This is a genomic window from Micromonospora sp. URMC 103 (assembly GCF_051386435.1).
GTDB lineage: Bacteria > Actinomycetota > Actinomycetes > Mycobacteriales > Micromonosporaceae > Micromonospora.
In genome coordinates, this window is the sequence record NZ_JBPQTR010000004.1 from 849,901 (window position 1) to 903,922 (window position 54,022).

60 protein-coding genes and 3 pseudogenes (2 of these 63 running past the window's edge) are annotated in these 54,022 nt (G+C 71.3%); 32 read left to right on the top strand and 31 right to left on the bottom strand.

Annotated elements, in window-relative coordinates:
* Positions 1-559, top strand: partial view of a YdcF family protein gene (locus ACSNOA_RS07590; protein WP_436657217.1) — the 3' portion only. 122 nt of this gene lie to the left of the window's left edge; the window shows 559 of its 681 coding nt (coding positions 123-681); its start codon lies beyond the left edge, outside the window; its stop codon occupies positions 557-559.
* A gap of 6 nt (positions 560-565) precedes the next feature.
* Here ACSNOA_RS07590 and ACSNOA_RS07595 read toward each other — a convergent pair whose 3' ends face one another.
* Positions 566-1,792: a helix-turn-helix domain-containing protein gene (locus ACSNOA_RS07595; RefSeq protein ID WP_436657218.1), complete on the bottom strand. Its 1,227-nt coding sequence runs from the start codon at positions 1,790-1,792 to the stop codon at positions 566-568.
* A gap of 369 nt (positions 1,793-2,161) precedes the next feature.
* On the opposite strand from ACSNOA_RS07595, the gene amcA (ACSNOA_RS07600) reads away from it, so the two are divergent.
* The 6 genes and pseudogenes from amcA (ACSNOA_RS07600) to ACSNOA_RS07625 all read left to right on the top strand — a co-directional run bounded on the left by amcA (ACSNOA_RS07600) (position 2,162) and on the right by ACSNOA_RS07625 (position 5,293).
* On the top strand, positions 2,162-2,326 hold the full coding sequence (gene amcA, locus ACSNOA_RS07600; protein WP_436657219.1) for a multiple cyclophane-containing RiPP AmcA: 165 nt from the start codon (positions 2,162-2,164) through the stop codon (positions 2,324-2,326).
* Positions 2,323-2,670, top strand: coding sequence for a hypothetical protein (locus tag ACSNOA_RS07605; RefSeq protein ID WP_436657220.1), 348 nt, complete (start codon positions 2,323-2,325; stop codon positions 2,668-2,670). The genes amcA (ACSNOA_RS07600) and ACSNOA_RS07605 overlap by 4 nt, the downstream gene beginning before the upstream one ends.
* On the top strand, positions 2,667-3,803 hold the full coding sequence (amcB, locus tag ACSNOA_RS07610) for a cyclophane-forming radical SAM peptide maturase AmcB (RefSeq protein ID WP_436657221.1): 1,137 nt from the start codon (positions 2,667-2,669) through the stop codon (positions 3,801-3,803). Before ACSNOA_RS07605 ends, amcB begins: the two co-directional genes overlap by 4 nt.
* A pseudogene (gene amcA, locus ACSNOA_RS07615) lies at positions 3,800-3,981 on the top strand (multiple cyclophane-containing RiPP AmcA). The gene amcB and the pseudogene amcA (ACSNOA_RS07615) overlap by 4 nt, the downstream one beginning before the upstream one ends.
* Before the next feature lie 64 nt (positions 3,982-4,045).
* Positions 4,046-4,708: a pentapeptide repeat-containing protein gene (locus tag ACSNOA_RS07620; protein WP_436657222.1), complete on the top strand. Its 663-nt coding sequence runs from the start codon at positions 4,046-4,048 to the stop codon at positions 4,706-4,708.
* Positions 4,709-4,723: 15 nt separating this feature from the next.
* The gene (locus ACSNOA_RS07625) at positions 4,724-5,293 is read left to right on the top strand and encodes a kinase (protein WP_436657223.1); all 570 of its coding nucleotides are present in this window, start codon (positions 4,724-4,726) and stop codon (positions 5,291-5,293) included.
* Positions 5,294-5,406: 113 nt separating this feature from the next.
* Here ACSNOA_RS07625 and ACSNOA_RS07630 read toward each other — a convergent pair whose 3' ends face one another.
* Positions 5,407-5,895 carry an HAD domain-containing protein gene (locus tag ACSNOA_RS07630; protein WP_436658341.1) on the bottom strand — a complete coding sequence of 163 codons (489 nt, stop codon included), beginning with the start codon at positions 5,893-5,895 and terminating at the stop codon, positions 5,407-5,409.
* Between the two features lie 483 nt (positions 5,896-6,378).
* Between ACSNOA_RS07630 and ACSNOA_RS07635 the strand changes: the two genes are divergently transcribed.
* The 4 genes and pseudogenes from ACSNOA_RS07635 to ACSNOA_RS07650 form a co-directional block, all read left to right on the top strand.
* On the top strand, positions 6,379-7,260 hold the full coding sequence (locus ACSNOA_RS07635; RefSeq protein ID WP_436657224.1) for a replication-relaxation family protein: 882 nt from the start codon (positions 6,379-6,381) through the stop codon (positions 7,258-7,260).
* Between the two features lie 384 nt (positions 7,261-7,644).
* The gene (locus tag ACSNOA_RS07640; RefSeq protein ID WP_436657225.1) at positions 7,645-8,556 is read left to right on the top strand and encodes a DUF2637 domain-containing protein; all 912 of its coding nucleotides are present in this window, start codon (positions 7,645-7,647) and stop codon (positions 8,554-8,556) included.
* On the top strand, positions 8,553-8,969 hold the full coding sequence (locus ACSNOA_RS07645; protein ID WP_436657226.1) for a helix-turn-helix transcriptional regulator: 417 nt from the start codon (positions 8,553-8,555) through the stop codon (positions 8,967-8,969). Before ACSNOA_RS07640 ends, ACSNOA_RS07645 begins: the two co-directional genes overlap by 4 nt.
* A pseudogene (locus tag ACSNOA_RS07650) lies at positions 8,966-9,274 on the top strand (site-specific integrase); the annotation flags it as partial. The gene ACSNOA_RS07645 and the pseudogene ACSNOA_RS07650, both read left to right, overlap by 4 nt.
* Position 9,275: 1 nt before the next feature.
* On the opposite strand, the gene ACSNOA_RS07655 reads toward ACSNOA_RS07650, so the two are convergent.
* Positions 9,276-9,527, bottom strand: a complete 252-nt coding sequence (locus ACSNOA_RS07655) for a tyrosine-type recombinase/integrase (RefSeq protein WP_436657227.1) — start codon at positions 9,525-9,527, stop codon at positions 9,276-9,278.
* A gap of 208 nt (positions 9,528-9,735) precedes the next feature.
* Here ACSNOA_RS07655 and ACSNOA_RS07660 point away from each other — a divergent pair, with 208 nt between their 5' ends.
* A complete protein-coding gene (locus tag ACSNOA_RS07660) occupies positions 9,736-9,924 on the top strand; it encodes a hypothetical protein (protein WP_436657228.1) in 189 nt (62 codons plus the stop codon).
* A complete protein-coding gene (locus ACSNOA_RS07665) occupies positions 9,921-10,376 on the top strand; it encodes a hypothetical protein (RefSeq protein ID WP_436657229.1) in 456 nt (151 codons plus the stop codon). Before ACSNOA_RS07660 ends, ACSNOA_RS07665 begins: the two co-directional genes overlap by 4 nt.
* A gap of 228 nt (positions 10,377-10,604) precedes the next feature.
* Here the strand turns inward: ACSNOA_RS07665 and ACSNOA_RS07670 are convergent, their stop codons facing one another.
* The 5 genes from ACSNOA_RS07670 to ACSNOA_RS07690 form a co-directional block, all read right to left on the bottom strand.
* Entirely contained in the window at positions 10,605-11,135 is a 531-nt protein-coding gene (locus ACSNOA_RS07670) for a hypothetical protein (protein WP_436657230.1), read from the bottom strand.
* A 211-nt stretch (positions 11,136-11,346) separates the two neighbouring features.
* Complete coding sequence (locus tag ACSNOA_RS07675; protein ID WP_436657231.1) at positions 11,347-11,658, bottom strand: hypothetical protein; 312 nt, start codon at positions 11,656-11,658, stop codon at positions 11,347-11,349.
* A 4-nt stretch (positions 11,659-11,662) separates the two neighbouring features.
* A complete protein-coding gene (locus ACSNOA_RS07680; RefSeq protein ID WP_436657232.1) occupies positions 11,663-11,884 on the bottom strand; it encodes a hypothetical protein in 222 nt (73 codons plus the stop codon).
* Between the two features lie 525 nt (positions 11,885-12,409).
* Positions 12,410-12,973, bottom strand: coding sequence for a DinB family protein (locus ACSNOA_RS07685; protein WP_436657233.1), 564 nt, complete (start codon positions 12,971-12,973; stop codon positions 12,410-12,412).
* 867 nt (positions 12,974-13,840) lie between these two features.
* Positions 13,841-14,668 carry a M55 family metallopeptidase gene (locus tag ACSNOA_RS07690; RefSeq protein ID WP_436657234.1) on the bottom strand — a complete coding sequence of 276 codons (828 nt, stop codon included), beginning with the start codon at positions 14,666-14,668 and terminating at the stop codon, positions 13,841-13,843.
* A gap of 378 nt (positions 14,669-15,046) precedes the next feature.
* Here ACSNOA_RS07690 and ACSNOA_RS07695 point away from each other — a divergent pair, with 378 nt between their 5' ends.
* The 6 genes from ACSNOA_RS07695 (at position 15,047) to ACSNOA_RS07720 (ending at position 23,030) form a co-directional block, all read left to right on the top strand.
* Complete coding sequence (locus ACSNOA_RS07695) at positions 15,047-15,301, top strand: hypothetical protein (RefSeq protein WP_436657235.1); 255 nt, start codon at positions 15,047-15,049, stop codon at positions 15,299-15,301.
* On the top strand, positions 15,298-16,626 hold the full coding sequence (gene eccD / locus ACSNOA_RS07700; RefSeq protein WP_436657236.1) for a type VII secretion integral membrane protein EccD: 1,329 nt from the start codon (positions 15,298-15,300) through the stop codon (positions 16,624-16,626). The genes ACSNOA_RS07695 and eccD overlap by 4 nt, the downstream gene beginning before the upstream one ends.
* 238 nt (positions 16,627-16,864) lie before the next feature.
* Positions 16,865-17,728: a hypothetical protein gene (locus ACSNOA_RS07705; RefSeq protein WP_436657237.1), complete on the top strand. Its 864-nt coding sequence runs from the start codon at positions 16,865-16,867 to the stop codon at positions 17,726-17,728.
* A 15-nt stretch (positions 17,729-17,743) separates the two neighbouring features.
* Positions 17,744-21,706, top strand: coding sequence for a type VII secretion protein EccCa (gene eccCa, locus ACSNOA_RS07710; protein ID WP_436657238.1), 3,963 nt, complete (start codon positions 17,744-17,746; stop codon positions 21,704-21,706).
* The gene (locus tag ACSNOA_RS07715) at positions 21,706-22,065 is read left to right on the top strand and encodes a hypothetical protein (protein WP_436657239.1); all 360 of its coding nucleotides are present in this window, start codon (positions 21,706-21,708) and stop codon (positions 22,063-22,065) included. The genes eccCa and ACSNOA_RS07715 overlap by 1 nt, the downstream gene beginning before the upstream one ends.
* The gene (locus ACSNOA_RS07720; RefSeq protein WP_436657240.1) at positions 22,062-23,030 is read left to right on the top strand and encodes a DUF6177 family protein; all 969 of its coding nucleotides are present in this window, start codon (positions 22,062-22,064) and stop codon (positions 23,028-23,030) included. The genes ACSNOA_RS07715 and ACSNOA_RS07720 overlap by 4 nt, the downstream gene beginning before the upstream one ends.
* Before the next feature lie 139 nt (positions 23,031-23,169).
* Here the strand turns inward: ACSNOA_RS07720 and ACSNOA_RS07725 are convergent, their stop codons facing one another.
* The 6 genes from ACSNOA_RS07725 to ACSNOA_RS07750 all read right to left on the bottom strand — a co-directional run bounded on the left by ACSNOA_RS07725 (position 23,170) and on the right by ACSNOA_RS07750 (position 27,527).
* Positions 23,170-23,520, bottom strand: coding sequence for a toxin-antitoxin system YwqK family antitoxin (locus ACSNOA_RS07725; RefSeq protein WP_436657241.1), 351 nt, complete (start codon positions 23,518-23,520; stop codon positions 23,170-23,172).
* 4 nt (positions 23,521-23,524) lie between these two features.
* Positions 23,525-25,738, bottom strand: a complete 2,214-nt coding sequence (locus ACSNOA_RS07730) for a hypothetical protein (RefSeq protein WP_436657242.1) — start codon at positions 25,736-25,738, stop codon at positions 23,525-23,527.
* The gene (locus ACSNOA_RS07735; protein WP_436657243.1) at positions 25,735-26,094 is read right to left on the bottom strand and encodes a DUF6507 family protein; all 360 of its coding nucleotides are present in this window, start codon (positions 26,092-26,094) and stop codon (positions 25,735-25,737) included. The genes ACSNOA_RS07730 and ACSNOA_RS07735 overlap by 4 nt, the downstream gene beginning before the upstream one ends.
* A 42-nt stretch (positions 26,095-26,136) precedes the next feature.
* Positions 26,137-26,442: a pore-forming ESAT-6 family protein gene (locus tag ACSNOA_RS07740; RefSeq protein ID WP_436657245.1), complete on the bottom strand. Its 306-nt coding sequence runs from the start codon at positions 26,440-26,442 to the stop codon at positions 26,137-26,139.
* 19 nt (positions 26,443-26,461) lie between these two features.
* Positions 26,462-26,797 carry a hypothetical protein gene (locus ACSNOA_RS07745; RefSeq protein ID WP_436657246.1) on the bottom strand — a complete coding sequence of 112 codons (336 nt, stop codon included), beginning with the start codon at positions 26,795-26,797 and terminating at the stop codon, positions 26,462-26,464.
* Between the two features lie 190 nt (positions 26,798-26,987).
* Positions 26,988-27,527, bottom strand: a complete 540-nt coding sequence (locus tag ACSNOA_RS07750; RefSeq protein ID WP_436657247.1) for a GNAT family N-acetyltransferase — start codon at positions 27,525-27,527, stop codon at positions 26,988-26,990.
* Positions 27,528-27,637: 110 nt separating this feature from the next.
* Between ACSNOA_RS07750 and ACSNOA_RS07755 the strand changes: the two genes are divergently transcribed.
* Positions 27,638-28,354 (top strand): helix-turn-helix domain-containing protein, encoded by a 717-nt coding sequence (locus tag ACSNOA_RS07755; protein WP_436657248.1) that lies wholly within the window; start codon positions 27,638-27,640, stop codon positions 28,352-28,354.
* Positions 28,351-29,610, top strand: a complete 1,260-nt coding sequence (locus ACSNOA_RS07760; protein WP_436657249.1) for an MFS transporter — start codon at positions 28,351-28,353, stop codon at positions 29,608-29,610. The genes ACSNOA_RS07755 and ACSNOA_RS07760 overlap by 4 nt, the downstream gene beginning before the upstream one ends.
* A 158-nt stretch (positions 29,611-29,768) precedes the next feature.
* On the opposite strand, the gene ACSNOA_RS07765 is transcribed toward ACSNOA_RS07760, so the two are convergent.
* From ACSNOA_RS07765 to ACSNOA_RS07785, 5 genes are all read right to left on the bottom strand, one after another.
* Positions 29,769-30,731: a DMT family transporter gene (locus tag ACSNOA_RS07765; protein ID WP_436657250.1), complete on the bottom strand. Its 963-nt coding sequence runs from the start codon at positions 30,729-30,731 to the stop codon at positions 29,769-29,771.
* A gap of 10 nt (positions 30,732-30,741) precedes the next feature.
* Positions 30,742-31,719 carry an N-acetylglucosamine kinase gene (locus tag ACSNOA_RS07770; RefSeq protein WP_436657251.1) on the bottom strand — a complete coding sequence of 326 codons (978 nt, stop codon included), beginning with the start codon at positions 31,717-31,719 and terminating at the stop codon, positions 30,742-30,744.
* Between the two features lie 5 nt (positions 31,720-31,724).
* On the bottom strand, positions 31,725-32,957 hold the full coding sequence (locus ACSNOA_RS07775) for an SIS domain-containing protein (RefSeq protein ID WP_436657252.1): 1,233 nt from the start codon (positions 32,955-32,957) through the stop codon (positions 31,725-31,727).
* Positions 32,954-34,255, bottom strand: coding sequence for a D-tagatose-bisphosphate aldolase, class II, non-catalytic subunit (locus tag ACSNOA_RS07780; protein ID WP_436657253.1), 1,302 nt, complete (start codon positions 34,253-34,255; stop codon positions 32,954-32,956). Before ACSNOA_RS07780 ends, ACSNOA_RS07775 begins: the two co-directional genes overlap by 4 nt.
* 244 nt (positions 34,256-34,499) lie before the next feature.
* Positions 34,500-35,288, bottom strand: coding sequence for a GntR family transcriptional regulator (locus tag ACSNOA_RS07785; RefSeq protein WP_436657254.1), 789 nt, complete (start codon positions 35,286-35,288; stop codon positions 34,500-34,502).
* Between the two features lie 417 nt (positions 35,289-35,705).
* On the opposite strand from ACSNOA_RS07785, the gene ACSNOA_RS07790 reads away from it, so the two are divergent.
* On the top strand, positions 35,706-37,781 hold the full coding sequence (locus tag ACSNOA_RS07790) for a glycoside hydrolase family 36 protein (protein WP_436657255.1): 2,076 nt from the start codon (positions 35,706-35,708) through the stop codon (positions 37,779-37,781).
* Between the two features lie 84 nt (positions 37,782-37,865).
* On the opposite strand, the gene ACSNOA_RS07795 is transcribed toward ACSNOA_RS07790, so the two are convergent.
* Both ACSNOA_RS07795 and ACSNOA_RS07800 read right to left on the bottom strand, forming a co-directional pair.
* Positions 37,866-37,988, bottom strand: coding sequence for a hypothetical protein (locus tag ACSNOA_RS07795; RefSeq protein ID WP_436657256.1), 123 nt, complete (start codon positions 37,986-37,988; stop codon positions 37,866-37,868).
* A gap of 8 nt (positions 37,989-37,996) precedes the next feature.
* Positions 37,997-38,356 carry a sigma factor gene (locus tag ACSNOA_RS07800; RefSeq protein WP_436657257.1) on the bottom strand — a complete coding sequence of 120 codons (360 nt, stop codon included), beginning with the start codon at positions 38,354-38,356 and terminating at the stop codon, positions 37,997-37,999.
* 221 nt (positions 38,357-38,577) lie between these two features.
* Here ACSNOA_RS07800 and ACSNOA_RS07805 point away from each other — a divergent pair, with 221 nt between their 5' ends.
* Both ACSNOA_RS07805 and ACSNOA_RS07810 read left to right on the top strand, forming a co-directional pair.
* Positions 38,578-38,982: a RidA family protein gene (locus ACSNOA_RS07805; protein ID WP_436657258.1), complete on the top strand. Its 405-nt coding sequence runs from the start codon at positions 38,578-38,580 to the stop codon at positions 38,980-38,982.
* Between the two features lie 64 nt (positions 38,983-39,046).
* Positions 39,047-39,442, top strand: coding sequence for a hypothetical protein (locus tag ACSNOA_RS07810; protein WP_436657259.1), 396 nt, complete (start codon positions 39,047-39,049; stop codon positions 39,440-39,442).
* A gap of 10 nt (positions 39,443-39,452) precedes the next feature.
* Here ACSNOA_RS07810 and ACSNOA_RS07815 read toward each other — a convergent pair whose 3' ends face one another.
* Entirely contained in the window at positions 39,453-40,280 is an 828-nt protein-coding gene (locus tag ACSNOA_RS07815) for a DUF72 domain-containing protein (RefSeq protein WP_436658342.1), read from the bottom strand.
* 342 nt (positions 40,281-40,622) lie between these two features.
* Between ACSNOA_RS07815 and ACSNOA_RS07820 the strand changes: the two genes are divergently transcribed.
* Entirely contained in the window at positions 40,623-41,012 is a 390-nt protein-coding gene (locus ACSNOA_RS07820; RefSeq protein ID WP_436657260.1) for a DUF2267 domain-containing protein, read from the top strand.
* A gap of 67 nt (positions 41,013-41,079) precedes the next feature.
* Positions 41,080-41,811, top strand: coding sequence for a Clp protease N-terminal domain-containing protein (locus ACSNOA_RS07825; protein ID WP_436657261.1), 732 nt, complete (start codon positions 41,080-41,082; stop codon positions 41,809-41,811).
* A 9-nt stretch (positions 41,812-41,820) separates the two neighbouring features.
* On the opposite strand, the gene ACSNOA_RS07830 is transcribed toward ACSNOA_RS07825, so the two are convergent.
* Positions 41,821-42,339 carry a hypothetical protein gene (locus ACSNOA_RS07830; RefSeq protein WP_436657262.1) on the bottom strand — a complete coding sequence of 173 codons (519 nt, stop codon included), beginning with the start codon at positions 42,337-42,339 and terminating at the stop codon, positions 41,821-41,823.
* A gap of 115 nt (positions 42,340-42,454) precedes the next feature.
* Entirely contained in the window at positions 42,455-42,652 is a 198-nt protein-coding gene (locus tag ACSNOA_RS07835) for a DNA repair protein (protein ID WP_436657263.1), read from the bottom strand.
* Between the two features lie 263 nt (positions 42,653-42,915).
* Here ACSNOA_RS07835 and ACSNOA_RS07840 point away from each other — a divergent pair, with 263 nt between their 5' ends.
* Positions 42,916-43,578, top strand: coding sequence for a GNAT family N-acetyltransferase (locus ACSNOA_RS07840; RefSeq protein WP_436658343.1), 663 nt, complete (start codon positions 42,916-42,918; stop codon positions 43,576-43,578).
* Positions 43,579-44,012: 434 nt separating this feature from the next.
* Positions 44,013-44,366: an STAS domain-containing protein gene (locus ACSNOA_RS07845; protein WP_436657264.1), complete on the top strand. Its 354-nt coding sequence runs from the start codon at positions 44,013-44,015 to the stop codon at positions 44,364-44,366.
* A 57-nt stretch (positions 44,367-44,423) separates the two neighbouring features.
* Here ACSNOA_RS07845 and ACSNOA_RS07850 read toward each other — a convergent pair whose 3' ends face one another.
* Positions 44,424-45,626 carry a PP2C family protein-serine/threonine phosphatase gene (locus ACSNOA_RS07850; RefSeq protein WP_436657265.1) on the bottom strand — a complete coding sequence of 401 codons (1,203 nt, stop codon included), beginning with the start codon at positions 45,624-45,626 and terminating at the stop codon, positions 44,424-44,426.
* 144 nt (positions 45,627-45,770) lie between these two features.
* Positions 45,771-47,225, bottom strand: a complete 1,455-nt coding sequence (locus ACSNOA_RS07855; RefSeq protein WP_436657266.1) for a glycoside hydrolase family 3 N-terminal domain-containing protein — start codon at positions 47,223-47,225, stop codon at positions 45,771-45,773.
* A gap of 179 nt (positions 47,226-47,404) precedes the next feature.
* On the opposite strand from ACSNOA_RS07855, the gene ACSNOA_RS07860 reads away from it, so the two are divergent.
* Positions 47,405-48,580, top strand: a complete 1,176-nt coding sequence (locus ACSNOA_RS07860; RefSeq protein ID WP_436657267.1) for an ROK family transcriptional regulator — start codon at positions 47,405-47,407, stop codon at positions 48,578-48,580.
* A gap of 126 nt (positions 48,581-48,706) precedes the next feature.
* On the opposite strand, the gene ACSNOA_RS07865 is transcribed toward ACSNOA_RS07860, so the two are convergent.
* Together ACSNOA_RS07865 and ACSNOA_RS07870 are read right to left on the bottom strand one after the other, a co-directional pair.
* The gene (locus ACSNOA_RS07865; protein WP_436657268.1) at positions 48,707-49,723 is read right to left on the bottom strand and encodes an ABC transporter permease subunit; all 1,017 of its coding nucleotides are present in this window, start codon (positions 49,721-49,723) and stop codon (positions 48,707-48,709) included.
* On the bottom strand, positions 49,720-50,751 hold the full coding sequence (locus ACSNOA_RS07870) for an ABC transporter ATP-binding protein (RefSeq protein WP_436657269.1): 1,032 nt from the start codon (positions 50,749-50,751) through the stop codon (positions 49,720-49,722). The genes ACSNOA_RS07865 and ACSNOA_RS07870 overlap by 4 nt, the downstream gene beginning before the upstream one ends.
* Positions 50,752-50,882: 131 nt before the next feature.
* Here ACSNOA_RS07870 and ACSNOA_RS07875 point away from each other — a divergent pair, with 131 nt between their 5' ends.
* Complete coding sequence (locus ACSNOA_RS07875) at positions 50,883-51,725, top strand: ABC transporter ATP-binding protein (protein ID WP_436657270.1); 843 nt, start codon at positions 50,883-50,885, stop codon at positions 51,723-51,725.
* 40 nt (positions 51,726-51,765) lie between these two features.
* Positions 51,766-52,662 (top strand): ribokinase, encoded by an 897-nt coding sequence (locus ACSNOA_RS07880; protein WP_436657271.1) that lies wholly within the window; start codon positions 51,766-51,768, stop codon positions 52,660-52,662.
* Here ACSNOA_RS07880 and ACSNOA_RS07885 read toward each other — a convergent pair.
* A pseudogene (locus ACSNOA_RS07885) lies at positions 52,647-52,847 on the bottom strand (helix-turn-helix domain-containing protein); the annotation flags it as partial. The gene ACSNOA_RS07880 and the pseudogene ACSNOA_RS07885 overlap by 16 nt on opposite strands.
* A 7-nt stretch (positions 52,848-52,854) precedes the next feature.
* Here ACSNOA_RS07885 and ACSNOA_RS07890 point away from each other — a divergent pair.
* Complete coding sequence (locus ACSNOA_RS07890) at positions 52,855-53,106, top strand: hypothetical protein (protein ID WP_436657272.1); 252 nt, start codon at positions 52,855-52,857, stop codon at positions 53,104-53,106.
* Here the strand turns inward: ACSNOA_RS07890 and ACSNOA_RS07895 are convergent.
* Together ACSNOA_RS07895 and ACSNOA_RS07900 are read right to left on the bottom strand one after the other, a co-directional pair.
* The gene (locus ACSNOA_RS07895; RefSeq protein ID WP_436657273.1) at positions 53,103-53,732 is read right to left on the bottom strand and encodes a hypothetical protein; all 630 of its coding nucleotides are present in this window, start codon (positions 53,730-53,732) and stop codon (positions 53,103-53,105) included. The genes ACSNOA_RS07890 and ACSNOA_RS07895 overlap by 4 nt on opposite strands.
* Positions 53,733-53,795: 63 nt before the next feature.
* A protein-coding gene (locus ACSNOA_RS07900) for a DUF6232 family protein (RefSeq protein WP_436657274.1) crosses the window boundary here: on the bottom strand, positions 53,796-54,022 show its 3' portion. Its footprint extends 256 nt past the window's final position; the window shows 227 of its 483 coding nt (coding positions 257-483); its start codon lies off the right edge, out of view — the gene reads right to left on this strand; its stop codon occupies positions 53,796-53,798.

Consider the following 54,022-nt stretch of genomic DNA (forward strand, 5'->3'; position numbering starts at 1 on the left):
GATCGGATTGGGCAGTCATGACCTCGGGGTGGCTGTCGTCGCGACGCGCTTGTTTCACGAGGGCCTGTTCCCCAGGATCGTGTTCACCGGCGCGAACGCCCCGACGACCGTCGAGCGTTTTCCGCGTGGAGAAGCAGTGCACTACCGCGAGTACGCCATCGAGCAGGGCGTACCCGGGGAAGCGATTCTCGTGGAGCCGCGTGCCACGAACACCGCTCAGAACCTGGAGTACTCGCGTCAGCTCCTGACCGAACACCAGATTCCGGTGAAGTCGGTGCTGATCATGTCGCGGCCCTACCAACAGCGTCGGGCCTACGCCACCTGCAGGCTGATCTGGCCGGAGGCCGATGTGGTGTGCGCCTCGAATCCACTAGAACTGGACGACTACGTGCGCAGCATCGGCGACCCGCGGCGGGTGGTGGACATGCTGGTCGGCGACACGCAGCGGATCGAGGTGTACGCCGAGCGCGGGTTCGCGATCCCGCAGGAGATGCCGGACGAGGTGCGGGCGGCCTTCGAGCGCCTGGTGGCGGCCGGCTACACGAGCCGGTTGATCTGAGCCCAGCTACCAGCGCGGTCCTCCCGTCCGGACGCCCATTCGGTCGCTGAGTTCGACGGCCAGTCGTGGTGGCCGGGGGCGGGTGAGGATGTCCCGGACGAGGTCGCGGGAGAGCTGGTGGTAGCGCACCTGGTCGGGCCCGAGGGTCTCGGCGTCTATGAGCGCAGCGAGCGCGTCGTCGATGCGGTTCCACCGGGCGAGGGCTCGGGCGGTTTCGATGGCGTGGCGAACCTGCCGCTCGACGGGCACGGTGCTGGTGTCGAGTGGGGCGCCGATGGCGATGGCGCGTTGCACATCGCCGAGTTCCATCGCCACGGTCGTCTTGTGGATCGACACGTTGGTCGGCCCGAACGCGGTCCACACGTGGTTGCCGTCGGCGCCGAGCCGCCGCGCGGCGGTATCGGCTTCGGTGATGTGGGTGTCGGCGGAGGCGCGGTCGTCGTTTCGAGCGGCGGCGAGCGCGCAGACGAGGTGCAGGCTGCCGTAGACCGACAGCAGCTGCGGAGTCGGCCTGACGAGCCGGGGTTCCAGGAACCGCGCCGCCGTGGCGGCGAGGCCCAGGGCTTGGGCGTACTCGCCGATGGAGGCGAGCGAGTGCGCGGCGGAGCGGCTAAGTGAGCCGATGACGACGTGGTCGTGGCTGGCGTTGGCGGCGGCCAAGCCTCGGCTGGCGGCGGTCCACGCGAGGTCACCTTCGCCGAGCTTGGTGAGGAACAACGCGGCGAGCTGGTGGGCGTATGCGGTCATCGCGTGCGCGCGCTGGCCGTCGTCTCCGTCGTACGCCTCGGTGGCGGTGAGGCAGTCGTGGATGAGGTAGGGCAGTCGGCGGGCGAGGGTGCCGTACCGCGAGTGCTGGTAGGCGGTCCAGATCTCGGCGACGTCGTTCTCGATCTCGCGCAGGGCGGGTGCCTCGACGTCTCCCGTGCTGGCCAGCGCCGGCGCGAGGTGACGATAGTCGTGAAGCGCGGCCCGCAAGGCGGGGATGGTCTCGCGTCCGGAGTCGTCCGACCACTCGAACAGGCTCGGGGCGCCGATCAGGTCGCCGAGGGACACGTCGAGGGCCTTGGCGATTGCGCGTATGACCGACAGCCGGTCCAGGTCGGCCCGGTTCGTCTCGACCTTGCGTAACCACTCCTGCGTCTTGCCGACCAGACCGGCCAGCACCTCCTGGGAGAGCCCTCGCCTCCGCCGGTAGAAGGCGACGCGCTGGCCGATCGTCATGTCGTCCGTCATCCCTCGCACACCTCACCCTTCCCGCTGAAGGCCGCCGGACCCGGTACGGATTTTCCCGGTCCTCCGTACGGACCGCCCCTACGTTCAGTTCACCCCGGATCACCGGCGTGTGTCGATGCCGGTGTCGGGGATGACTGGCAGGGAGCTGCAGATGGAGGGATCGATGAGCGGCGCACCACACCACGGCTTGGGCCGCTGGCTCGGCCCGTCCGGGAGCGACCTGTCTCGGCGCTTTCCCCGCCTGCGTACCGCCATGAGGGCTGTGTGGGTGGGTGATCGGCGGTCTGCTCCCAGCCGCCGTGGTGCGGCGGCGGGCTCGCCATTCCCCCGGCGAGCCCGCCGCCCATCGCCCCTGGTGGGGGTGGCGGCATGACCGTATACGTCTCGCGTAATGCCATGGCTGGCCAGTCCCGGTGCCCCGAGCCCGGGTGGACGTCCAAGCAGGGGCAGGTTTGGCCCGCTGATCCGCCGCTGCTCACCTTCGTGTGGCGTCGGCTGTTCGAGCAGCAGGCCCGCGAGGGCGGTCGCCGGTGACCGGGCCGCAGCGCCGTCTCGCGGCGAACCGGCTCGCGCCAACCGAGGTGGAACATCTGCCGATGCGTCCGCTGTGGCGGTGCCGACGGTGCGGGCAGCCGTGGCCCTGCGGCGCAGCGAAGCTCGCGCTCCTAGCCGAGTACCGGGAAGTGCCGGTGAGCCTGTTCCTCTACCTGGCCGGCTGCCTGCACGACGCGATCGACGACCTGCACCGGCTCAACCCGAGCGTCACGGGCACCGCTGCCGACATGTTCGACCGGTTCCTCGGCTGGCCGGCCCGCCACACCCACGCCTACCGCGTCAGCACCACCACGACCGCCAGCATCGAGGAGGCCTCCTCGTGAACGGCATCGGCCTCATCAACGCGACCGGCCAGCCGGCGGTCGCCGGCAGCTTCCACACCCTGGTCGTGCAGCCGACGAGCTTCTGCAACCTCGACTGCACCTACTGCTACCTGCCCGACCGACGATCCCTCCGCCTGATGAGCGGCGCGGTCGCGCATGCCTGCGCCGAGTCGATCGCCCAGCAGAACAGCAGTCATCCCGTGAGTGTCGTGTGGCACGGGGGCGAACCCACCGCCACACCCATCGGGCTGTTCCGGGATCTCTTGGCCCCGTTCGAGGAGCTGCGGCGCGCGGGAATGGTGCGTCACGAGATCCAGACCAACGGCACACTGATCAACCGCCAGTGGTGCGAGCTGTTCACTACCTACGGTTTCGAGGTCGGGGTCAGCATCGACGGACCGGGCGCGTTGAACCGGAACCGCCTCGACCGGGCCGGCAACCCGACGGACGCCCGAACCCTGGGCGGCATGCAGACCCTGGCCGAAGCGGGGCTGAGTTACTCGGTGATCTGTGTGGTCACACCGGAAACCATCGACCACGCGGAAGCCCTCGTCGACTTCTTCACCGGCCTGCCCGGCTGCGAGTCGGTCGGCTTCAACATCGAAGAGCAGGAGGGCGCCGACCGGGCACCGGTGTCCGAGGATGCCGCGTATCGATTCTGGCAGCACCTCATCAATCGTCGCGTCGGCGGCAACCCGCTGCGGATCCGCGACGTGGACCGGCTGACCGACTATCTCGCCGCCACCCGTGCCGGGCGCGTAAACCACGCGCCGTACGAGCCGATCCCGACCGTCTCGTGGGATGGGCAGGTGGTGTTGCTGTCACCGGAACTGCTCGACATCACCGAGCCGCGATACGGCGACTTCATCGCCGGCAACGTCCTCCACCAGCCCATCACCGCCATGCTCGCCCGCTCCGGCGACCTGGACTACGTCGCCGAGTTCGTAACAGCCCTCAACGACTGCGCCGACCACTGCGCCTTCTACGACTTCTGCCGTGGCGCTCAGGCCGGCAACCGCTACTTCGAGCACGCGACGTTCACCGCCCGCGAGACCACCTACTGCCGAACCACCCGACAGGCCCTCGTCCGCGCCGCCGCGGACCACCTCACCCCTCAGGGAGGAGCACCATGACCAACGCCCTCGCGACCCTCATCACGCCGCACCCGAGCAACTCGCCCGCCTCGGCGTCGACCCCCAGCGGTCGGTAGCGTCGATCGACGCGGCGAAGTTCGACAACCGTCCCACCTGGGACAACAAGGGTAAGTTCGACAGTCGACCCGGCTGGGACAACTGGAACAAGAAGAAGTAGCCACCACCACCACGGGACGCGTGGGGTGGCGTGCCCACCCCGCGCCTACACAGGTTGAGGACACATGCGCACCACCACGATCGGCGACGTGAAGGTCCTGCTGCCGGACCTCGAACCGGACGACCTCGACAACACGACGCACCTGGCCGACGGCCTCACCGAAGCCCTCGTCGAGGGCGCAGCGTGGCACGGTGCGCACCTTGAGGACGCCAGCATCCGCAGCAGCCTGATCACAGGCGTGGACCTCAGCGAGAGCACCTGGGAAGCCGGAAGCCTCTACGGCTGCGAGATCACCCGCACCGACTTTTCCGGCGCGACCCTGACCGGCATCACAATCGAACGCTGCGCCATCACCGGCTCACGGTTCACCGGCACCAGACTCACCGACGTACGCCTCAAGGACGTCCTGTTCGACGGCTGCCGCTTCGACTACGCCACCCTCCAGCGCGTCGCCGCCAGCGGCTCGGTCGCGTTCACCGACTGCATTCTCACGAACGGTGCGTGGTCTTCCTGCCGGTTACCTGGTTTGGTGCTGCGGTCATGTGACCTCGCTGGCCTGGAACTGGATTCCTGCCACCTCGTCGGCGCAGACCTGAGGGGCAGCCGCCTCCACGGGCTGAAGACGTCCCTCGACAACCTGCGCAGCGTCACCGTCGGCCGGGGGCAGCTTCCTGACCTCACCCAGCTGACCATCGACGTCCTCGACCTCACGGTCCGCAACGAGTGAACCCGAGGGTGCATCGTGCTCGCTGAACCCACTGGCAGCCCGGACACGATCCTCGTCTGCATTCGGGGCAACTCCGGCTCGGGCAAGAGCAGCATCGCTCGGGAGCTGCGGCGCCGGCACGGCCGGGGCTGCGCCTTGGTCGAGCAGGACTACCTGCGCCGCATCGTGCTGCGCGAGCGGGACCTGCCCGGCGGCATCGCGCCGGCGCTGATCGCGCAGACCGTCCGGTTCGCCCTCGACCACGGCTACCACGTGGTACTGGACGGCATCCTGCACAGCAGCCGCTACCGAAGCATGCTGACGGCCCTGCGTGATGGTCACCGGGGGCGGTCTCTGTTCTGCTACCTCGACGTGTCCCTGGCCGAGACCCTGCGCCGGCACCTCACCCGCCCGCAGGCCAGTGAGTTCACCGCCGAGCACATGAGCGGCTGGTACATCACTCACGACGTCCTGGCCTGGCCCGACGAACTCGTCCTACCCGAGACCACCACCCTGGACGAGGCCGTCGAGGCCATCGCGGCTGCCGTCGGGCTACCCCAGACCCGACGCGACGACGACCTGCTTCCGAACGTTCCGTCCCCGTAGAGGAGCCCGGCCTGGTTGGCAGCGCGGCCGTTCCGGCGCACCGTTTGCCAACGTCGGTCCCGAGTGGCTCGACAGCCGTCAAGCATGGCGACCGCGACGGCATGGAGCTCGCCCTACCGCGCCCGCATGAGCCAGCTCTCAATGACAATGAAGTCGTCCTCGGTCAGCCCGCGACGTGGATCGACCCGATGCAGCAGGGCCGGACCGTGGTGATGAGTCGACACCCACTCCTGATCGGCGTGGGAGATCTCGTCGTCGACCCAGACGAAGGGGCGCCCCTGCGCCCACTCGACCAGCCCACGGGTCTTCCAGTGCAGAACGCCAACCTCGTCAGAGTCGGGCCAGTCCACGACTGGCAGGGTCGGCAACCCGAGCAGTGGCGCGAGCACGTCGTTCGCGTCACTCATCCAGGTCGACGCCCATGCAAGATCACACGGCAGGGCCTCCAGCCAGCGGCCGTGTTCCGGATTGACCTTGTGCAGCAGGGGATGGGCGTCGGCCGGCAGGACGGGTGCCTCGCCGTGGTCACGCGACATGCCCGGCGAAGCCGCCGTGGGTGTACCGAACGGGATAAAGGTGCCGTCCACATCAAGGAACAGCAACGGACGCGGCGCAGGGGCGGACACGACCCAGAGGCTAGCTCTCACCCCGCTCACCAACTACCTCCGCGTGCTTCCACCAAGTTCATTCGTCTAGCTGGCGCTCCTGGCAGTCGGCAGGGTCGGCCGCGCATCTCACCGGATTCTTTCCGCCCCGGCAAGCGGGCATGTTGTGCCCCGGCCGCGCCGCCAGCACCACATCTCAAAACTTCGACCAAGGAGTTCTCTTGCTTTCGTCCACACCTTCAACTACCGCCGTAGTCGTTGGCAGTGACGACTTCCGGCTTGATCCCCGTTGGGGGGTCGGGCTTGGCGTCAGCGTTGACGTCAGTCTTCAGCCGGACCCCCGAACGGACCCCCTGTTCCTTCTCACACCGCAGGTCAGCCCGCCTGTCAACACTGGCTGGCTGTGCTGCGACAGACCCTGCCTGGTCACGGGTCTCTCCCCCTGGGGAGCGGCATCCGCGTCGAGGGAGGTGGTGGCTGGTGGATGATCCGGTTCTGCGGGTCCAGTCGCAGCTGACCGACCGTGACCGGGTGTTGTTGGGCTGGTTGTACGACCACGGGGTGCTGACGTCGTTCCAGATCGCCCAGGCGCTGTTCCCATCGCTGGACTTCTGCCAGCGCCGGCTGCGCACGCTGTACCGGTTGCGGCTGGTGGCCCGGTTCCGGCCGCAGCGCGCCGACGGGGGCTCGTACCCGTACCGCTACGTCATCGACCAGCTCGGGGCCGAGATCGTCGCCGCCAGCCGGGACGAGCGGCCACCCCGGCGCGACCACGCCCGCGTAGAGCGGCGACGCTGGACATCGAGCCGGAGCCTGGCGCACCGGCTCGGAGTGAACGGCTTCTTCACTGACCTGGCCGGCTACGCCCGCACTCACCCTGGTGTCAAGCTGGCGGAGTGGCTACCGGAGGCGGTCTGCCAGCGGGTTGGCACGTTCGCCCGTCGAGAGGACCCGATCCTGGTGCGGGCCTACCAGCCGCGGGTACGCCCGGACGGCTACGGCCTCTGGGTCGAGAACAACGTCACGGTCCCGTTCTTCGTCGAGTACGACACCGGAACCGAGCCGCTGTCGGTTCTGATCGGCAAGCTCGCCGGCTACCGGGAGCTGTTCGCCACAATCGACCGGGCGTGGCCGCTGTTGTTCTGGTTGCACTCCGCCGCCCGAGAGGCCAATCTGCGCCGCCTACTCGCCGACACGCCACTACGGGCGCTCGCCGCTACCGGGGCTCGCGACCACGCCGCTACGGCAGGTCTGTGTCCCGCTGAGGCGGTCTGGGCCGTGCCCGGCGGGGGTGGGCAGCGGCGGCTGGTCGACCTGGCGTCGTATGTCGTTGACCTTGGACGGGCGGGTGAGGCGGCGTGATGCCCGGCAGCGGCAAGATGGCCGCGGACGGTACCTCTGGCCTGCGGGCGACAGCAAGACCTGGCCACTCTCACCGATCTGTCAGCGCCCGGTCCGCTGGACTCGACAGATCGGTGACAGTGCCGATCCCTTCCGGCAGCGACAGGGCGGAGGTATCGTCGCGCGCCGAGCGCGGACGGTCCGGGACCGGCGGTTGGTCCCCGTCCGCCACCACGGTCCCGGACGACGACCCTGGGACCGTCCGCGCGCCTGTCCAGCCCTATAGAGGGGACGGACGAAACTTCGCCACCATCCGCTCGGAGGAGGTGGCCCGCTACGACGGCACCGGCACCTGACCCGGACGCTGGTCCCCGCGGCAGCCGCGTCGAGGGCACCGTTCAGGTCGTGATCATGCTGGCCATCGGCGGGGCGGCCGGAGCGGCCAGCTTCACCCACGTCCATAACGTGGCCGCCGCGCACGGCCAACCGGGATGGCTGGCCTGGGCTGACGCGATCGTTCTGGAGTTGATGTCTATCGCCTCCGGCCTGGAGCTGCGCCGACGCAAACGCGCCCACGCCTCGACGCTGTTTCCCGCGAGTGTGCTGGCCTGCGCGGTCACGCTGTCTCTCGCCGCGCAGGTCGTGGAGGCCGAGCCGTCGCCGATCGGCTGGATCGCCGCGGCCGTGCCCGCGCTCGGTTTCCTCGTTATGGTCAAGGTCGCCCTCGGTTACGCCGGCACCAAGCCCTCACCCAACGCCGCCCGGACCGCGGACCATCTGCCGGACCAGCCCACGCAAACCGCGCCCCAGGGCGGACCGGCCGAGAGCACGCGGTCCGGCGGTACGGCGGGGGAGCGGTCCGCCGCGCGGACGGTTGGCCTATCGGCTGCCGCCCATCAACGTCGGGGCCAGGACCGCCGTTACCGCAAAGCTGGCAGGGGACGGTCCGCGCAGCACGCCGGCGACGTGGCCAAGCTGCTGCCGGCGGCGCGACGCGTCCGGGACCGACTCGCCGCGGACGGGCAGGCACTGACCCGGGCAGCGCTCGCCGAAGCCCTCCGTGGAGCCGGCTACACCGTGTCCAACACCCGGGTATCCGAACTCCTCAAGATCCTCAAAGCTGAGGTGGCCTCGCCGCCCGCGCCGCAGGAGGATCCAACCCCGCCGGTGAGCCTGACGCCACAACCGCCGTCAAGTCAGCAGCAGGCGATGCACGCCAGCGCGCTGGACGGCCCGAGGCGGCCCCGACCGGCGAGTCTTCTCGAACCCACGCATCTCAGCCATCTACCGAACGGGCAGGAGAACCCCGAATCATGAGCAGCTACGTGAACCCAACTGAGCAGACCTCCGACACCACGACAAATATCGCGCCCGCCGCAGTCGCGCCGGTCGCCAGCGAGGTGTGGACCGTCGAACGCGTCCGCGCCCTCGGCGTGACCACCACCCTCGCCACGGCCGCCTCCGTCCTCGGGATCAGCCGATCCCAGGCCTACCGGCTCGCCGCCACCAACGCCTTCCCCGCTCCCCTGATCCGCGCCGGCAGCCGCATCATCGTCCCGGTCGCCGGCCTCCTCCAGCTTCTCCTGCTCGACAAGCCGGCTCCGGCCGACGGCGGCCGGCGACTTGAACCCGACGCGAAGGTGAGCGTGGATGCGACGACCCCGCCACCAGCGGATTCCACCCACCATCGCTGGCGGCACCGCCCAGAGCATCCAGGAGACGATGAGTGAAGGAAAGCATTTTCAAACGCTGCGGCTGCCGCGACACCACCACGGGCCGGCGACTGGGACGTTCCTGCCCCCAGCTTCGCCGGCCCGGCGGCGGCTGGTCCCGCAACCATGGCCAAATGGCACTGGCAGATCGAACTCCCCGCCAGCGCAGACGGCACCCGCGCCCGCTACGCCACGGGCCCTACACGACTCAGGCCGAGGCCGACGCCGTCCTGGGCCGCATCCGGACTGCGCTCGCCGTCCCGGACCCCACCGACTCGCACGTCACGGTCAAGACCGGCGACCTCATCGAAACCGCCGTCAAGCTCAGCTGTTCAAGGTCACCGCGATCTGTGAATGACCGAGGATGTCCATGACGACTCTTGGGGACACCCCTGCCGCAAGCAGCAGCGTTGCGCAGGCGTGCCGCAGGTCGTGAAAGCGGATTGGCCGGACACCGGCACGAGCAATCAACCGACCAAAGGCGGTGTCCAGATTGCGCGGTTCGACGTGGCGACCGGTGGCGGTGGTAAACACCAAGCGGTTCCCCCCACTGCCCATCGGCGAAGCTGCGCTCATGCTCCTGAAGGTTGCAGTGCCGCCTGAGCGCCTGGACCACGACGGCCGGCATCGTCTTGCAGCGAGTTCGCGGGGATGAAGTGGTGTTCGGTCCACCCAAGTCACGCCGTTCTCGCCGGGTGCTGACCACACCCGCATCTGTCCGGCGTTCAGGTCGACGTCTGAAATCCGCCAGCCTGCTCGCGGTCAGTCGGACGAAAATCCGCTCATGACCGCCGAAGCGCAGGGAATCCGTATCCGTCATCGTGGGCATGATCCGCAGGTCCATCCGACCGCCTACGTCGCCCCGACGGCCACGCTGGTCGGTGATGTCCGCGTGGGGCCGAGGGCGCGGGTGATGTACGGTGCGGTGCTCGATGCCGAGGGTCTCGGATCGAGGTCGGGGAGGCGGCGGTGATCTGCGAGAACGCGGTGCTGCGCGGGTCTTCGGTCGCCGGCGATCAGCCGGTGCTTGTCGGCGACCACGTCTTCGTGGGGCCGCATGCCACGCTGCTGGGCTGCGAGGTCGGCAGGTGCGTCTATGTGGCGACCACGGCGACGATCTTGCAGTGCGCACGGTTGGGGGCTGGCTCGGTTGTCGCTGTCGGTGCGCTCGTCCATGCGCGCACCGTCCTGCCGGACGAGTACTTCGTGCCGCCGCACACCGTGGCGCTTGACGCGCCGGTGCGGCTGCTGGCCGCTGGCGATCCGGGCCTGGCCGAGGCCGTTCGCCGGGTGGGCTTCGCACAGGTGGCGTTCCGTGTCGACGCGGAGTGGACCGACCGGATCAGCCGGTACGAGCACATTGCGGAGGTGCGCGTCGCCGAGTTCGGCACGCATGCCGACGATGAGGTTCTGGATGTCGGCTAGCGCCGCATCGTCTCGACAACTTTCCCCGCACCTGACCACCAAGAAGGACACCCGAGTCGGCGACCCGGCCGCGGCGGGGCGTCGGGTGGACCAGCCCGTGCCGAACCAGCACCCGATGCACCGTGATGAGCTCCATTTGATACGTGACGGATCGGTGTCAGATGTTGGGTGTGGGTGACGCGTCCGGCTAGACGATTTCTCCGCTGACACGTGAGCGGCGGTGGTTCGCTAGTTGGCGTCCGGGTCTGGTCGCGCGCGTCGCCAGGCGTCTTCAAATGCCTCCGCACTGATCTCCATCGGCGCGTACTGCGGATCGCGTAGGTCGATGGGAGGGTTGAATGGCCAGTCTTCGGTTCGGAGGGCGTCACCGTCGGGGCGCTGTTCGACCTGGCGGAGGCGGCGACCGTCTGGTCCCAACTCGGTGAGATGGGCCGTGTCGTCGTACTCAGCCGAGGCGGTCCGGAGGTACACCAGTCCGCGGTTGGCCAGTACGCCGTAGCCAGGGAGGTCCCGATGGGCCGACCGTTGGTCGCGAAGGCTGGCCAGTGGACCGTCGGGCAGCGCATCGAGGTGGACCTCGTCAAGATCCCACGAGGTTACCCGCCTCACGGTGGCGTCATCGGTGACGACCTCCACGTCAGCGACGGAGTCGAGGATCTCCTCTGGCGACCGTGCCCAAACCCACCACCACAACCCGCCCATGCCGTAGTCGTGGCAAACCAGGTACCGGTTCTTTGCGTTGTCGCCCTGCTGAAGCACGGCGACAGTATGTCCGGCCCGCCGACGGGGGAGGACCGTACGTCCTGGTGTAACTTCATCAAGCGAAGCCAAGGTTTAACCCGTCATTCGGAGTACGACAGGCCGGCTGCCTGCGTGTCGGGCTCCACTTGATGCGTTACGGATGGGTGCCAGATGTTGGGTGACACGTCCAGCTAGACGGTCTTGTTCTCTTCAGCGTCTGCGTGTGGCCTTAGCAGAGCGGCTTGAGCCGGGTCTGGATGGCGGCGAGGGCCTCGGCCGGGCTAGAGGCATCGACGCGGTCTTCTGCTTCGATGACGAACGGTGGTTGCCCATCCGGGCCAGTGTCAACCTGCACGATGTTGGCGACGTGCCCTAGGCCGAGGAAGTAGACGTTGTCGTCGTCGGCGCGATGGGTTTTGCCGAGTCGCTCCACGGCGAGGTCCGGATGTTGTTGCCGAAGCGCATCGAGCAGGTCATCCAACGGGCCACCGGTTCGGTCGCTCGCCTTCCAGGCGCGGCCATGCAGCGGTTGATCGGGCATGGAGTCAGCATGGCATCAGCCGGCGTTGCCGGGGCGCCGGAGCGGTTTCGGGTGGGATGCGTACGCGGTCGGTGCGATCGATCGGCCAAGCCGGCCAGCCCGTGGTCGCGATACCAGCCCAGCCATCGGTGCACGGCCTGATGCGAACGCCGAACCGTTCAGCGACCTCGGTCACGGACAGGCCAGCGTCGACTTCCAGCACTGCGCGGTAACGCTGTTCGGTCACGCTAAACTCCAGCAGCACTCGGCGGAGCAGCCGGATCGGCGCGGCAAGCCCCAAGCATGGGGGCGGTGTCCGCGCGAGGACATGCCGGTCGTCCAGGAGCCGGCTCCGCATACGGTCAGGGTCAGATCAACTGCTCGCCTGGGAGGGGAGGGGTGGCCGCCGGTGGCCAGCTCTGACCCCGGGAGCGGGTCCGTGCCGATCGAGGTTGGGTCAACTGCGCCACTGTAGCGGTGTCGTCGGGGGTGCGGTCCGTGACACGAGAGCCGACTCCGTCTGTTCCGGCAGCGTCCGACCGTGCGTCAAGGCCCGCTTGACGTGCGGGGTCGGGCCGGCTCGGCCCCGGCCTGCTGGCGACCTCCCGCCGGCATCGGCCGGGCCGGCCGCACCCTCGCGTGCGTGATTCAGCCGGAGGCAGCGACGGGATCGGACGGTTGCTCGACAGCGCAGCTTCACTGAAGCTCGCAGCCGCGGAGCGTCAAGGAGGCCGCGTAGCTTTCCGAAGCTCGATCCCCGGTCACCGGAAAGTCATATTCGGCGCGGTGCGGCTCCGTCCTGCCAGCGGTAGAGGTCGCGCAGCAGGGAAATCTCGGCACCGTGATGGATCAGCTCCCTGTTGACGTGCAGGATTCTGTTCGCCATGGGAAACCGTTCGGGACCCAATGTGGGCGGATTCTCCAGGTCAGCGTCCGAGAGGTCGCGGACCCCCGCGTTCCATTTCCCATACATCTCATCGAGCTGTTTCAGCGCCTCGTCAGCAGTCCCCGCGTAGGCGAATGTCTCGGAGTTGACGTCCTGGCCGCCGAAGTACCATCCGACCCGATAGCCCAGGCACGAGACGATAATGTGCGCCAGCCGCCAGGCAATTGTGGTCACTGGCGCCGGCTCGGGGCCAGGGAACACGTAGTCCATCGTCCATTCCCGCAAACCTTCCAACATCGGTGCGGCCGACGTGCCACGTGGACGGATACTCCAGCAGCCGCGCACCGGCTCCCAGAAGTACTCCTCGTCGGTAAGACCCTCCAGCCGTGGCCGCAGGTTTTTGCGCCAGTACCAGTCCAACTGCTCCGAGAGCTGCTCGCTTCTTGTCACTTCCGCACACTACATACAACGGAGACCCTGGCTGCGACCCTCGCGCACGCCAGGGCATTGTCTGCCGCGTGCCCGGTCCGTGCCCGATGCAGGGGGCAAGATGGGTCAACGGCGGCGCGGTCTGCAGCCGCGTGTGCCCGCTCCGTGCCGGACCAAGGCGTTCGTGGCCACCCAGCGTGTAGATCAACACGATTCTCAAGCTGAGCGTGCACACCTGCGACGATCGCGGCATGACCAGTCACGATGAGCCCTGTCCCGAGTGGCACATGAGGGTGGCGGCCATGGATCGCAGCGCTGACCGGGATCTCTCACTCCTTCACGGCTCTCTCTCTTGCCTTTGCCGCAGGGGCGGCGACGCACGCCCACGTCCAACCCCTGTCCATCACGGAGGTGTTCCACGCGTGACGGTCGACAAAGACCCGCCAGGCGTCAACCTTGCCGGACGTCGAGACCGTCCTCGTCCATGTCGTGGACGCTGGCGATTTCATCGAGTCGAGTTCAAGAACGACGCCGCGGACGTACCCAACGCGACGGAACGCCTGTACGCGTTCGCGTAGCCCTCGGCATCGAACTCGGGCAGCAGATCAGCAACGGCTACCCGTCTTGGCCGCACACCGTTGCGGGAGTTCCAGCTGGGCGACCAGCTCCGCGTCCACACCCTCGGCGGGCTGCCCCGGCCCGTCTTAACCACCGCCGCAGTATCCACGGCGGCCGTCGATCCTTCTGACATCAGGGGCTGCTCCTTGATCAGAAGTTACACCGTTCGTTCTACAGTCCCGACTCGTCCGGTAGGGCGCTCCACCTTGTCCCCGTCCGGAGAGGCTGGACGGTCTACAACTGCCCGACGAGGAGATCCTTCAGCAGCCGTTAGCCAGGCTTGATGCTGGCGAGCTGTGCGAGCAGCTGAACTAGCCGATAGGCATCAGCGAAGTGAGCGGCTTGAAAGGTAACCGTGCGGCCGCCGTAGGCGCGGGCAACACCTGGAACCAAAGCCGCTAGGTCGACCGTGTACGGGCGGTGCAGATCGACCTCCACGTCAAGTGGCCCGGGCACCGTCAGCGGTGTGACTGAGGCACGCCGGCTGATGGCATCGGCGGCAGCATGGCGCAGCCGCTCCCTGACTTCCTGCGGATGCAGGGCCACCGCAGCGGCCTGTCCCAGGGCCTGCTTGACTGCCACGGTGATCGCTGCGGGTACCAACTCGCTCAGTTCGGTGCAGGCGATGTCGTCGCCGCTAAGTAGGACGACCGGCACGCCCAGGTGCCCCGCCATGGCGGCGTTGAGACCGATCTCGCCCATCGACTGTCCAGCCACACGCACGTCGAGGATGTCATCAGTCACGGTGTGTGCTAACACGGCGGGCCCAGCACCAGCCCGAGCGTGGTAGCCGACAAACAGCGCCACGTCAGTGTGCTCATCCAGCCCAGCAAGCATGCCCAGCGCGCGGGGTTTGCCCCGAACCAGGTGAGCACGACGGTCGAGGTCCTCCGGCAGCAAGTTTCGGAAGGGCCCGTGTGCGTCAGCAACCCACACCGAGGCATCGGGCTCGGCGTCCAAAACCCCGGCAATCACTGCATTGGTCTCGGCAGTCGCCAGTTTCCGGCCACGCTCGTAGTCGTACCCATCTGGATTCGTCTCGGTCGAATGCACGACTGTTGAGATGCCTTCCACGTCGACAGAGATCAGCGCCTTCATACCGGGCGACCCTACGCCGTGAGCGTGATCGCCAACGGCCCGCGCCTAGCCATGAGCGGTCCGCATCTAGTCCGCAAGAGGTCGGCGGACAGCGGGGGATTGGCGTGAGATGCCGAGAGACGTTTCCGCTGTTTGAAGCCCATCCGCGCAGGAGCTTCGACGGTCGACGACTACCCGACGAGGAGACCTGCACCGGGGGTAAGTTGCTCCGGTGATAGCACCCGCCTGGGAAGAGATCGTAAGCGAGCGCTACGAGGACGCCGACGACTGATCCACGGGCCGACTACCTCGGCGGCCGGCAGGACGGGTGCTCAGGCCACATCGACACCGTACGATCATGGGCCTCGTCGAAGTGGTCGTCGTAGATAGAATCGCGCTGTGGTCCGTGAATACGACACCCAGCTCATCGAGTCGGTCGCGGTTCGCCGTGCCCGCATGCGTGAGTTGCTGTTGTGGGGCGGGCAGCGCCGGGTTCGAGCCACGGGTGACGGGCTCAGGTGGATGCGGATCGGTCTGGTGCTGGCGGCGGTGGCCTGCGCCGCGTGTGTGGGCTGGTCGTTTCTTCAGAACGTCATCGCCGACCAGCAGAGGGCGCGCAATCCGGCGCCGGTCCAGCAGACGGGGACGCGATGACCCAGCAGCAGACTCCTACCGTCGCCGGCCAGCTCAGCCGGGTGACCCTGGCCGGGGCGCGCCGGCGCATCGACCTCGTGCTGCCCGCGGACGAGCCGGTCGGCCTGTTGCTGCCCGAAATCGTCCGCATGGTGGGCCATCCGCCGATGGACGATTCACGGGGCTACCAGATCAGCTCCCTCGACGGCACCGTGCTCGATCCGGCCAGCAGCCTGCGAGCGGCGGCTGTCCCCGACGGCGCGTTGCTACGGGTCGACCCGATCGCCGAGGCGCCGCCGGCGGCGATCGTGCACGACGTCTCCGACGAGGTCGGCGACGACCTCGCCCTGCGGGGTGGTCGGTGGGGTGACGGCCCACGGGCGTGGACCGCGACCATCACATGCGTGGTCGCCGCCGCGGTGGCGGCGATTCTCGCGGGCCCGAGGCTCGGGCCCGCGGTGGTCGGCGTCATCGGTGGCGCGGTAGCGCTGGCCGGCGTCCTCCTCGGCCTGGTCGGCAGGCGGCGCGTCGGAGTGGCGGTGCTGGTCAGCGGCTCCGCGATGGCGCTGAGCATGGTGCCCGGCTGGACGGACGACCGCACGGCGCTGTGGACGCTGTGGACGGCCGGTGTCGGGTGCACCGTGCTCGCCCTGGGAGTGGTGACGGGCAACCAACGCGCCGGCTTCCTCGGTGGTGCCACCGTGCTGGTCCTGGTCGCCGGCTGGAGCGTGTCCCTGGCGCTCGGCGTACCCGCGGCTCGGGTCGCCGCGGTGCTGTCCGTCGCTTCGGTGGGGTTGCTGGGGCTGCTGCCCCGGATCGCGATGATCGCGTCGGGTCTCACGCGCCTCGACGACCGGCGCAGCAACGACGAACCGGTGAGCCGCGTCGCGGTGCGGGCCGCGGTCGACTCGGCGCACCGCGGGCTGGCGGTCGCGGCCGTGGCGACGGCGGCGTCGGCGGCGCTCGGCGGCCTCGTCCTGGCGGCGGGATCGAGCCCGTGGACGCTGGTGCTCGCGGGTCTGGTGGCCGTCGCCCTGCTGCTGCGGATGCGGGCGTTCCCGCTGGCCGTCGAGGTGGTGGCGCTGGTAGCCGGTGCGCTGGCCATCGCGGGCGGCCTGTTGGCGCGCTGGGTGCGGGAGTTCCCCGGCACCTGGTGGGGTGCCACGGCCGCCGCGTTGGCCGTCTGCGCGGTGGCCCTGGTCGTTCTGGCGCATCGGCCGCCGCCGCACGTTCTGGCCCGTGCACGGCAGTACGCCGACCGCATCGAGGCGCTGACCGTGATGGCACTGGTGCCCGTCGCGGTCGGGGTGTTCGGGCTCTACTCGCGACTTCTCGACTCGTTCTGACTGAGGCGGTGGCATGAGATCGGTGTCCGGCTCGGCCCGTTCCCGGAGGGGCGGATCGTATCCACCGCAGTGGCCGCCGCAGGCGCAGGTGCCCGCCCAGGATGCCCGGCCGCAGGACGCGTCGACGGCGGCACCGCCTCAACCCGCCCCGAATACCGCACCGCAGGCACCACCACCGCAGGCACCGGGCACCCCGCCGGCTACGCCAGGCGCAGCCGGGCAGGGTGACGTGCCGCTCGTGCGGCTGGTCCCCTTCGGCGACCCGCCACTGCTGCGGGCCTGGCACACGGTCAGCCGGATGTTCGCCAGCACGCGGGCCACCCGCGAGCTCGCCGACCTGGCCGCCGAGGTGCAGGCACCGGTGCACACCGGCCGGCGGATCGCGGTGACCTCGGTACAGGGCGGAGCGGGAAAGTCGACGGTGGCGGCACTGCTCGCGTCGGTGTTCGCGGCGCGGCGAGCGGACGCCGTGCTGGCCGCCGACGCCGACCCGTACGAGGGCTCGCTGACCTGGCGGCTCGGCGCGCCGAGCCAGCCGTCGCTGGAGCGGCTGGCACCGGAGTTGATCGCAGCCCGGGGCGGCGATCTCCGCGCGCTCGAGTCACTCCTTCCGCGTACCGGAACGGGCCTGTGGCTCTTGCCCAGTGGCGCCGCCAACCCGGACCTGTGCACCGAGGTGACCAGGGCGCTGTCGCGCCTCTTCGCCGTGGCCGTCACCGACTGCCGGTCCACCTTGGAGTCCCGCGAGACGGCGGCGGCCGCCGCGGACGCGCACACGGTGGTGCTCTGCACCGCGGCGACGCCGGACGGGGTGCGGGCCACCTACCGGACCCTGCGGCGGATCATCGACACCGGGTACGCGGCGTGGTTGTCACGGGTGGTCGTCGTCCTGAGCGCCGGCAGCCGCGACGGCCGCGCCGCGCTCAGCAACGACGCCACCCGCAGCCTGATCGAACAGACGGGCGTGCCCGTGGTGACGCTGCCGTACGACCGTCACCTGGCCGGTGGCGCGCTCATCACGCCGTCGCGGATCGGTGAGAAGACCCTCGTCGAGGCGACCCGCGCCGCCGCGATCATCCTGGCCCGCGCCCGGCGGCTGTGACCGGAGGCTGGTCGAATGTCAACGCGCGTGGTGCACCGCCCCACCCGGATGGCCCGCCCGGTGTCCGCCATGGATCCTCTCGTGCTCGATGCGCCGCCGCAGCTACCCGACGGCAAGTCCGCGACGGGCCTTCAGGCGCTGCTGCCGATGGCCGGCGCGGGCGTCGCGATGAGCATGATGATGTTCCTGCGGGGATCCGGTTTCGCGGCCCTGGGCGCCGTCGTGATGATCGTTGCGCTGGCTGCCGCCGGGGCCATGTACCTCACCCAGCTCGGCAAGGCCGGCCGGCAGCGCCGGGCCCAGCGCGAGCGCTACCAGGACTACCTGGAGGAGCTCCGCGAACAGTTGCGCGACGGCGAGCAGCGCCTGCAGGAGCAGGCGAACCTGCTCGACCCGCCCGTCGCCCGGCTGCTCGACGTGATCCGCAGCCCCGCGCGGCTGTGGGAGCGCCGCCGCGCCGACATCGACTTCCTCCGGGTACGGGTCGGCGTGGGTGCGCTGCCCGTCCGGCCGATCCAGCTACGCGAGCAGAGCACCCCCACCAACCCGCTCGACCCGTTCATGCGGCACGAGGCCCGCTCGCTGATGCGCCGCTTCGCACTGACACCGGGTCTACCGCTGCGCGTGAACCTGGACTGCGCCGGCGACGTCAGCGTGGTCACGCCGCACCACGACGAGGCGGTGGCCCTGGCCAGTGCGATCCTCGTGCAGGTCGCCGCGTTCCACGCCCCCGACGACGTGACGCTCGCCATCGTCACCACGCCGGAGCGCGCGCAGCGGGTCTGGAAGTGGGCGCGCTGGCTGCCGCACCTTCTCGACCGGACCTCGATCGGCCCGTCCGGCCCGACCCCGCTGCTGGTCACCGCCCCGGAGACGCTCGCCGAACTGCTCGCTGAAGACCTGGAGGTGCGGGCCAACAACGCACTCAAGTCGTTCCGCCACGGTTCGGGGCGCACCGAGGCGATGACGCGCCCCCGGCTGCTGATCATCGACGACGCGCACGGCCAGGTCGCCCGCGCGGTCACGAGCCCCGACCCGCTCGTGGGGCTGGGCAACCTCGGCGTGACCGTCGTGCACCTGCTCGCCGACCGGCTGCACGAACCCGGCGACGTCTCCCGGCGGATCACCATCGACGGCGACACCCTCACCCTGGAGGACCTCGCCGCCTCGCCACCCACGACCCTGCACGGCACCGTCGACGAGGCGCCGCCGCCGCTGGTCGAGGGCCTGGCCCGCCGGATCGCGCCCCTGCGCCTGTCGGCCGACTCCTACGACGACGGCACCGGCACCCCGCCGGCGAGCTTCCCGGACCTGCTCGGCCTGTCCGATCCCACCAACCTGGACCTGGCCACGCTGTGGCGGCCCCGCGGCGACCGCGACTTCCTGCGCGTCCCGATCGGGGTCGACACCGCGGGACGCCCGGTGATGCTCGACCTGAAGGAGGCCGCGCAGCTCGGCATGGGCCCGCACGGGCTGTGCGTCGGCGCGACCGGCTCCGGCAAGAGCGAGTTGCTGCGTACGCTCGTGCTCGCCCTCGCGGCGAGCCACCCGCCGGACCAGTTGGCGATGGTGCTCGTCGACTACAAGGGCGGGGCGACGTTCGCGCCGTTCACCGAGCTGCCACACGTCTCCGGTCTGATCACCAACCTGGTCGCCGACGCGGCGCTGGTGGACCGCATGTACACCAGCCTCGACGGCGAGGTGCAGCGCCGCCAGCAGGTGCTCGCCGACGCCGGCAGGGTCACCGACATCACCGAGTACCACCTGCGCCGGGCCGCGCAGGGCGAGCACACCACGCTGCCTCCGCTGCCGCACCTGCTCGTGCTCATCGACGAGTTCGGCGAGTTGCTCTCCGCCAAGTCGGATTTCATCGACCTGTTCCTGCGGATCGGCCGGATCGGCCGGTCGATCGGGGTGCACCTGCTGCTGTCGAGCCAGCGGATCGAGCAGGGCAAGATGCGCGGCCTGGAGAACTACCTGGCCTACCGCCTCGGCCTGCGGACGCTCACCGAGATGGAGTCCCGCACCGTCCTCGACACGGTGGACGCGTTCCAACTGCCGCCCCTGCCCGGCAACGGCTACCTGAAGGTCGACACGTCCATCTACCAGCGGTTCAAGGCCGCCTACGTGTCCGGTCCGCTCAGCGACGGCACCGAGGCCGAGCTCGCCCCGATGGTCGGGCCGCTGGTGAAGCCCATGCCCCTGTTCGGCACCGTACGCACGGACGCCGACGACGGCGCCCCCGAGGAACCGAAGGCGACCAGGCGCACCACCGGCCCGACCCTGCTGTCGACCGTGGTCGCGCAGATGGCGACGAGCGGTCAACGCGTTTCGGCGATCTGGCTGCCGCCGCTGCCGCCCGCACTGGCCCTCGACCAGGCCGCCGGCGGAGTCTCCCGCACCCCGGAGGGCCTCCGCCTGGGCGCCGCCCGGCCGGCCGGCACGGGGCTGCCGGTGCCGCTGGGCCGCCAGGACGACCCGGCCCGCCAGTGGCAGGGCCCCTGGCTGATCGACCTGGCGGCCAGGGGCGGCAACCTGCTCGTCCTCGGCGGGCCCGGCACCGGCAAGACGACCACGCTGCGTACGCTCGCGCTCGGTCTGGCCACCGCCCACCGCCCGACGGATGTCGGCATCTACGGCATCGACCTGCTGGGCAACGGGCTGGCGGGCCTGGCCGGGCTGCCCCACGTCGGCGGCGTCGCCGGCCGTGAGGACCGCGAGCGCATCCGCCGCACCGTCGACGAGGTGCACGCGATGCTGCTCGCGCGCCAGCGCGTCTACCGCCAGCACCAGTTCGACACCGCCGATGATCTGCGCGCCGCCGACGACCGGGTACGGGCCGAGGTCGGCTGCGTCGACGTGGTGCTGTTGATCGACGGATACGACCAGCTCAACACCGAGTTCGAGAGCCTCGAATCCAAGGTGCACGACCTGCTTGCCCGGGGCGGTCGCTACGGCGTCCACGTGGTCGCCACCGCCCGGCGGTGGAACGAGGTGCGCAGTGCGCAGCAGGTCGCCTTCGCCAACCGCATCGAGCTGCGGCTCACCGAGCCGGCCGAGTCGAGCATCGACGGCAAGCTGGCCCGGGGCATCCCGCCCGAGCAACCCGGCCGGGCGCTGACCAGCGACAAGTTGTTCGCGCAGGTCGCGCTCCCGCGCCTCGACGGGCTGCCGGACCCGGCGAACGCCGGTCTGGTCGCGGCCGCGGAGTCGGTACGCGCGTCGTGGACGGGCGCACTGCCGCCCCCGGTCCGGGTGCTTCCCGCCGTGCTTCCCGTGGCCGATCTCGCCGGCACCCCGGCCGGTCACGGAGTGGTCCCGTTCGGCCGGTTCGAGAGCGACTTCTCTCCCGCCGTGCTGGACCTCTTCGGTCGCGACCAGCACCTGCTCGTCCTCGGAGACCCGCGCACCGGGAAGACGAACCTGCTGCGGCTCGTGGCCGAGGAGCTGATGGGGCAGTACACCTCCGACGAGCTGGTGTTCGCCGTGTTCGACCCGCGCCGCAGCCTCGCCGACCTGGTGCCGGATTCCTACTGCGGCGGGTACGCCCCGAACCCGACGCTCGCCCAGCGGCTGTCGGCCGCGGTGTGCGAGGAGCTGGCCAACCGGCAGCCGTCGGAGGAGGCGCGGCCACGGATCGTGCTGCTCATCGACGACTACGAACTCCTCGCCGCGTCCGCCACCCAGCCACTCGGCGCGTTCGTTCCGTATGTGGCGGCCGGCCGCGACACCGGCCTGCACGTCGTGATGACCCGGCGGGTGGCCGGCGCCTCGCGCGGCCTGTTCGAGCCGTTTCCGCTCAGCGTGCGCGAGGCCGGGTGCCTGAGCCTGCTCATGTCCGGCGACCGCACGGAGGGCCAACTGTTCGCGGGGGTGCGGCCGACGGGCCTGCCGGTGGGCCGCGCGCAGCTCATCCGCCCCGGCGAGGCCCCGCGCATGGTGCAGACCGCTTACACCGGCGAAATCAAGGAGCGCTGATGACGTACGACACGGTAGCCCTCTGCCACGCCGAACCCGACGCGGCCGCGATGCTGGGCGCCCTGCTCACGGTCGGGTCCGACCTCAAGATGGACACGGTCGAGGCCGCCGGGCTGGTGCAGCTGTTCGACCCCGAGGACGGGCGGCTGCTGCTGACCGTCGAGACCGCCCGCCTGGTGCGGGTGCCGGGCGAGGCCGAGCGGTTGCTCGGTGTCCCGGTCGACGACTCCTTCGGCGACCGGATCTGGTGGGTGGAGAGCCGGGCACCGGACGGCGATCCGCGGGCCGCCGAGATGACCCGGCGCTTCACCGCCGAGCTGGTAGCGATCACGGGAGGGTTGACATGGGTGGGCCAGTGACCGGTACGACCGACACGATCACCGACCGGGCCGTCGTACTGCACCAGAACCGGGCCCTGGTCGGCCTCTCGCCCTGGCTCGCCGACGCCGCGGTCGACGCGGTTCGCAACGGGCTGATGCTGCAGATCGTCACGCCGGCCGGCGGCTTCGTCACGTACCCGTTCGAATCGATGCTGGCCCGGGCGCAGGGGCAGTGGGTGGTGCGCGACGGCGACCAGTACCGCGACGGGCTCACCGGTCTCCCGCTGCGGTGGGACGGTCACCGCTTCTCGCCGGCCAACGGCTCCCGGCCCAGCGGCCCGCCACCAGCCTCCGAGCCGTGGACCGGCGGCCTGGAGATCCAGATCGTCACCCTGCACCCGGCCACCGAGGCCCTGGAGCTCGGTGGGAGCACCGAGGCCGCCGTGCGTGCCCTCACGGGCGACGAACCGGCCGGGTGGGGCGTCGCCGAGCCGGTGACCGAACCGTGGTCGCGCCGCGAGCTCACCTTGTTCTGCCGTACGCGCGCACCGGCGCCCACCAGCCTGACGGTCGTCGGCGGGCAAGGTGAATCGGCGGTGCTCGGCGTCCTGACGGTCGAGCGGGTCGACACCGGCGTCCGCGAAGAACTCCGGCTGGCTGGCCCGCCGTTGTCAGCGGTCGAGGAGGCGTCGGTCGAGGCGCTCGCCGACAGGCTGGCCGGCACCGCGCGCAGCATGATCGTGGCTGTGCATCCGGGCCGGTCCGGCGGGGTACGGTCCAGCACGCCGAGCCTTCCCGCGCTGCCGTGGGGAATCCTCGTCGGACGTCAGGAGCAGGCGCTCGACTCCGAGCCCGAGGTGGTCCCGGGCCGGGCGCTGGGCCGGGGCGCGCGTCGCGCCTGGTGGTACAGGGTGGACGGGGGACCGGGCGCCCCGTACGAGAATCTCACGGCGGTGCTGCGCCGCTACGGCCTGAACGATGGCGGGCGGTCTCCGCAGCCGTGAGCCGCGGAGACCACCCAGGATCAAACCAGATTGCCAGGCACCCGGCTTACCCGCTGGGTGCGCCGGGTCGACCGCAGCCCGTTCCACCGTTTCGCGCAGTGCGGTCAACTGGCCCGGTGGCCGCGATGGCGCTGACTGCTCACGTCTGCGCGACGTAGGTCTCGAGTGGAGTGCCGTCCTCCGCCCAGCGGTAGCGGCTGAGCAGGTTGCCCTGGTCATCGAACTCGCTGCGGGCGGCGAGGTTGCCGTTGCGGTGCCACTCCTCGTGGACGCCGACAGCCATGCCATAGCGGACGGTGCCCGCGGCCTTGCGTTCGCCGGTGGGGTACCACTCTGCCGAGGGGCCGTCCTCAATCCCGTTGAAGTACGTGGTGATGGCGATGACCTGGTTCTGCGACGAGCGTTCGACCACCTCGCCGGTGAAGGGTTGGCCCTGATAGGTCACCCGCAGGTCGTCCTCGGTCTCAACGTCGTCGTACTCGACTCGCATAGTGTTACTCCGGGATGAACTGGCTGTCGGGATGGCCGCTGTCAAAGGTGAGGCGCCCAGCGTTGCTGGGGGTGCCCGCCAGCAGCCTATGGCAGTTGGCGCAGCATGGTGCGGGCACTTGCCCATCGGAGCGGAACGGGAACCGGTTGTCGACCCGGAACTCGGACATGACGGAGGCGTCGGCATCCGGCCCTCGCCGCCACAACATCTCGTTGACGGCCTTGACCTCGGCATGCCGCAGCGGGTTGTCGCCGTGCGGGTACGGGGTGGTGACCTGCTGGCCGTCGCGCATCAGCGGGGTGCCGTCGCGGTTGTACTGCGGATACGGCCCTCCGGCGCGCATCTGGTCGAGGCGTTCCCGCAGCACGGGGTGCAGTTGCTCCGGGGGGATGACGTCGCGCGGGCGCCCGTTGACACCCTCGAAGACCTCGCCGGTGCGTAGGTCCACCGCGAGCGAGTTGACCGGACCCGCCTCCTTCGCCGAGATCACGTCCGAGTCGCGCATGGCCCGGATCTCATTCGTGCGCTGGGTCGCCAGGTCGCTCAGATGCTCGCTCAGCGGCTTTCCGTCGACGTGCGTGATCAGGCCGTCGGCGTCGCGGGTGAGCGTGCCCTGCAACTGACCCAGGTTCTGCGGACGGGATCGCTCGGTTGGAATGGGCTGCGGCGTGTTGTCGCCGGGGGTGTTGGTGTCGGGGGTGTTGTCGCCGGGGGTGTTGGTGTCGGGGGTGTTGTCGCCGGGGGTGTTGGTGTCGGGGGTGTTGTCGCCGGGGGTGTTGGTGTCGGGGGTGTTGTCGCCGGGGGTGTTGGTGTCGGGGGTGTTGTCGCCGGGGGTGTTGGTGTCGGGGGTGTTGTCGCCGGGGGTGTTGCCCCCGGGGGTGTTGTCCCGCGGCGGGTTGCCGCCGGGGGTGTTGTCGTTCGGGGTGTTTCCGCTCGGCGTGGTGTCCGGGCGGTTGCTGTCGGGCCCGTTGCCGGCGTCCATGTTCATCTGGTGGCCGCCGCGGCCGCCAGGCATCTCAACCTCCCAGCCGCGCCCGACCGGCACGTCGCCCACGATCTGGGGGATCAGCCCGAGTTGCGGGATCTTGATGTCGAACTTCTTGGCGACGTTGATGGCGACCTCGCCCACCGTGGGCAGGTTGTCGAGCCAGTTGCCGGCGCGGATCATCGCGGCGCTGACGCGGGCCGCGGTGGCGCTGTTTCGGATGCCGTTGACGGCGGCGCCCGCGCCGCGCAGGCCGGAGCCGGCGCCCTTGGTGCCGACGACGGCGGAGACGATGTTGAACGTGGCGAGGCCGGCCGCCTTCGACTTGTCCTCACCCCACGTGTCGTACGCGATGATGCTCTTGCCGGCGTTGAGCAGGAGGTTGCCCGCCTCGCGTTTCTCCATGAACGGCATGCCGACCGTCTGGTCGATCACGATCGTCACCGGGTTGACGTAGATGGCGACCGCCCACACGAACTTGCCCAGCCCCAGCCACGACTGGCCGGCGGTGCCCCAGCTCCACTCGCCGGTGACCGGGTCACGGCCGATCAGCCCGCCCAGGTCTTCGAGCATGGTGACGAAGCCCTCACCGATGCCCACGAAGAACGCGCCCACGTCACCGAGGAGCCCGCGGTCGTGCTCCTCGTTGCTGCCCCACGGCAGCGCCCCGTCTTCACCGGCCGCGGCGTTGAGCATGTCGGCGGTGAAGCCGTACTCGCCGTCCTCGGTACGGCCGTCGCCGTTGTCGGCCCGGTACTGGCGGCCGCCGTACAGCGCGTTGATCGTGTTGGCGCACTTGCGCTGCGCCTCGAAGAACGCCGCGACCTGCGCGTTCACGGCGGAGATCAGGCCGTTGTGCTGGTTGACCTTGCCCTCGTCCTCACGCCACTCGTCGTCGTCCTTGGTGGCGGCGACGAACTGCTCGGCCTGGAGTTTCAACGACGCGAGCTGGGCCTTGATCTCCTTGACCTCGCTGGCGTACGTGCTCAGCGCGGCACCGACGGCCTGGACGTCCTCGCCGACCGAAGCCGACACCGTGCGTACCGGACCGGAGGCGGCGAAGAGTTGCGCTGCTTCCGGTGCGTGGTAGACCGCGGCCAGCCCCTGCCAGGTGGTGTCGACCGCCTGACCGGTGCTCGCGAAGTTGGCGCCGGTGGTCCGGAGGGTCTGGGCGTGGGTCGCCAACGCGTCCATGTCACCGGGGATCTGCGGAATCTCGCCTGGATTGATCATCGTGGCACCGCCGCACGGCCCGGACCCGGCATCGTCGCCGACGGGTCGGGTGCCGCCGAAGCGCTGCGTTGCGCGTTGGCGGCCATTTCCAGGTCGCCCTGGACATAGGCGTTCGTCGCCTGTGCCGCCGCATTCATGCACGCCCCCGTGCGAGTGAACACGAACTCGAGGTCCGCTCGGATCGAATCAACGAAGCCCTGAAGTGCCTGGCCCACGATCTCCGAGCTCGACTGGGCGGCGGATCCCTCCAGCGCCGAGTTGAAGCTTTTCATCTGCCCCTCGAACGGGGTGGCCGCGGCATGGGTGCGATTCAGGACATCACGCACTCCACCGGGGGAAATATCCCAGGCGCTCACGCTCGTGCTCCCTCGTCAACACTCGATGGAGAAGAAACCAGCTCAGCCGATGGACTGCACCGCCGACCTTGCCCGGGCCAGGGTGGTCGTCGCCGTGTCGTCGTTCTTCGACATCGTGGTCTTGACCAGATCGATGATCGTGCGAACCTCACCCGCGGCCCGGTTCCACCGGTCCTCGACGGTCCGGTACTCCTCCGAGACACCGTCGGCCTGGAAGTCGGCCATGGCGGCCGCGACGTCGGCGCTGCGCTGCGAGATCACGGCCTCCAGCCGGGCGATGATGCCGGCGAGGTCGCCCTGGACCTGCTGCGAGGTGCTCACGTCAAAGCTGCGTCGGTCTGTGCTCATGACTGTCGCTCCTCCCGGATCAGCGGCTGCTCGAGAACCTGGCTGCGTCGAAGTTGGCGGTGCCCGCCGCCGCTGAGGCGTTGTCGGCCATCTCGGTGTCACCCTGGCCGAACGCGGAGTCCATTCCGCTCTGTCCGCCGAGAATGGCGCCGAGCGCGGAGTTGAGAGCGGCGGTGATCGAATCGGCGTTCGCCTTGAACGAATCGAACGCCACCCGCCCGGCGCCGTTGAAGTTGCCCTGCAGCGGCTCGGCCGCGGCGATCAACTGCTTGATGAGGCTGCCGAGATCGTCGGATGATCCCTGGGTCTGCTTGGTGAGGCTGCCGAGGGTCTGCGCCCCCATGTCGAACTTCATCCTGCTCCTCCCCGTGCCGGGATGAATAACGCTCGCACTCGATGCTACGGCACCCGCGCCACCATTATGGACATCCACCCGGGGCGATAGATCAAATTGATGACAGGCGGCCTGGGGAGAATCGCGAAATACCCGGTTTCTCCGGCCGGTGCGACCGACGCCAGACCGGCCGCGCCGGCACCGAGCCCGGCTACGGGGTCCAGTCGCGCCGGAGCAGGCCGTAGATCACCATGTCGGCGAAGCCGTCGCCGTCGTACTCGCGCTCCCGCTGGGTGCCCTCGTGGGTGAACCCGCACGTTTCGGCGGTCCGTCGCATGGCTGTGTTGGTGGCCAGCGTCTCCAGTTCGAGGCGGCGCAGGTTGCGGTTGCGGAAGCCGTACCGGCAGAGCAGTCGGATCACGTCGGTCCCGTATCCCTGGCCGCGCGCCTCGGGGAGCAGCGAGATGCCGAGGTGGGCGTACCGGTTGAATGCGTCGATTCCCCACAGCACGCCGCGGCCCAGGAATGTGCCGTCGGATACGGTCTCGGCCACCAGCGACACCGCGGTCTGGCCGTCGGGCGGCTCGGTGACCTGCTTCTCGAGTCGGGCGCGGACCTGGCCGACGTGACGCGGCACGAACGGCTCGCCGTCGGTGATCAGGTGCAGCTCGGGGTCGCTGAGCAGGCGGAAGATGTTCGGCGCGTCGTCGGGCGTGGGCGGGCGCAGTCGGACCCGTTCGGTGGCGAACACGCCGCGACGGTAACAGCCGGCACGGCGATCATCGATCGCATAATCCGGGCCGCCGTGCGAGATGCCAACGACCCGTTGCAAAGACTTCTTTGCATAGTTATCTTGGCATCATGACCGACGATCCCCACAAGCCCGGATACGACGCCGCGCAGGACGTGGTGCTCGACGCTCGGACGCTCCGCGGTGTGGCCCATCCACTGCGCCTGCAACTGCTCAGCTCGCTGCGCCACGAGGGACCGCAGACCGCCACCCAGCTGGCCTCCCGATTCGGCGAGTCCAGCGCGGCGACCAGCTACCACCTCCGCGCACTGGCCGCGCACGGCTTCATCACCGACGCGCCCGAGCTGGGCCGCGGCCGCGAACGCTTCTGGCGCGCGGTGCACCGCTCGACCTGGTTCGACACACCCGACCGGGACGCGCCGGAGCGTGAACTCGGCGAGGCGTTCCTGCGCACGGTCGCGCGGATGTCCGCGGAGAACGTCGAGCGGTCCATCACCGAGCTGACCGACTGGCCCCAGGAGTGGGTGCGGGCGTCCACCATGAGCGACCTCACGGTCAGCCTGAGCGCGGCCGAGGCGCAGCAGCTCGCCGACGACATGATGGCCCTGCTGTTCCGCTATCGCGACCAAGCGGCGGACCGGGCCGGTGACGGCTCCGAGCGCGTCGCGATGACCACGCAGTTCCAGATCTTCCCGCGTCGCGGCCAGCTGGACGCGCTGTTGGCGGCGCGGGCCGCGTCCGTCGACGGGCCTGGCACCGCGGCGGATGAACCGCCCGGCACCGCGGCGGATGGACCCTCCGGCACCGCGGACGGGGACCGGCCATGAGTCAGCGGTCAGCGTACGGGCTGCTCGTCGCCCAGGCGGTGTCGGTCGCCGGCACCCGGATGTCGGTCGTGGCGGTGCCCTGGTTCGTGTTGCAGACCACCGGTGACGCCCTCCTGACCGGCGTCACCGCGTTCGTGGAGATGGGTGCCCTGGTCGCGGCGCGCATACTCGGCGGACCGCTGATCGACCGTGTCGGGCCGCGGATGGCCAGCGTCGGCGGTGACCTGATCGCGGGGCTCGTGCTCGGCGTGGTGCCCCTGCTCTTCGCCGCCGGCCTGCTCTCCTATCCGGTCCTGCTCGTACTGGTGGGCATGGCCGGGCTGTTCCGTGGGCCGTCGGACAACGCGAAGTACGCGATGGTGCCCGACGTGGCGGCCAGCGCCGGATGGAGTAACGAACGTGCCGCCGGGCTGGTCGACAGTGTCCACCGCCTCGGGTCGCTGGTCGGGGCGCCGCTGGGCGCGGTGCTGATCGCTCTGCTCGGCGCTCCCGCGGTCATCGCGCTGGACGCGGCCAGCTTCCTGCTCGCCGCCACGCTGGTTGCGACACTGGTCCGGGTCCGGCGGGCCGAACCCGACCCGGCCGAGGCGGGTCACCGCACGGGTGTCGGCGGTTACCTCGCCGACCTGGGGGCCGGGCTGCGTTTCGTCCGGCACGACCCGCTGCTACGGGCGATCGTCGCCATGGTGCTGCTGACCAACCTGCTCGACCAGGCGATGACGGCGGTGCTGGTCCCGGTGTGGGCGGCCGAGCGTTTCGACGACGCCACACCCGTCGGGCTCGTGTTCGGCGCGCTGAGCGCCGGCGCCTTCGTCGGGTCGCTGCTCGTGTCGATGTACGGGGCGCGACTGCCGCGATGGCGCACGTACGCCCTGGCCTTCCTGCTCGGCGCCGTCCCGCGGATCTTCGTGCTGGCGCTGCCCGTCGGACTGCCCGTCATCGCGGGCGTCACGCTCGTCGGCGGGGTGCTGATCGGGGCCATCAACCCGTTGCTGTCCGCCGCGGAGTTCGAACGCATCCCCGCCAACCTGCGGGCGCGTGTCCTCGGCGCGGTCGGCGGCCTGGCGTGGGCCGGTATCCCGCTCGGCGGGCTCGTCGGCGGCGTGCTGGCGACGACGCTCGGCGCCACCGGCGCCATCCTCGTCGTGGGCACGGTGTACCTGTTGGTCACCCTCGATCCGCTGGTCCGCCGGCGCACCTGGCGGCTCATGGACCGGCCCGCTGCGGCGACCGCCCCGGTCTCGGTGCCCGCCTGACTCTCGCGACCCCGAACCGGGAAGATCCGCGCAACGTCAGGGATGTAGTGGCCTCCGGTCGAGCGGAGGCCACTACATCAGCGACGTTGCGCGGATCTCTGGCCGCGAGGCCGCGAGGTCGCGAGGTCGCGAGGCGGCCGAGGGAGTCGGTCCGGCGGTTACGGTACGGAGACGTCCGGTGCGCCCCGGTCGAGCGTGAGCGGGTTGGCCACGTTCGCCGCCGCGGCCTCGCCGCGCTTCTCGTCGGCGTACACCATCAGCGTGGATCCGGCGATGGCGAGCACGATGCCGATCGTGGCGTAGACCGACGGGACCTTCTGGTAGACAACCAGCGAGAGGATCACGGTCAGCACGGGCGCGAGGGCGTTGGTCGTGGGGGCGACGATCGAGGCCTTGCCCCGGCTGAACGCCATCACCAGGAACAGCGCGCCGACGGCGTTGAGCAGCTGGGTGACCGCGGCGAGGGTCGGCGCCTGCCAGGGCGCGTCCAGCGCCAGGCCGCCGGCCATCCAGATGGCGACCGGCGTCAGCAGCAGACCACTGATCGTCATCCAGGTGAAGGTGGTGGCGTCGTTGACGCCGACCGTGGCCGCCTTGCGCATGAAGTAGGCCTGCACACCCCAGGCGACGCAGATCAGGATGGCGAGGACCAGCCACAGTCCACCGGTGGCGGAGCCGTCGCCGTCGCTGACGCTGAACAGCACGACCGCGATCAGCGCGGCGACCACGCCGACCACGGCGAGCCGCGGGATGCGTTCACGCAGCAGCGCCATGGCCATCAGCACGGTGATCGCCGGCGACAGCGCGATCAGCGGAAAGATCAGGTAGGCCGGGCCGATGGTGAGCGCCTTGAACAGCAGCAACTGGCCGCCGGCGCCGGTCAGGCCGACCAGCAGGCCGTACACGGTCGCGATCGGACGGCGGTCCAGCCGGTTGCCGCGCAGCGCGGCGACGGCCGGAATGATCATGGTGAGCGACCAGACGACGTAGACCATGCCGTCGGGGTAGCCGTAGTCGCTGGTCGGGACGGCGGAGAAGGCTCCCCAGACGCCCCAGAACAACACGAGCAGGCCGGCGTACGGGATCCAACTGCGGCTGATGCGTGAAATGGTGGTTGGCATCTGCGCCTCCTCAGGCGGCGGTGGCGGTGGGGGTGGTCCGGAGCTGCTCGAGTGCGTCGGTGCTCAGCGGGCTGCCGGCCTGTTTCGCGGCGTATAGCGCCGCGCCGACGACCGGTGAGTACAGGGGCTGACGAAGGTCGTACCCGCCGTTCAGGGTGTGCAGGTGCTGGCGGAACGCGTCGCGCACCTGCGGCGCGTTGAAGGTGCCGCCGGAGTAGGAGACCAGCACCCGCTCGTCGACTGGGTAGCCGAGTCGGGCACGGGTGGTCTCCACGAGGAGGGCGAGTTCCCGGCCGGCCTCGGCGAGGATCGCGGCGGCCGCCTCGTCGCCCTGGTCGGCGGCGCGGGTGACCAGTGGGCTCAGCGCCGCGATCTCACCGCGGTCACCCTGCCACCGGTTGAGCACGACGTCGATCAGATCCAGGTCGGCGGCCAGCTCCAGGTGGTCGCGCAGAACGTTGAGCAGCGGGCCGGCGGGCTGCCGACCGTCGCTCATCCGGGAGAACGCCTGCAGGCCGCGGACCGCGATCCAGTACGCCGAGCCCTCGTCGCCAAACAGCTCGCTCCAGCCGCCGACGCGCAGGCCGTGGCCGGCACGCTGGCCGTACGTCATCGAGCCGGTGCCGCTGATCACGTTGATGCCGTCCGCGGCGCCCAGTGAGCCGGACCAGCCGCAGAGCATGTCGTTGTCGACCCGGTAGCGGTCGTGGCCGAGGACCTCCCGGGGCGCCGCGTCGAGGGCGGGGACGTCGCCGCTGACCTCGCCGTAGGTCGGTATCCCGAAGAACGCGTAGTCGATGTCGGCCGGGGTGATGGCGGCCCTCGCGCAGACAGCGCCGACGCCCTCCTTGAGGACCCGGGTCACCAGGTCGATGCCTTCGCTGAAGTAGTAGCTACTCGCGGTCGTGGCCTGGGCCACGACCGTGCCGTCCGCTCTCAGGAGGCAGAAGGCGGTCTTGGTGCCGCCGCCGTCCACGCCGAGGAACATCCGTCTCACCTCCGTGTGGCGCCACTGTTGACGTCAGTTCTGTCGCCCGTGCGGGCAGGGATGGCCCTGATGTGGACCTGTTGTCTGGTGGACAGGGGGTGCATGATCGCGCCCTGGACGACCCGGTTGACCTCCCCGCCGGGGAAGGGGTTGTCGGGCGTCAGCCCGAGCGCCAGGGAGAAGTGCAGGCCGATCAGCTGCGCGCAGATCACGGCGGGCAGCACCAGCGCGATGTCGTCCACGTCCTCGACGCCGGGCAGCGTCCAGGCGTTGTCCCGGGCCGGCTGCCCGGCCTCGCCGCCGACGGTGACGAGGTTCCGCTCCGGGACGACGCGCAGCAGCTCGGCCACCATGTCGCGGTCGTACCGGCTGGTGTACGGGTCGTTGGACTCGTAGCTGACGACCAGGGTCCGGTCGTTGAGCACGGATTTCGGTCCGTGCCGGAAGGCCAGCGCGGACTCGGCCAGGGCCACCACGCGGCCGGCGGTCAGCTCCAGGACCTTCAGGGCGGACTCCCGGGCCAGGCCGTGCAGGGTGCCGCTGCCGAGGTAGACGATCCGGGAGTAGCCGCGGGCGGCGAGGTCGGCCGCTGCGGCCGGCCGGGTCGCCAGCACCTGCTCGGCGGCGGCGGCGAGTCGTTCCACCAGGTCCTCGTCGGGACCGCCGAGGGCCAGCCAACCGGCCAGCACCATGCCCGTGAAGCTGGACGTCATGGCGAAGCCCCGGTCGTTGGCCGCCTCGGGCAGCAGCAGCACGTGCCCGGTGGACCGGTCGCCGTGCCGGGCGGCCAGCCGGCCGTGCTCGTTGCACGTCACCACCAGGTGCCAGCACTCGGTCAGCACCTGGCTGGCCAGCTCGGTGGCCGTGACGCTCTCCGGGCTGTCGCCGGAGCGGGCGAACGACACCAGCAGCGTCGGGACGTCCTCGGCGAAGCAGGCCAGCGGGTCGGCCACGATGTCGGTGGTGGCGACGGCGTCCACCCGGCGGCCCAGCCTGCGCCGAAGCGACGGCGCCAGCACCTCGCCGACGTACGCGGACGTGCCCGCGCCGGTGAGGACGATGCGCAGGTCGGGCCGTTCGAGCAGCGGCTTCAGAAACGCTGCGGTGGCCGCGTCCGACTCCGCCGCCGTCCGCCCGATCTGGCGCCAGACGGCCGGCTGCTGGGCGATCTCGCGGCTGGTGTCGAGGGCGCCGCGCCGGCGCAGGTGGTCGAGGTCGTGGCCGAGGAGAGTGGTCATGCTGCCCGCCGCCGTTCCGAGGGGGTGGCCGCGCGACGGTAGCCGCGCAGGACGTCGCGGATGCGGTCGAGGACGAGCTCGACGGGTTGGTTGTCGAGGATGCCGTCACGGACCCGCTGGTACTGGTCGGGCAGGTACTGGCTGAGCAGCGGCAGCGGGATGGTCCGCTCGGTCAGGTTGCTCAGCAGCCGACGTTCGGCGGCCTGGATCTCCGGGTCCGGCCAGTAGTAGCGCATGCGGTCGCTGTAGCTGTAGCGCCGGGCCAGGCGCTGCTCGGCGGCGTCGCCGGTGTAGTACCTGGCCCAGTGCCCGGGCTCGGCGAGCATGCGCTGCTCGACCACCTCCGGCAGGTGGGAGCGGTCCTGCTCGGGAACGAGTTCGGCCTCGATGGCGGCCAGCGCGAACAGGGCCTCCCTCAGCGCGAAGGTCAGGCCGGGCCCGACCTTGAGCACGGCCCAGTGGTCCTCGACCAGGGCGACGAGTCGCGGGACGGTCTGGTAGTCCGTGGAGTGGGCCTCGAAGACCATCGCCGGCTCGTCGTCCAGGACCGGCTGCAGCTCCTTGGTGCGCTCCCGGTCGTAGTCCACGACCCGGAGGTGGTCGAACTCGACGCCGGGCTGGACGACCAGCGCCATCACCTGGGGCCACACGTGCGCGAGGCCCCGCTCGGCGAAGGCCGCCCGGTGCCGGGCCAGGGTGCTGCGGGCCGAGTCGGCGGTGGTGGGCACGAGTTCCTCGATCGTCTCCTCGGCGCCACCGGGCACCGGGACCTCGGTGCCGATGACGTACCGGAGCTTCCCGGCCCGCCCCGTCGCCGCGGCGGTCTTCTCCGCGACGGCCAGCATGCGGGCCGCGCGATCGGCCATCACCTCGTCGGTCAACGGGGCCTGGTCGTCGGCGCAGGGGTAGCTGCAGTCAAGGTGGATCTTGGTGAACCCGGCCTCGACGTACGCCGCCACGAGCACGTCGGCACGTGCCATGGCCTGCTCCGCCGGCAACGAACGCCACCGGTTCGGGCCCAGGTGGTCGCCGCCGAGCACGACCCGATCCCGGGGCAGCCCGGCCCGGTCGGCGGCCTCGTACACCAGATCGCGGAAGTCCGCCGGTCGCATGCCGGTGTAGCCGCCGTCCTGGTCGACCTGGTTCGAGGTCGCCTCGATCAACACCAGGCCGCCGTCCTCCCTGGCCTGGACCATCGCGGCCTGCAGGACCAGTGGGTGGGCGGAACAGATCGACGTGACTCCGACCGGTTCCCCCCGTTTGTGCAGGGCGACCACGGTGTCGAGCGGGTTACTCACGGGGCAGGTCCTCCTCCTCGCCGTTGCGAAGCTGGTACTGGACCCTACTGGTCTTCAACTTGGCCGGCTACTGCTTGCTTGGTCTGTAATTTGGTATGCCAAGGGGTCGGGGGTCGCGCTCCAGCGACGAGCAACGATCGCGGCATGCCAACCGGCGATCATGGAGTCTGCGGTGCATCCCGCGATCGACACCGCCGACAACCTCGTGATCAGCGGGTCGGGGGTGGGAGTGGGCCGGTGCGGGTCAGGCCCGGTTGGTGATGGAGGCCCGGAAGCGGTAGCGGTCGCCGCGGTAGACCTGGACGGTCAGCTCTATCGGCCGACCTGCCTGGTTGAAGGTCAGCGTGGTCGCGACGAGCATCGGCATGGTGTCGCCGATCTCGAACAGCTCCATCTCGCGGGGCGTCGGGTGCCGGGCCTCGCACGAGTAGTCGGCGACGCGCGGATTCTGCGGCGGGTCCGCCGCGCGCAGGGTGGCGTACAGCGAGGCGGTGTTGAAGTCCGTGTCGGCCAGGGCCGGGCAGACCGCCAACGGGAGCCGGTTGTGCTCGAGTACGACCAGCAGGCCGTCGAGGAAGCGCAGTCGGTGGAGTTCGAAGAGGTCGGCGCCAGGGGCGATGCGGAGGTCCTCGGCCTCGGACACCGTCGCGGGGCGAACGGTGGCGGAGAGCACCCGACTGCTCGGCGTGAGGCCGTTGACGCGGGCGAAGTCGGCGAGGCCCTGCACCTGGGGAGTCGCCGCGGCGGGCGCCGCCGTCGGCTCCGGGAACTGGTCGAGATCGGCGACGAACCACCCGCGCGTCGACGACGGTCGCACGATGCCGCGCGACTCCAGGTCGGCGAGGGCGGCCCGCAGCGTCACGCGTGAGACGGCGTACCGGGTCGCGAGGGCTCGCTCGGAGGGCAGTCGGTCACCCGTACGGGCCGCGGTGGCGCGCAGGTCGTCGAGCAACTGCTTGGCGGTGCGCTCGTAGAGAGGGAGCGCGTCCTCGGCGAACAGGCCACGGGGCATCCGCGTCCTCGCAACAGTCATACCAGCCGACCATACCAGTTCAATCGATCCGTCGAGCCGGGCGCCCGCAGGTGGCGCGCCGTCTCGGGCGCGGGCCACGGTGAACGAACCAAGAACTACCGAGAACCGACCATTGACAAGCCAAGAATAGACCACTTACGTTCGTCGGCAGACCATCCCCCCGGGAATGGAGAACGCTCCATGACGGGGCTTCGGCCCGACCTTGTCGCCGCCAGCGTGCGGGGTCGGCGCTTGGTGCCCCTCTGGTCTGCTCCGCGCGGCCACCCGAGCACAGCCGTCAGACCTCCGTGACCGTGTCCTCGACCGACAGAACGTGTCGGCACGTCCGAGGTGACCCGATCTTGATGATCCGCAGCGACGAGCGAACGGCGCGGGCCGGGTCGTGAGCGCTGCGCGAAGAGCCGGAAGGGATCTGCCATGACCAACATGAAGCGGCGCAGCATATTGAAGGTGGCGCTCGGAGGCGCCGGCCTGACCGCCATTCCTGCCGCGACCACGGCGCTGGGCGCCGCACCCGCGGCCGCCGCGCCGCACCGGGGTCCCGACGTCGTCGGTGTCGGCGACACCTCCATCACCGTGGAGTTCGACGACAAGCTGCACAGCCGGGTGGCCGTGAAGAACGTCGACGTCACGCGCTTCGACGCCAGCGAATCCCTGCTCCTGGGCGACACGACCATCACCGACTTCGCCTACCGTAGCCACGAGACGCGTAGGACCACGCACCACCGACACGGCCCCGGCGTCCAGGTGACCATCCAGGGCGACTCCCGGACCGGCGTACGGAAGACTGTCGAACTGACCTCCTTCCAGCGCCTGAGCGGCATGATCGTGATGCGGGTGACCTACACCAACCGGTCCGGTGCCGAGCTGAAGGTCACCGGGTGGCGCAGCGGGGCCCACGAGCTTCTCGAGAAGCCCGGCGGCTTCTACACCTTCTCGGGTACCACCCACGAGGACCGCCGCGACTGGGTGCAGCCGGTGACGGACGGGTTCGACCAGAAGAACTCGCTGGGGATGGACTCCTCCGACTACGGCGGCGGCACGCCGATGGCGTCCGTCTGGCGTTCCGGCGCGGGTCTCTCCGTCGGACACGTCGAACCCGTGGCGAAGATCCTGCGCCTGCCGGTTCGCAAGACCGCCAACGGCGCGAGCCTCGCCGTCGAGGGTGACACCGTCCGCACCCTGAAGCCGGGCCAGCAGCTGACCACCGAGACCACGTTCCTGACCGCCCACCCGGGCGACCACTTCGTGCCGCTCCAGCGCTACCGCGACTACATGAGCGACATCGGCCTGCGGGCTCCCAAGACGCCGAAGCCGGCCCTCGAACCCATCTGGTGCGCCTGGGGTTACGAGCGCAACTTCACGGTCGAGCAGGTCATCGGAACGCTTCCCAAGGTGCGTGAGATCGGCCTCAAGTGGGCCGTGCTCGACGACGGCTGGCAGACCAACGAGGGCGACTGGGACCTCAATCCGCAGAAGTTCCCGCAGGGCGAAGCGGACATGCGCGCCTTCACCAAGCAGATCCGCGACGCCGGCCTGCGTCCGCGCCTGTGGTGGGCGCCGCTGGCGGCGGACCCGGAGAGCAACCTGTTCAAGGCGCGCTCCGACATGCTCCTGCTGGACCGCGACGGCAACAAGCAGGAAGTGACCTGGTGGGACGCCTACACGCTGTGCCCGGCCTACCAGCCGACCGTGGACTACTTCGTCCGGCAGGTGAAGAAGTTCGTCGGGGACTGGGGCTTCGAAGGGCTCAAGATCGACGGTCAGCACCTCAACGGGGTCACCCCCTGTTACAACCCGGCGCACGGGCACACCCGCCCCGAGGAGTCGACCGAGGGCCTCGCCCAGTTCTGGAGGGCGGTGTACGAGGCCGCGCACGAGGCGAACCGCGACGCGGTCGTCGAGCTGTGCCCCTGCGGCACCGCCTTCGCCTTCCACAACCTGCCCTACATCGACCAGTACCCAGGTTCGGACCCGACCTCGTCCTACCAGGTCCGGACCAAGGGCAAGACGATGAAGGCGCTCATGGGCCACGGCGCCAGCTACGCCGGCGACCACGTCGAACTGAGCGACGGCGGTAACGACTTCGCGTCCAGCTACGGCGTGGGAGCCGTCCTGTCGACCAAGTTCACCTACCCCGCGGGCCCGGACGACGAGAACGTGCTGACCCCGGAGAAGGACGCGCTCTGGCGCAGGTGGGTGGCCCTGTACAACGAGAACATGCTGTCCACCGGCGAGTACCGGGGCGAGCTGTACGACATCGGTTTCGACAAGCCCGAGGCGCACGTCGTGGCCAAGGACAGGACCCTGCACTACGCGTTCTACGCCGACCAGTGGAACGGCGCGGTCGAGCTGCGCGGTCTGGGCCGGGGCAGGTACCGCCTGACCGACCCGTTCAACGGCGTCTCCCTCGGCACCGTCGACGCCCGGCACAACACCGTGCAGCTGACCTTCGAGAAGTTCCAGCTCGTCGTGGCCGAGCCCATCGGGTGAGCTGACCCTGGTGTGACGTCCGAGCCGCCAGGACGGATACGGCCCCGGGAGCGCGTTCCGCAGCTCACGGGGCCGTATCCGTGCCTACCCGTCGAGGACCAGGGGTTCGTTGAAGATGTGCGCGCCGCGGGCCGGCTCCCGCAGGGGCGCCGAGGCCAGGGTCGCGCCGTTGCGGTCCAGGGCCCGCAGCGTGACGTCCGCGCCCACGGCGATCGTCAGTATCGCCGCGCCCGCTCGGACGGTCCCGTCCGCCCGCACGTCATGAGAGCCGCCGTCAGCAACTCGTCCCGGACGATGACCGCCTCGGTGTGGTCCGGACGGGACCGCTCGGGAACAGCCGGCGTGAGCAGCTCACGCAACCCGAGCCTCCGCCACCGGCTGGCCCGTGCGTTGACCATCGCCCGCCGCACGTACGCCATCGGCTCGTAGAGGTGCCCCCAGTGCCGCATCGCCTTGAGCAACGCATCGTGCACCAGGTCCTGCGCGGTGTCTCTGCTACCGGTCAGCAGGTACGCCGTCCGCAGCAGATCGCTGTAGCGCAGCTCGACGAACTCCCGGAAATCGAGGTCATCCACACGCCGTCCTCTCGCCCTGACCAGCCACCCTGCCGCTCCCTTCACCGGTTTCGTCACCCGACACGACGCGGAAGCGGAGCGAAAGGTTGAGTGGCGGTGCGGTGGGCGCCTCCGGCCGGAGCTGGAGCGGTGGGATCGACGCGGGGTGCCACCGCCAAGCGGGAAACCTGCGATGCTGACGACGTGCGGATGTCGCCAACACGCTACGTCGGGAGGACCGCTTGAGCGCCACGGTGAAGACCTTCAACCACGACGTGCCCTGGGAGGGCCTGTACGGATTCAGCCAGGCCATGCAGGTCGGAGACACGGTCTACATCTCGGGGCAGCTCGCACACGACGCCGACGGGAACTTCGTGGGGGAGGGCGACTTCGACGCCCAGGTCACGGCGACACTGGAGAACCTGGACAAGGTGCTGGCGCATTTCGGCGCCTCTCGCCGGCAGGTGGTGGAGACCACGGTCCTCATCGTGGGCCTGCGCGAACATTTCGACGCGGCGGCCGCGGCCCACGCCCGGTACTTCGGGGACCACCGTCCGACCAGCACGGTCAGCGGTGTCGTCGAGCTGGCGCTACCGGCGCAACTCGTCGAGATCGGGGCCGTCGTCCGCCTGGACATCGCTCCCTGAGGCGAAGGGTGGACGGGTGTCTCGCAGCATGACAGCGCATGTGCGCTTTCGGGCGGACCGTTCGATGCAGGTCGTCGTGGCGGGGCCGGACGGGCCGATCGACGCCGGGGTCACCCGGCGTTCGAAGGACATTGGCCGCATGGCGCGGGAGGCCGCCACCGCGGCGTACGGCGGAGAGTCGGGAGAGATCGGGATCCTCGTCGACCGGCCGCCCTGGCTGCACGAGGGCACGGTCGTCCGGCCGGATCCCGCGGCCGTGGACCCCGGCGAGGCGCCCACGCATCCGTACGGGCAGGTCGTCGGGTTCCTTCCGGTGGGTGGTGTCGTCGTCGTGCATCCCGAATCGGGTTCCGGCGTGTACGCCCCGGAGGATCTGGTGGTCTGCGATCCGGGATCGATCGAGCCGGCTGTCGTCGACGCGATCGTGCGTCGTACCGGCATCACCGCCGCCGGAAGCTGACCGGTGGTGTTCAGAACAGGGTCAGGGGTTCGACCGGGATCGGCTCGGGCAGGGGCGCGAGTGCGGGCACCCGCGCGCGTACCTCGTCGTGGAATCGACGGGCCAGCAGCGGCGCGTCGGCGTTGTCGGGCGTGTGGACGAACACGGTCGGGGAGCGCCCCTCGCGCAGCCATCCGCTGACGACGTCGACCCAGTGCTGCCAGCCCTCGACCGTCCGCGCGGTGTCGTCGCGGCCGAGGTACCGGACGATCGGCCGGTCGGTGAGCGCGACCGAGCGCAGCGGCACGCGGGGTTTCTTGATCCAGGCGTCGCGCTCGGCGTCGCTGGTCGGTGGGCTGCGGAAGAACGCGGTCGTGTCGAAGGGGACCCACTCGGCGGACGAGCTGTTCAGTGCTTCTTCGAGGAGTCGCGCCGAGCGGGGATCGTCGAAGAACGCGGGGTGGCGGACCTCGACGGCGTACCGGTGGGACGCGGGCAGACGGCGCAAAAACCGTTCCAGCACGGGCACGTCGGCGGGCGCGAACGACCCCGGCAACTGGACCCAGAGGGCCTCGACGCGCGGCCCGAGCGGCTCCATCGCGTCGAGGAAGGCGCGCACCGGCTCGTCGACGTCGCCGAGGCGGCGCTCGTGGGTGACGAGCTTCGGCAGTTTGACCACGAACCGGAAGTCCGGGTCGGTCTGCTCGGCCCAGGAGGCCACGGTCTCCCGGGCGGGGGTCGCGTAGAACGTCGTGTTCCCCTCGACCGCGTTGCACCAGCCCGCGTAGTGCCGCAGGCGCTCGGTGGACGGCAACGGATGCGCCAGGAACCGCCCCTGCCACGCCTTGTGCGTCCACATCGCACAGCCCACGTGCAGGTGCATGACCCCGAACCCTCCCGCCGCCGCGTCCGTCCGACGACGGTATACGGGTGCCGCCCCGGCGGCCAGGCGCGGGCCGGCCACGGGGAGGGCCGACCATCGCGGATGTGGTTGATGCCTCAGAGGCATATTTATGACTCAGAGGCATCATGCTCCCGGCGATGTCGCCCCCCGGGCCCGGGGGCCCTGCCGTCGCCCCCGGGGCCCGCAGCCCTGCCCGCGCCCGCGCCCTGGGGCCGCCCCGCACCGAGCCGCTTCCGGCACCGTTTGCGGCGGTTGGCTTCGGGTAGCCACCCTTCTCCGCATCGGGAAGGACGGGGCATGGCCGAGCTGAGTTTCTTCGACAAGGTGGCCGATCGGGCGGGCGTGCCGGAGGAGACCGCCCGTGCTCTGACCGAGGCCACTCTGGGCACGCTCGCCGAGCGGATCAGCGGCGGGGAGTCGGCCCAACTGGCCGACCACGTGGCGCACGAGCTCCGCCCGCTGCTGGCCCGCGCCGCGCAGGAGGAGCCGGAGGTCTTCGGGTACGACGAGTTCGTACGGCGGGTGGCCGAGCGCGCGCAGGTGGGCCCCCGGCTCGCCGAGCAGGGCGCCGGCGCCGTCCTGCAGACCCTGCACCGGGTGGTGGGGCACCGGGAGTTCCGGCAGGCACTGGCCCAGGTGCCTCTGGAGATCCAGGCCCTCGCCGAGCCCGTGACGAACCGCCCCTGACGCGGAGTCGGGCAACGGTCGTCAACCCAGGGTTGACGGAAGGGGAGCGTCAACTTACGGTTGACGCATGACGAACGCAGTCCCGGGGAACAACCCCGTACGCCTGGACGACCTGATCCAGGCCATCAAGAAGGCGCACCACGAGCCGCTCGACCAGCTGGCCGACGCGGTTCTGGCGGCGGACCACCTCGGCGAGGTGGCCGACCACCTGATCGGGCACTTCGTGGACCAGGCGCGCCGGGCGGGCGCCTCCTGGACGGACATCGGCCGCAGCATGGGCGTCACCAAGCAGGCGGCGCAGAAGCGCTTCGTCCCCCGCTCGTCGGACCTGCCGATGGATCCGCAGGAGGGCTTCAACCGGTTCACCCCCCGCGCCCGCAACGTGGTGATGGCGGCGCAGAACGAGGCGCGGGCCACGGGGCACGCCGAGATCCGCCCCGAGCACCTGGTGCTGGGGCTGCTCAGCGAGCCGGAGGCGCTCGCCGCCAAGGCGATCGTCGCGCAGGGCGTGTCGCTGGAGCGGGTACGCGAGGTCGCCACGGCCGTGCTGCCGGCGCCGTCCTCCGGCGACGTGCCGGAACTGATCCCGTACGACGCGCAGGCCCGCAAGACGCTGGAGCTGACCTTCCGCGAGGCGCTGCGGCTGGGGCACAACTACATCGGCACCGAGCACATCCTGCTCGCCCTGCTCGAGCTGGGTGACGGGACGGGCGTCCTCGCCGGTCTGGGCGTTGACAAGGCCGCCGCCGAGCGCCAGCTCGTCGAGGTGCTCAAGGCCGGCTTCGGAAAGCAGGCCTGAGCCGGCGGGTCAGGACGCGGTGAGGAAGCCGTACCGGTCGGCGTGCTCCGGGTCGGCCGGGTCGATTTGGCGGATGCCGGCGTCGGCGAGGCGCTTGTTGACCTCGTCGAGCCGCTCCCGCACCAGCCGGGCCTCCTCCTCGGTGACCCGCCCCCGGTGCGGCTTTCCCGCGTGCTCGATGGTGCCGTAGTCGAGCCGCTCGGCACCGCGGCGCGCCTTCGGCGGGCGTACCCGCTCGGCCGTCCGGAGCAGCTGCGCCATGGGGGTGTCCGTGGCCATCGCGTCGAACTCGCTCGCGGTGAGCACCACCCGGCGCGGCTCCCCGTCACCGTGCCGGTCGTGGATCTCGACCACCGCCACGTCCAGCGCGGCGTCGTCGATGCTCTCCACCTCGACCGGCGTGGCCTCCAGCTGCACGGGCCCGGCCACGAGGTCAGGGTGCTCCAGCACCACGACGCGGACCACCTCGTCGTCGGGCTGCAACACCGTGCCGCTGAAGTCGGAGACGCGGATCGTCTTCTTGCCCATGCGCGGAGCTACTCCTGTCGTCGGCCGGAATCCGGACCAGGAGACGTTACCCGACAGGTGTGCGAAAGCCCGCGGTGGACGATCCGGGTGTGTCGCACCGAAAGGCGGCGGTCGGTCAGCGGCTGTTGAGGCCGTGCCGGGCGGACATCCCGGCGGGCAGCTCGTTCAGCGCGGCCCAGCCCAGCGCGCCCCCGTCGCCGGCCGCCCGGGCGCCTCGGTACGGGGGCTGGGCCGGGAAGCGCTCGCCGGCCTCCGGCGCACGCCAGATCCGTTCGGTGTCCTGCTGGTACCGGTCATTCGGCTGATTCGGCATGACGATACCGTCCCAAAGAAAGGTGTCCATGTATGGAAATGGATGTGACGCCCGGAGGCGACGGCCGGTTCCCTTTTCCGGTAAGGAATCCGGTCTGATTCCGTCGGTCGGGATCCGCTACCCCGGCGGAGGCGTCGCTAACCCCGATCGCCGGAGGCGGAGCGACGGATGTCACTGGCCCGGGTCCGGACTCTCCGGGCGCTCGCCGGTCCGCCCGACCGGGCCGCGACACCCGGCGTACGGTGATCACGGGAGGTGGCGGGGTGCTCGACCGGCGGCTGCAGCTGCACCTGGCGACGTGGCTCGGGCAGTGGCCCGCCGGTCCCGGGCTGCACGTGGTCGGGTCGCACCGCCGTGTCCACCCGGCCTGGGACGGCCGGCTGCGCCCGGCGATCGCCGTCGGCACCGGGCGCAGCACCGTGCTCTCCGTGCCGCCGGACCGGGTGGCGGCGGTACGCGCGCTGGTCGGCCGGCCGCTGGAACGGCTGATCCCCGCGTTGCCCGCGGCCGTCGGCCTGCCCCGCTGGGAGACGCACGACGGCGCCTTCCGGTGGAGCATGGCCCCCGCGCCGTTGCCGGATGTCGGCGAGTGGATCCCGCCGACCGTGCCCGGGCTGCCCGACTGGCTGCGGCTGTTCGACCGGGACGTGCTCGTGGTACGCGCGCCCGACGGCCGCTACCTGGCCGGAGTGGGGATCAAGCGGCACGACCCGTACGGGCACGAGCTGGCCGTCGGCACGGCTCCGGCCGCGCGCGGCCGAGGGCTGGCCCGGCGGCTGGTCGCCCAGGCGGCCCGGCGCGTGCTCGACGAGGGGGCGGTGCCCACCTATCTGCACAACCACGGGAACCGGGCGTCGGCCCGGGTCGCGGAGGCGGCCGGCTTTCCGGACCGGGGCTGGCGCTCCTTCGGGGTGTATCCCGTCTGACCGCCGACCCCGGGTGGCCGGCGTGCGGCGGGGGAGCGCGACGCAGGGCGCGGACCGTGGATCCCGGGCCGGATCCACGGTCCGCAGCCTTCCCCCCAGGTCCCCGTGTGCACGACCGGCGCCGAGCGCCCGATCGTGTCCCGCCGATCACGCTACGTATCGAATCGGTCATGGGCAAGATGCCCGGCACCGGTTCGGCGTGTCGAATAGTGGACTTGACCTGGCCTGCGGCCCCGGCGAACGGAGACGGCCGCAGTGACACAGCGTGCGGGGCGGTTCCGGGTGGGACGGGCCGCCGATGGTGGAGCGTGGGGCGGGGCGCGGGACGGGTGCCCGGCCGCGTGCCTGTGCGGAACCGGCAGCCGGTCGGTATGGTCGGGTGGCGTCGGCTTCCGGGCCGGTCGATCCGAGGACTTCCGAAGCTAGGGCGGCCAATGGACGTGCGACTGCGCGACACCGGTGTGGGCGAAGTCGTCCTGTGCCCGGTGGGCGAGGTCGACATGGCCACCGCCGACGTGCTGCATGCGGCCCTCACCAACGTGCTCCGCCGGCCCGAGATCCGTGCCGTCGTCGTCGACCTGGCCGAGGTGCGCTTCCTCGACTCCAGCGGGATACGCGTCCTCGTGAGCGCCGCCACCACGGCACGGCGTGACGGGGTCACCCTCCGGGTGGTCGACCCGCAGCCGGTGGTGGCCCGGGTGCTGCGGATCACGTCGGTCGGACCACTGCTCGGCCTTGCGGCGGACGGGCCGTCGCCGCGGCTCGCGGGGTTCCGCGGTCTCGATTAGGGCTCGTCCCGACTTTCCTGGCCGGCCCGCGGCGGGTGCCGGCAACGACCGGCGGCGTCAGGGCACCAGCCGGGCCGTCGCCTCCGGGGACCACTCCACCAGCAGCAGCGTGGCGTCGTCGCGCAGCGGGCCGTCCTGGTGCTCGGCCACCGCGTGGCTGAGTCGGCGCAGCGTCTCGGCGCTGGGCAGGCCCGACGCGATGTGCCGCTCGGCCAGGTCGGCCAGCCGCGCCAACCCGAACAGCTCGCCCGCCGCGTCGCGGGCCTCCGTCATCCCGTCGGTGTGCAGCAGCAGGCGGTCGCCGGGTTCCAGACGTGTCCGGCCCACCTCGCCCCGGTCGCCCAGGAGGCCGAGTGGCAGCCGTCGGCCGCCGTCGAGCGCCCGTACGGTCCGCCCGTGGCGCAGCAGCAGCGGTGCCGGGTGCCCCGCGTTGACGTAGCGGAGCATCCCGGTGGGGACCTCGAACTCCGCGAGGACGCCGGTCACGAAACGGGCGTCCTGCCACTGCCCGGTGATCGCGGAGTCCACCGCCTCCGCCCAGCCGACCAGGTCGGCGCCGGCGCGCCGGGCGGCCCGCATGGCCGCGAGTGCCACCGAGGTGGTGAGCACCGCCGGCAGCCCGTGGCCGACGCCGTCGAGGATGGCGAGTGCGATGCGGTCCCCGTCCAGGGCGTAGTCGAACGCGTCCCCGCCGACCGCGTAACAGGGCTCGAGGAGGGCGCTGACCGCGGTGTCCGGTGTGGCGAAGGTCAGCGGTGGCAGGAGCTGCCACAGCAGCTCGGCCGACACCTCCATGGGGCGGCTGCGTCGCGCCCGGTGCAGGACGTCGCCGTACGGCGTCTTGCTGGACACGAGGTGCCCGACCAGCCCGGAGATGAGGCGGCATCCGTCGCGCAGTGCCTCGTCGGCGAGGTGCGTGCCGGGCGGCGGGAAGACCTCCAGCAGACCGAGCCGGTCGGTGCCGTCGACGATCGGCACCCAGAGCCGCGGTGGCGGTCCCTGGCCGGCGCGCATCTCGATCTGGGTGAACGCCCGGCCGGCGAGGCTGGCGTCGATCGGGAGCGGCGCCGGCGTCGGTCGGTCGCGCTCGGGCAGTGGGCGCAGGTCCCGCTGCTCGGCGTCCACCAGGTAGATCGTCGCCGTGACCCCTAGCGGCTCGAGCGCCGCGTTGACCCCGGCCGGAAGCTCGTCGGGCGGCAGCCGGTGCGCCCGGGCCAACAGGTCGGCCAGGGCGCGGCGCCAGGCGTCGGTGGCGGTCATACCACCGTTCTACCCGCCCCGGTTCCGGCCGATGCCCAGGCTGGCCGGGACGGGCCGGCGCGTCCCGCCGGGCGCCGCGTCGCAAGGGCGGCGCCTGCGGCGGGACGGCTCGCGCCGGGTGGCGCTCGCCCGGCGGCCCGAGGCTCAGCCGGCCAGACCGAGCGCCTCGGCGGCGGCGCGGCCGTTGGCATGGCTCGCCCCGTACGTGGTGACGAAGGCGCGCACCCCGGCCGGGCGCCACCGGGCGGGCCAGCCCATCTCGACCACGGTCACGGGGTGCTCGGCGGCCAGGGCGCTGACCAGCTCGGGCCCGCCGGGCAGGCGGTGCAGGTGCCGGCCGACGAGCACGATCGGCCGCTCCCCGGCGAGCCGGCGCAGGGTCGCCGGGTCGGTCTCGGCGGCCACCACCCGGACCTCCTCGGCGTCGGCGAGGTGCGGCCCGAGCCCCCAGGGCACCCGGCCCTCGGCCATGGTGGAGGCGGCGTACAACTGCACCACCAGCGGCCGGTCGAGGCCGGTGAGCACCCCGTCGATCTTCACGGCGCGGCGCGCCGCCGCGTACCCCAGATCGGTGCCGCCGCCGGACGGGACGCGGGCGGCGACCCGGGTCCAGGCGGCGAGCGTGGCGGCGCGACCGGCCGCCTCCTCGACCCGGGCCCGGTCCAGCCGGCCGTCGCCGAGCGCGGCGACGATCTCGGTGGCGACGTGCTCGACCAGTTCGGCGTCGACCTTCGCGCCGATGCAGAGCAGGTCGGCCCCGGCGGCCAGGGCGCGGACGGCGGCCGGCCCGACGCCGCCGGCGGCCAGCGCGGCGCCCTTCATCTCCAGGGCGTCGGTGATCACGGCGCCCGTGAAGCCGTACTCGGTGCGGAGCAGGTCGACGAGGACGGCCCGGCTGAACGTGGCCGGCCCGGTGCCGGTGAGTGCCGGCACCCGGATGTGCGCGGTCATCACGGCCTGGGTGTTGGCGGCGACCACCGCGGCGAACGGCGGGAGGTCCCGGCGGCGCAGCACCTCGAGTGGGACGTCCACGGTGGGCAGCTCGTGGTGCGAGTCGGCGACCGTGGCGCCGTGCCCGGGGAAGTGCTTGGCGCAGGCCGCCACGCCGGTGGCCTGGAGCCCGGCCACGGCGGCGGCGGAGTGCGCGGCCACCCGGACGGGGTCGGCGCCGAAGGAACGGGTGCCGATCACCGGGTTCTCGTCGGCGGTGTTCACGTCGACGGTCGGGGCGAGGTCGACCGTGATGCCCAGCGCGGCGAGTTCCGCGCCGATCGCCTCGTAGACCCGCCGGGTGAGGGCCACGTCGCCGATCGCGCCGAGCGCCGCGTTGCCCGGGTACGGGCTACCGGTGGCGTGCGCCAGCCGGGTGACGTCGCCGCCCTCCTCGTCGATCGCGATCAGCACGTCCTCGCGCCCCTCCCGGAGCGCGGCCGTGCTCGCCGCCACCTGCGCGGGGTCGTGCACGTTGGTGCCGAACAGGGTGTGCCCGGCCAGGCCCTCGGCGACCAGCTCGACCGCCCAGTCGGGCGGGACGGGGCCGGGGTAGGCGGCCAGCAGTGTGCCCAGCGCGAGCCGCCGCAGTCCTGGATCGAGCCCCACGTGATCTCCCCCTTCGGTGCCGGCCGGTACGGACGTCGTACCGGGCTCCCGGCCGTCCCGGCCGCACAGCGGTGCCGGGTCGACCGAGTACTCCCGGTCCGGGTGGCCGCTACGCTACGGCTACCCGTTCCCAGGTCGCTTTACAGTTAGCAAAGTTTACTAAAACTAGAGGACGTGGCATGAGTGCGAGCCGGCTGCCCGGTACCCCCCGCCTGTTGCGGGCGCTCAACGACCGTGCGGCGCTGGAACTCCTGCTCGAGCGAGGGCCGCTGACCCGGGCCCGGCTCGGCGAACTGACCGGGCTGTCGAAGGTGACCGCCTCGCAGCTGGTCGAGCGCCTGGAGGAGCGCGGGCTGGTCACGCGGGTCGGCGAGCAGGCCGGCGGCCGGGGGCCGAACGCCCAGCTCTACGCCGTACGCCCCGGCAGCGCGCACGTCGTCGGCGTGGACGTCGGCCCCGACCGGGTGGTGGCCGCCTGCGCGGACATCACGGGCGCCGTGATCGGCCGGGTCGAGCAGTCCACCCGGGACACCGACGACCCGGTGGGAGTGGTGCACAACGCCGTCGTCCAGGCGGCCAGCAGCGCCCAGGCGCAACTGTCGAGCGTACGGCGGGTGGTGCTCGGCACCCCCGGTCTGGTCGACCCGGGCACCGGCGACATCACGTTCGCCTTCAACCTGCCGCGCTGGCACCGGGGCCTGCTCGCGGCCCTGCGCGAGGACCTGCACACCCCGGTGGTCTTCGAGAACGACGTGAACCTGGCGGCGGTGGCCGAGGCGCAGTCCGGCGCCGCCACGGGGCTGGCGGACTTCGTTCTGGTCTGGATCGGCGCCGGCGTCGGTCTCGCCATCATGCTGAACGGGCGGCTGCACCACGGCAGCAGCGGCGCGGCCGGTGAGATCGGCTACCTCCCGGTGCCCGGCGTGCCCATCCCGCGTGACGTGGCGCGCCGGGCCAAGCCCGCGTTCCAGCAGCTCGTCGGTGCGGACGCCGTCCGCGCGGTGGCCCGCGAGCACGGCTTCACCGCGGGGAACGCCGCGGCCGCGGTGCGCGCCGCGATCGAGGGCGGCGACGCGGGCGCCCCGGTGCTCGACGAGCTGGCCCGACGGCTGGCGCTCGGCGTGGCGAGCACCTGCGTGGTGCTCGACCCGCCGCTCGTGGTGCTGGCCGGCGAGGTCGGGCAGGCCGGCGGGGCGGCGCTCGCCGAGCGGGTGCAGCACGAGGTCGCCGCCATCACGCTGGTGCGGCCACGGGTGGTCACGACCGGGCTGGCCGAGGAGCCGATCCTCCAGGGCGCGCTGCGTACCGCGCTGGACGCGGTGCGCGACGAGGTCTTCGGCTCGACGGTGGGCTGACCCGCTCGCGCCCGACCCCACCCGCTCGGGTCGGGCCGGGCCGCGATCGGTCATGCGAAGGAATTCTTCACGATCTCCTCGGGTGCTGCAAGGTCTTGACCAGGCTCCGGTCGGTTCCGCCGCAGCTCAAATCAGGTCCCGCCGCCGGAACACGCTGAACGCCGCCACGGACAACGCCCCGGTCAGCACGAGCAGGACGGCCAGCGCCGGACCCCCGCTCACCGTGTAGCTGCCGTCGCAGCCGCTGCCGGCGGCCGCGTCGAGGCAGGCGCGGGCGTCCCAGAAGCGGGCCTCACCGCTGAGCCAGGCTCCGATGTGGCTGGACAGCATGAGCTGGTCCGGGCGGGGAGCGTCGACGATCTCGAGCACCAGCCGCGCGCCCAGCTCCCACACCACCACGTACGCGGCCGCCGTGCCGAGCGCCGCCGACGTGTGCCGGCCCAGCGTGGCGAGCGCGAACCCGAGCGCCGTGGCGAGCAGCACGAGCACCGTTCCGCGGCTGTGGGTCGCACCCAGCTCGCGCCAGAAGTCGGAGTCCAGCCGGCCCGGCAGCCCGGCCGTCTGGCCGATGACCCAGAACACGGCGAGGTACGCCGCCGAGGCCACGATCGACACCACCAGCATCGCGCCGAGCAGGGTGCCGAGCTTCGTGCCGAGCACCGTCGTCCGTCGTGGCCGCCACAGCAGCAGGTTCACGACGCCGCCCGAGTTCAGGTCCGCGCCGATGTACGAGGCGCCGACCAGGAACCCGAACAGCACGAGGAACGCGATCAGGAAGAACAGCAGCGACTGGGCCTCGGTGGCGAAGGTGAAGACGCCCGGAAGGAAGTCGGACGCCACCGGCAGCCGCTCCGACCGTACGGGGTCGACCGTGCTGCAGTCGGCCGGGTAGTACTCCTCCTCCGTCCCGGGTGGCCGGTTCCCGTTCACCCGGTCCACACACCGCTGGTAGACGTCGTCCATCTGGCGTCGGGCCTCGGCGGCCTGCGCGCGGGCGTCCTCCAGCTCCACGACGGTGGGCCGGTGCGAGCCGGCGAGGGTGGTGGCCGCCGTGACACCGGACGCCAGCACCAACAGGACGAGCATGAGCTGGACGAAGCGTCGGGCGCCCAGGCGCTCCAGCTCGGCACGGAACAGGTTCACGCGTCCCCTCCTCGGCCGGCGACGGCGCCCAGGTCGATGACCGCGTCTCCGCGCGGCGTGCCGGACGCGCCCGCGCCGTCGACCTGCCGGGGCAGCGCCGGATCGCCGTCCTCGCCGGTCAGCTCGCCCGTCAGCTCCAGGAAGGCGCTCTCCAGGTCGGGCCGCAGCGGGGTGAGCTCGCGCACCCAGAGCCCCTGTTCGCCCAACAGCCGGCTGACCACCGTGGCGTCGTCCACCTCGCCCACGACCAGGTGGTCGGGGTGCGCGTGCACGGGCAGGCCGGCGTCGCGCAGCAGCGCCGCGGCCCGCTCCGGCTCGTCCACCCGGACCCGGAATTCGTGCTGGTCGAAGCCGGCGAGCACCTCGTCCACGCGGCCCGCCGCCACCCGGCGGCCGCCCGAAATGATCGTGACGTGGTCGCAGATCAGCTGGATCTCGCCGAGGATGTGACTGGACACCAGCACGGTCACCCCGGCGGCGGCCAGCGAGCGCATGAGGTCCCGCATCTCGCGGATGCCGGCCGGGTCGAGCCCGTTGGCCGGCTCGTCGAGGATGAGCAGCTCGGGGCGCTTGAGCAGCGCCGACGCGACGGCCAGTCGCTGCTTCATGCCGAGTGAGTAGCCCTTCACGCGGTCGTGCCCGCGGTCGCGCAGGCCCACCTGCTCCAGCACCTCGTCCACCCGGCTCACCGGGACGCCACCGGCGCGGGCGAGCAGGCGCAGCGTGCGCTCCGCGGTGAAGTTGCCGAAGAACTGGGGGCTCTCCACGATGGCGCCGACCCGCCCGGCCACCTGCGGCAGGTGCGCGGGCGACGGGACGCCCAGCACGCTCATCCGCCCGCTGTCGGCGCGGACGAGCCCGAGCAGCGCGCGCAACGTGGTGGTCTTGCCCGACCCGTTCGGACCGAGGAAGCCGTGCACCTGCCCCGCCCCCACCACGAGGTCGAAGCCGTCGACAGCCGTCCGCCGGCCGTGCCGGACGCTGTGGAAGGCCTTGCGCAGCCCCTCGATCTCGATGACCGCGTTCATCCGCGCGGTTCCCTGCTCCGACCCGGCATGGACCGTCCTTCGAGTGTGGTGACCAACGACACGGCGCTTCACCCTATGGCCCTCCCGCCGCCCGTGGGGGGCAACACGGCGCTGCGTGGTTGGATGGGCGGGTGACTGGTGACCTGATCCCCGGCGCCGCCGGCGCCGCACCCGCCGACGCCCCCGTGGACCCGGATCTGGTGGTCAGCCTCGACGGCGTCGGGGTGCGCCGCTCCGGCACCGCGCTGCTGCAGGACGTCCACTGGCGTGTCGAACTGGACGAACGCTGGGTGGTGCTCGGGCCCAACGGCGCCGGCAAGACCACCCTGCTCAACCTCGCCGCCGGCCGACTGCACCCGACCACCGGCACGGCCCACGTGCTCGGCGAGCGGATCGGCCGCACCGACGTCAACGAGCTGCGCACCCGCATCGGCCTGACCACCGCCGCGCTCGCGGAGCGGGTGCCCGCCGAGGAACGCGTCAGCGACGTGGTGGTCACCGCCGCCTGGTCCGTGGTCGGCCGCTGGCGCGAGAGCTACGACCGCACCGACGAGAGCCGGGCCCGCGCGCTGCTCGGGCAGCTCGGCGTCGGCGGCCTCGCCGACCGGAAGTACGGCACCCTCTCCGAGGGGGAGCGCAAGCGGGTGCAGATCGCCCGCGCCATGATGACCGACCCGGAACTGCTGCTGCTCGACGAGCCGGCCGCCGGGCTCGATCTGGGCGGGCGCGAGGACCTGGTCGCCCGGCTCTCCGAGCTGGCGTACGACCCGGACGCGCCCGCCATGGTGCTTGTCACCCACCACGTCGAGGAGATCCCGCCCGGCTTCACGCACGCGCTGCTGCTGCGCGAGGGCGGCGTCGTGGCACAGGGGCTGCTCGCCGAGACGCTCACCGGCGACAACCTGTCCAAGACGTTCGGGCTGCCGCTGGTCGTCCAGAGCAGCGGCGACCGGTACACCGCCCGCGCCGCCTGACGGCGTCCCGCGTCCGCCGATCCGAACAGGAGGTGCCGGGTTGCCGCAGACCCGAGTGGCCGTCGTGGGCAGCGCGAACATGGACCTTGTCGCCATGGCGCCGGCCCTGCCCCGGTCGGGCGAGACCATGCTCGGCACCGACTTCGTGATGGTGCCGGGCGGCAAGGGCGCCAACCAGGCCATCGCGGCGGCCCGCGCGGGCGCGTCGTGCGCCTTCCTCGGCGCCATCGGCTCCGACGCGTTCGGGGTCACCCTGAAGGCCCGCATCAGTGCGGCCGGTGTGGACACCGGGCACCTACGCGTGGTGTACGGGACGTCCGGGGTCGCGCTCGTCATGGTGAACGCCGAGGGCGAGAACGCCATCCTGGTCACGCCGGGCGCCAACGGCGCGTTGACCGCCCTCACCGAGGAGGAGCTGGCCACCGTACGCGCCGCCGACGTGCTGGTGGCCCAGCTGGAGATCCCGGTGGAGACGGTGACCCAGGCGGCCGTCGCCGCCCACGCGGCCGGCACCCGCGTCGTCCTCAACGCCGCGCCGGCCCGACCGCTCCCCGACGAGCTGCTGGCCGCCGTCGACCTGCTCGTGGTCAACGAGCGCGAGGCGCACGCCCTCACGGGCCGCGGACGCGAGGAGCCGGGCGCGCTGCTCGACCTCGTGCCCCGCGCCGTGCTCACGCTCGGGGCGGACGGCGCCTGGTACGGCGACCGCGACGGGACGACCGTGCACGTGCCCGCGGTCAACGTGGACGTCGTGGACTCCACGGCGGCGGGCGACGCGTTCACGGCCGCGCTGGCGGTGGGCTGGGGCGAGGGGCGGGACCTGGTCGACGCGGTGCGCTGGGCGGCCGCGGCCGGGGCGGCCTGCGCCCGCCGGCTCGGTGCGTCCGTGGCGCTGCCCCACCGGGGCGAGATCGACGGTCTCTACGCACCCGCCTGAGCCGTCGCGCTCGGCGGTGTCGCGGTGGCCCTGAAGGCCCGCCGGTACGCCGAGGGCGAGGTGTGCATGCTCCGGCCGAAGTGGTGGCGGTAGGTGACCGGAGAGTCGAAGCCGACCGTGGCGGCGATCTGCTCGACGGGCGCGTCGGTCGTCTCGAGCAGCGCCAGGCTGGCTTGCGCCACGCGAGCCGCGTTGGCGTTCGCCCGGCTCGGCTATCGGGTGAAGGAGATGCTCGGCGGCTACGAGTACTGGGTGCGCGAGGGCCTGCCGGTGGTGACGGAGGCGGGGATCGTCCGGCGACCGGCCGACGACCTGACCGCGCCCCGCGTCGAGCTGATGCCCCCGGTCGAGGTGCCGTCCCGCGTCGAGCTGCCGTCCGGCGTCGAGCTGCCGTCCCGCGTCGGGTCGGCCGGGCCGCGTGCGGCCGTCGTCTGCGACTGCTAGGCGCCCTGCTCGGCGTCGTCGACGAGCTTCTCCCCGCGCCGGCGCAGCATGTTGAGGCCGGGGATGCCGGCGACGGCGAGCTTGAGGTCGCGGGTGACGTCGAGCAGGTCGTGCAGGTCGGGGCCGACGCGGTCCAGGGTGGCGAGGATCGGCAGGATGTCGGCGGTCAGGTGCTCGCGCAGCTTCGGCAGCTCGTCGATGAGCCGGATGGCGGCGGTCACCTCCTCGTGGCTGAGCTGCTCGACGAACCGCGTGGCCATCGGCGCGGCCCGGCGCAACGCCGGCTCGTACGCCGTCAGCAGTTCGGATGCGGTGGCCGCCGCCTCCGCGGCGGTGCCGACGGCCCCGGCCGCGCGCCCGGCCACCGCGTCCGCCTCGGCCACCACCGTGCCCGCCGTGCGGGCCGTCTTCTCCGCGTCGGCGAGCACCCGGTCGGTGCGGTCCAGGGTCCGCTCGATCCGGTCCACCACCCCGTTGATGCGCGCGAGGAGCGCCTCGACGTCGTCCAGCACCGCGAACGCTCGGGCGGGCACGCCCGCGAACGAGGCGACCGAGCCGAGGGCCTGGTCGAGGGCGGAGCGGGTGAGGCCGACGACGGCGGACGGCCGGGGGAGGGGAATCGCCATGGCAACCAGTGTGCGACGCCCCCGCCCGGGCCGCGCGCCAGCCGATCTTCCCCGGCCGACCGTTCAGCGCCGGTCGGTGTGCTGCTCAACGGCGCGCTGCACGGCCCGGTAGATCTGGCCGAACCGCAGCGCATCCGGCGTACGCAACAGCAACTCCTCGCGGCCGTGGTGCTGCACCCACAGTTCGTGCACCCGGTTGCCCCGCTCGTAGGACCGGTCCAGCCAGCCCAGCGGCAGCTCCAGGAACGGGGTGAGGACCAGCGCGCCCACCACGCAGCCGGCAAGGATGA

Bases quoted from the DNA above. Each gene is read 5' to 3' on its own strand.
- ACSNOA_RS07765 (WP_436657250.1), bottom strand. From the start codon at position 30,731: ATGCCAACCACCATTTCACGCATCAGCCGCAGTTGGATCCCGTACGCC.
- ACSNOA_RS07830 (WP_436657262.1), bottom strand. From the start codon at position 42,339: ATGGGCAAGAAGACGATCCGCGTCTCCGACTTCAGCGGCACGGTGTTG.
- ACSNOA_RS07645 (WP_436657226.1), top strand. From the start codon at position 8,553: ATGAGCAGCTACGTGAACCCAACTGAGCAGACCTCCGACACCACGACA.
- ACSNOA_RS07845 (WP_436657264.1), top strand. From the start codon at position 44,013: ATGGACGTGCGACTGCGCGACACCGGTGTGGGCGAAGTCGTCCTGTGC.
- ACSNOA_RS07730 (WP_436657242.1), bottom strand. From the start codon at position 25,738: ATGATCAATCCAGGCGAGATTCCGCAGATCCCCGGTGACATGGACGCG.
- ACSNOA_RS07620 (WP_436657222.1), top strand. From the start codon at position 4,046: ATGCGCACCACCACGATCGGCGACGTGAAGGTCCTGCTGCCGGACCTC.
- ACSNOA_RS07740 (WP_436657245.1), bottom strand. From the start codon at position 26,442: ATGAGCACAGACCGACGCAGCTTTGACGTGAGCACCTCGCAGCAGGTC.
- eccCa (WP_436657238.1), top strand. From the start codon at position 17,744: ATGTCAACGCGCGTGGTGCACCGCCCCACCCGGATGGCCCGCCCGGTG.
- ACSNOA_RS07760 (WP_436657249.1), top strand. From the start codon at position 28,351: ATGAGTCAGCGGTCAGCGTACGGGCTGCTCGTCGCCCAGGCGGTGTCG.
- ACSNOA_RS07835 (WP_436657263.1), bottom strand. From the start codon at position 42,652: ATGCCGAATCAGCCGAATGACCGGTACCAGCAGGACACCGAACGGATC.
- ACSNOA_RS07825 (WP_436657261.1), top strand. From the start codon at position 41,080: ATGACGAACGCAGTCCCGGGGAACAACCCCGTACGCCTGGACGACCTG.
- ACSNOA_RS07725 (WP_436657241.1), bottom strand. From the start codon at position 23,520: ATGCGAGTCGAGTACGACGACGTTGAGACCGAGGACGACCTGCGGGTG.
- ACSNOA_RS07785 (WP_436657254.1), bottom strand. From the start codon at position 35,288: ATGACTGTTGCGAGGACGCGGATGCCCCGTGGCCTGTTCGCCGAGGAC.
- ACSNOA_RS07690 (WP_436657234.1), bottom strand. From the start codon at position 14,668: ATGAAGGCGCTGATCTCTGTCGACGTGGAAGGCATCTCAACAGTCGTG.
- ACSNOA_RS07655 (WP_436657227.1), bottom strand. From the start codon at position 9,527: ATGAGCGCAGCTTCGCCGATGGGCAGTGGGGGGAACCGCTTGGTGTTT.
- ACSNOA_RS07775 (WP_436657252.1), bottom strand. From the start codon at position 32,957: ATGACCACTCTCCTCGGCCACGACCTCGACCACCTGCGCCGGCGCGGC.
- ACSNOA_RS07790 (WP_436657255.1), top strand. From the start codon at position 35,706: ATGACCAACATGAAGCGGCGCAGCATATTGAAGGTGGCGCTCGGAGGC.
- ACSNOA_RS07810 (WP_436657259.1), top strand. From the start codon at position 39,047: ATGCAGGTCGTCGTGGCGGGGCCGGACGGGCCGATCGACGCCGGGGTC.
- ACSNOA_RS07860 (WP_436657267.1), top strand. From the start codon at position 47,405: ATGAGTGCGAGCCGGCTGCCCGGTACCCCCCGCCTGTTGCGGGCGCTC.
- ACSNOA_RS07745 (WP_436657246.1), bottom strand. From the start codon at position 26,797: ATGAAGTTCGACATGGGGGCGCAGACCCTCGGCAGCCTCACCAAGCAG.
- ACSNOA_RS07770 (WP_436657251.1), bottom strand. From the start codon at position 31,719: ATGTTCCTCGGCGTGGACGGCGGCGGCACCAAGACCGCCTTCTGCCTC.
- ACSNOA_RS07715 (WP_436657239.1), top strand. From the start codon at position 21,706: ATGACGTACGACACGGTAGCCCTCTGCCACGCCGAACCCGACGCGGCC.
- ACSNOA_RS07850 (WP_436657265.1), bottom strand. From the start codon at position 45,626: ATGACCGCCACCGACGCCTGGCGCCGCGCCCTGGCCGACCTGTTGGCC.
- eccD (WP_436657236.1), top strand. From the start codon at position 15,298: ATGACCCAGCAGCAGACTCCTACCGTCGCCGGCCAGCTCAGCCGGGTG.
- ACSNOA_RS07815 (WP_436658342.1), bottom strand. From the start codon at position 40,280: ATGTGGACGCACAAGGCGTGGCAGGGGCGGTTCCTGGCGCATCCGTTG.
- ACSNOA_RS07755 (WP_436657248.1), top strand. From the start codon at position 27,638: ATGACCGACGATCCCCACAAGCCCGGATACGACGCCGCGCAGGACGTG.
- ACSNOA_RS07675 (WP_436657231.1), bottom strand. From the start codon at position 11,658: ATGCCCGATCAACCGCTGCATGGCCGCGCCTGGAAGGCGAGCGACCGA.
- ACSNOA_RS07820 (WP_436657260.1), top strand. From the start codon at position 40,623: ATGGCCGAGCTGAGTTTCTTCGACAAGGTGGCCGATCGGGCGGGCGTG.
- ACSNOA_RS07595 (WP_436657218.1), bottom strand. From the start codon at position 1,792: ATGACGGACGACATGACGATCGGCCAGCGCGTCGCCTTCTACCGGCGG.
- ACSNOA_RS07660 (WP_436657228.1), top strand. From the start codon at position 9,736: ATGACCGCCGAAGCGCAGGGAATCCGTATCCGTCATCGTGGGCATGAT.
- ACSNOA_RS07870 (WP_436657269.1), bottom strand. From the start codon at position 50,751: ATGAACGCGGTCATCGAGATCGAGGGGCTGCGCAAGGCCTTCCACAGC.
- amcA (WP_436657219.1), top strand. From the start codon at position 2,162: ATGACCGTATACGTCTCGCGTAATGCCATGGCTGGCCAGTCCCGGTGC.
- ACSNOA_RS07895 (WP_436657273.1), bottom strand. From the start codon at position 53,732: ATGGCGATTCCCCTCCCCCGGCCGTCCGCCGTCGTCGGCCTCACCCGC.